The organism is uncultured Megamonas sp. (assembly GCF_958438645.1).
Lineage (GTDB): Bacteria > Bacillota > Negativicutes > Selenomonadales > Selenomonadaceae > Megamonas.
This window is the reverse complement of sequence record NZ_CAUBSM010000013.1, coordinates 1-57,671: the sequence shown is the minus strand read 5'-3', so window position 1 is coordinate 57,671 and position 57,671 is coordinate 1. Positions and strand designations below refer to the sequence as shown.

At 30.6% G+C, this 57,671-nt stretch carries 56 protein-coding genes, 2 tRNA genes, 1 riboswitch and 1 other annotated feature (1 of these 60 running past the window's edge); of the genes, 51 read left to right on the top strand and 7 right to left on the bottom strand.

Translation table 11 applies throughout. The features are described from left to right. The 5 genes from Q5I67_RS09085 to Q5I67_RS09065 form a co-directional block, all read right to left on the bottom strand. Positions 1–342, bottom strand: partial view of a pyridoxamine 5'-phosphate oxidase family protein gene (locus Q5I67_RS09085; RefSeq protein ID WP_302487107.1) — the 5' portion only. It extends 138 nt beyond the left edge of the window; the window shows 342 of its 480 coding nt (coding positions 1–342); the start codon lies at positions 340–342; the stop codon falls past the left edge of the window. 21 nt (positions 343–363) lie between these two features. Next, positions 364–1,254 (bottom strand): radical SAM protein, encoded by an 891-nt coding sequence (locus Q5I67_RS09080; protein WP_302487106.1) that lies wholly within the window; start codon positions 1,252–1,254, stop codon positions 364–366. Between the two features lie 16 nt (positions 1,255–1,270). Then, positions 1,271–2,458: an iron-containing alcohol dehydrogenase gene (locus tag Q5I67_RS09075; RefSeq protein ID WP_302487105.1), complete on the bottom strand. Its 1,188-nt coding sequence runs from the start codon at positions 2,456–2,458 to the stop codon at positions 1,271–1,273. 18 nt (positions 2,459–2,476) lie between these two features. Continuing rightward, positions 2,477–3,127 carry an HAD family phosphatase gene (locus Q5I67_RS09070; protein ID WP_302487104.1) on the bottom strand — a complete coding sequence of 217 codons (651 nt, stop codon included), beginning with the start codon at positions 3,125–3,127 and terminating at the stop codon, positions 2,477–2,479. A 111-nt stretch (positions 3,128–3,238) separates the two neighbouring features. Further along, a complete protein-coding gene (locus tag Q5I67_RS09065) occupies positions 3,239–4,120 on the bottom strand; it encodes a LysR family transcriptional regulator (protein WP_302487103.1) in 882 nt (293 codons plus the stop codon). 164 nt (positions 4,121–4,284) lie between these two features. Between Q5I67_RS09065 and Q5I67_RS09060 the strand changes: the two genes are divergently transcribed. The 33 genes from Q5I67_RS09060 (at position 4,285) to Q5I67_RS08900 (ending at position 34,654) form a co-directional block, all read left to right on the top strand. After that, positions 4,285–4,360: transfer RNA gene (locus Q5I67_RS09060), tRNA-Thr, on the top strand. 442 nt (positions 4,361–4,802) lie between these two features. Beyond that, entirely contained in the window at positions 4,803–5,657 is an 855-nt protein-coding gene (gene panC / locus Q5I67_RS09055; protein WP_302487102.1) for a pantoate--beta-alanine ligase, read from the top strand. Between the two features lie 2 nt (positions 5,658–5,659). Beyond that, the gene (panD, locus tag Q5I67_RS09050) at positions 5,660–6,043 is read left to right on the top strand and encodes an aspartate 1-decarboxylase (protein ID WP_117976454.1); all 384 of its coding nucleotides are present in this window, start codon (positions 5,660–5,662) and stop codon (positions 6,041–6,043) included. Positions 6,044–6,200: 157 nt separating this feature from the next. Continuing rightward, positions 6,201–6,887: a GTP-binding protein gene (locus Q5I67_RS09045; protein ID WP_296898467.1), complete on the top strand. Its 687-nt coding sequence runs from the start codon at positions 6,201–6,203 to the stop codon at positions 6,885–6,887. Between the two features lie 13 nt (positions 6,888–6,900). Continuing rightward, positions 6,901–7,917 (top strand): ATP-binding cassette domain-containing protein, encoded by a 1,017-nt coding sequence (locus Q5I67_RS09040; RefSeq protein ID WP_302487101.1) that lies wholly within the window; start codon positions 6,901–6,903, stop codon positions 7,915–7,917. A gap of 47 nt (positions 7,918–7,964) precedes the next feature. Then, the gene (locus tag Q5I67_RS09035) at positions 7,965–8,477 is read left to right on the top strand and encodes a hypothetical protein (RefSeq protein WP_302487100.1); all 513 of its coding nucleotides are present in this window, start codon (positions 7,965–7,967) and stop codon (positions 8,475–8,477) included. 474 nt (positions 8,478–8,951) lie between these two features. Continuing rightward, positions 8,952–10,463 (top strand): AAA family ATPase, encoded by a 1,512-nt coding sequence (locus Q5I67_RS09030; protein WP_302487099.1) that lies wholly within the window; start codon positions 8,952–8,954, stop codon positions 10,461–10,463. A gap of 12 nt (positions 10,464–10,475) precedes the next feature. Then, on the top strand, positions 10,476–11,594 hold the full coding sequence (locus Q5I67_RS09025) for a hypothetical protein (RefSeq protein WP_302487098.1): 1,119 nt from the start codon (positions 10,476–10,478) through the stop codon (positions 11,592–11,594). A gap of 22 nt (positions 11,595–11,616) precedes the next feature. Then, the gene (locus tag Q5I67_RS09020; RefSeq protein ID WP_302487097.1) at positions 11,617–14,268 is read left to right on the top strand and encodes an SEL1-like repeat protein; all 2,652 of its coding nucleotides are present in this window, start codon (positions 11,617–11,619) and stop codon (positions 14,266–14,268) included. 282 nt (positions 14,269–14,550) lie between these two features. After that, positions 14,551–14,775 (top strand): helix-turn-helix domain-containing protein, encoded by a 225-nt coding sequence (locus Q5I67_RS09015; RefSeq protein ID WP_302487096.1) that lies wholly within the window; start codon positions 14,551–14,553, stop codon positions 14,773–14,775. 23 nt (positions 14,776–14,798) lie between these two features. Continuing rightward, complete coding sequence (locus tag Q5I67_RS09010; RefSeq protein WP_302487095.1) at positions 14,799–15,779, top strand: ATP-binding protein; 981 nt, start codon at positions 14,799–14,801, stop codon at positions 15,777–15,779. Beyond that, positions 15,779–16,138 carry a hypothetical protein gene (locus Q5I67_RS09005; RefSeq protein ID WP_302487094.1) on the top strand — a complete coding sequence of 120 codons (360 nt, stop codon included), beginning with the start codon at positions 15,779–15,781 and terminating at the stop codon, positions 16,136–16,138. Before Q5I67_RS09010 ends, Q5I67_RS09005 begins: the two co-directional genes overlap by 1 nt. A 41-nt stretch (positions 16,139–16,179) precedes the next feature. Beyond that, entirely contained in the window at positions 16,180–16,572 is a 393-nt protein-coding gene (locus Q5I67_RS09000; RefSeq protein ID WP_302487093.1) for a hypothetical protein, read from the top strand. 13 nt (positions 16,573–16,585) lie between these two features. Beyond that, entirely contained in the window at positions 16,586–16,843 is a 258-nt protein-coding gene (locus Q5I67_RS08995) for a YkgJ family cysteine cluster protein (RefSeq protein ID WP_302487092.1), read from the top strand. A gap of 40 nt (positions 16,844–16,883) precedes the next feature. After that, positions 16,884–18,323: a hypothetical protein gene (locus Q5I67_RS08990; protein ID WP_302487091.1), complete on the top strand. Its 1,440-nt coding sequence runs from the start codon at positions 16,884–16,886 to the stop codon at positions 18,321–18,323. Between the two features lie 85 nt (positions 18,324–18,408). Then, positions 18,409–19,953 (top strand): protein kinase, encoded by a 1,545-nt coding sequence (locus Q5I67_RS08985; protein ID WP_302487090.1) that lies wholly within the window; start codon positions 18,409–18,411, stop codon positions 19,951–19,953. Positions 19,954–20,141: 188 nt separating this feature from the next. After that, positions 20,142–21,365: a zinc ribbon domain-containing protein gene (locus Q5I67_RS08980; protein WP_302487089.1), complete on the top strand. Its 1,224-nt coding sequence runs from the start codon at positions 20,142–20,144 to the stop codon at positions 21,363–21,365. Positions 21,366–21,396: 31 nt separating this feature from the next. Continuing rightward, complete coding sequence (locus Q5I67_RS08975; RefSeq protein WP_302487088.1) at positions 21,397–21,918, top strand: DUF805 domain-containing protein; 522 nt, start codon at positions 21,397–21,399, stop codon at positions 21,916–21,918. A gap of 37 nt (positions 21,919–21,955) precedes the next feature. Beyond that, a complete protein-coding gene (locus tag Q5I67_RS08970; RefSeq protein WP_296897878.1) occupies positions 21,956–22,357 on the top strand; it encodes a hypothetical protein in 402 nt (133 codons plus the stop codon). Between the two features lie 36 nt (positions 22,358–22,393). Beyond that, positions 22,394–23,080 carry a zinc-ribbon domain-containing protein gene (locus tag Q5I67_RS08965; RefSeq protein ID WP_302487087.1) on the top strand — a complete coding sequence of 229 codons (687 nt, stop codon included), beginning with the start codon at positions 22,394–22,396 and terminating at the stop codon, positions 23,078–23,080. 15 nt (positions 23,081–23,095) lie between these two features. Continuing rightward, entirely contained in the window at positions 23,096–23,923 is an 828-nt protein-coding gene (locus Q5I67_RS08960) for a zinc ribbon domain-containing protein (RefSeq protein ID WP_302487086.1), read from the top strand. Positions 23,924–24,125: 202 nt separating this feature from the next. After that, positions 24,126–24,344, top strand: coding sequence for a helix-turn-helix domain-containing protein (locus Q5I67_RS08955; RefSeq protein WP_302487085.1), 219 nt, complete (start codon positions 24,126–24,128; stop codon positions 24,342–24,344). 257 nt (positions 24,345–24,601) lie between these two features. Next, entirely contained in the window at positions 24,602–24,832 is a 231-nt protein-coding gene (locus Q5I67_RS08950; RefSeq protein WP_296895891.1) for a helix-turn-helix domain-containing protein, read from the top strand. Between the two features lie 148 nt (positions 24,833–24,980). Beyond that, positions 24,981–25,808, top strand: coding sequence for an Mrp/NBP35 family ATP-binding protein (locus Q5I67_RS08945; RefSeq protein WP_296895893.1), 828 nt, complete (start codon positions 24,981–24,983; stop codon positions 25,806–25,808). Positions 25,809–25,923: 115 nt separating this feature from the next. Beyond that, positions 25,924–26,991 (top strand): iron-containing alcohol dehydrogenase family protein, encoded by a 1,068-nt coding sequence (locus Q5I67_RS08940; RefSeq protein WP_302487084.1) that lies wholly within the window; start codon positions 25,924–25,926, stop codon positions 26,989–26,991. A gap of 177 nt (positions 26,992–27,168) precedes the next feature. Then, positions 27,169–28,068 (top strand): LysR family transcriptional regulator, encoded by a 900-nt coding sequence (locus tag Q5I67_RS08935; RefSeq protein ID WP_302487083.1) that lies wholly within the window; start codon positions 27,169–27,171, stop codon positions 28,066–28,068. 161 nt (positions 28,069–28,229) lie between these two features. After that, positions 28,230–28,976, top strand: a complete 747-nt coding sequence (locus tag Q5I67_RS08930; RefSeq protein ID WP_302487082.1) for a methylenetetrahydrofolate reductase — start codon at positions 28,230–28,232, stop codon at positions 28,974–28,976. A gap of 184 nt (positions 28,977–29,160) precedes the next feature. After that, the gene (locus Q5I67_RS08925; RefSeq protein ID WP_302487081.1) at positions 29,161–30,018 is read left to right on the top strand and encodes a sulfide/dihydroorotate dehydrogenase-like FAD/NAD-binding protein; all 858 of its coding nucleotides are present in this window, start codon (positions 29,161–29,163) and stop codon (positions 30,016–30,018) included. Position 30,019: 1 nt separating this feature from the next. After that, the gene (gltA, locus tag Q5I67_RS08920) at positions 30,020–31,426 is read left to right on the top strand and encodes an NADPH-dependent glutamate synthase (protein ID WP_302487080.1); all 1,407 of its coding nucleotides are present in this window, start codon (positions 30,020–30,022) and stop codon (positions 31,424–31,426) included. Between the two features lie 125 nt (positions 31,427–31,551). Further along, positions 31,552–32,118, top strand: coding sequence for a 3'-5' exonuclease (locus tag Q5I67_RS08915; RefSeq protein WP_302487079.1), 567 nt, complete (start codon positions 31,552–31,554; stop codon positions 32,116–32,118). 76 nt (positions 32,119–32,194) lie between these two features. Then, positions 32,195–32,279: transfer RNA gene (locus Q5I67_RS08910), tRNA-Leu, on the top strand. 176 nt (positions 32,280–32,455) lie between these two features. After that, a complete protein-coding gene (locus Q5I67_RS08905; protein WP_296899226.1) occupies positions 32,456–33,019 on the top strand; it encodes a flavodoxin family protein in 564 nt (187 codons plus the stop codon). A 96-nt stretch (positions 33,020–33,115) separates the two neighbouring features. Next, positions 33,116–34,654, top strand: coding sequence for a tetratricopeptide repeat protein (locus tag Q5I67_RS08900; protein ID WP_302487078.1), 1,539 nt, complete (start codon positions 33,116–33,118; stop codon positions 34,652–34,654). Here Q5I67_RS08900 and Q5I67_RS08895 read toward each other — a convergent pair. Then, the gene (locus Q5I67_RS08895; protein WP_296899230.1) at positions 34,651–35,985 is read right to left on the bottom strand and encodes an MATE family efflux transporter; all 1,335 of its coding nucleotides are present in this window, start codon (positions 35,983–35,985) and stop codon (positions 34,651–34,653) included. The genes Q5I67_RS08900 and Q5I67_RS08895 overlap by 4 nt on opposite strands. A 145-nt stretch (positions 35,986–36,130) precedes the next feature. On the opposite strand from Q5I67_RS08895, the gene Q5I67_RS08890 reads away from it, so the two are divergent. The 14 genes from Q5I67_RS08890 (at position 36,131) to Q5I67_RS08825 (ending at position 51,187) form a co-directional block, all read left to right on the top strand. After that, positions 36,131–36,397 (top strand): HPr family phosphocarrier protein, encoded by a 267-nt coding sequence (locus Q5I67_RS08890; protein ID WP_296899232.1) that lies wholly within the window; start codon positions 36,131–36,133, stop codon positions 36,395–36,397. Between the two features lie 89 nt (positions 36,398–36,486). Then, positions 36,487–36,738, top strand: a binding site (T-box leader). A 90-nt stretch (positions 36,739–36,828) separates the two neighbouring features. Continuing rightward, on the top strand, positions 36,829–39,483 hold the full coding sequence (locus tag Q5I67_RS08885) for a valine--tRNA ligase (RefSeq protein WP_296922442.1): 2,655 nt from the start codon (positions 36,829–36,831) through the stop codon (positions 39,481–39,483). A gap of 31 nt (positions 39,484–39,514) precedes the next feature. Continuing rightward, positions 39,515–40,807 (top strand): folylpolyglutamate synthase/dihydrofolate synthase family protein, encoded by a 1,293-nt coding sequence (locus tag Q5I67_RS08880; protein WP_296898531.1) that lies wholly within the window; start codon positions 39,515–39,517, stop codon positions 40,805–40,807. Positions 40,808–40,863: 56 nt separating this feature from the next. Continuing rightward, on the top strand, positions 40,864–42,090 hold the full coding sequence (locus Q5I67_RS08875; protein ID WP_296898529.1) for an O-antigen ligase: 1,227 nt from the start codon (positions 40,864–40,866) through the stop codon (positions 42,088–42,090). A 35-nt stretch (positions 42,091–42,125) separates the two neighbouring features. Further along, positions 42,126–42,752 carry a redox-sensing transcriptional repressor Rex gene (locus tag Q5I67_RS08870; RefSeq protein ID WP_270381728.1) on the top strand — a complete coding sequence of 209 codons (627 nt, stop codon included), beginning with the start codon at positions 42,126–42,128 and terminating at the stop codon, positions 42,750–42,752. 256 nt (positions 42,753–43,008) lie between these two features. Beyond that, a complete protein-coding gene (locus Q5I67_RS08865) occupies positions 43,009–44,508 on the top strand; it encodes an acetyl-CoA hydrolase/transferase family protein (RefSeq protein WP_018999828.1) in 1,500 nt (499 codons plus the stop codon). Positions 44,509–44,535: 27 nt separating this feature from the next. Beyond that, positions 44,536–46,188 (top strand): methylmalonyl-CoA mutase, encoded by a 1,653-nt coding sequence (locus tag Q5I67_RS08860; protein WP_018999829.1) that lies wholly within the window; start codon positions 44,536–44,538, stop codon positions 46,186–46,188. 28 nt (positions 46,189–46,216) lie between these two features. Next, on the top strand, positions 46,217–46,606 hold the full coding sequence (locus Q5I67_RS08855) for a cobalamin B12-binding domain-containing protein (RefSeq protein WP_018999830.1): 390 nt from the start codon (positions 46,217–46,219) through the stop codon (positions 46,604–46,606). 150 nt (positions 46,607–46,756) lie between these two features. Continuing rightward, positions 46,757–47,698 (top strand): methylmalonyl Co-A mutase-associated GTPase MeaB, encoded by a 942-nt coding sequence (gene meaB, locus Q5I67_RS08850; RefSeq protein WP_224169157.1) that lies wholly within the window; start codon positions 46,757–46,759, stop codon positions 47,696–47,698. Between the two features lie 36 nt (positions 47,699–47,734). Then, on the top strand, positions 47,735–48,157 hold the full coding sequence (mce, locus tag Q5I67_RS08845; RefSeq protein WP_282927332.1) for a methylmalonyl-CoA epimerase: 423 nt from the start codon (positions 47,735–47,737) through the stop codon (positions 48,155–48,157). A 48-nt stretch (positions 48,158–48,205) separates the two neighbouring features. Beyond that, positions 48,206–49,741, top strand: a complete 1,536-nt coding sequence (locus tag Q5I67_RS08840) for an acyl-CoA carboxylase subunit beta (protein ID WP_282927331.1) — start codon at positions 48,206–48,208, stop codon at positions 49,739–49,741. Between the two features lie 20 nt (positions 49,742–49,761). Then, positions 49,762–49,908 carry a hypothetical protein gene (locus Q5I67_RS08835; RefSeq protein ID WP_282927330.1) on the top strand — a complete coding sequence of 49 codons (147 nt, stop codon included), beginning with the start codon at positions 49,762–49,764 and terminating at the stop codon, positions 49,906–49,908. 45 nt (positions 49,909–49,953) lie between these two features. Continuing rightward, positions 49,954–50,325 (top strand): biotin/lipoyl-containing protein, encoded by a 372-nt coding sequence (locus tag Q5I67_RS08830; RefSeq protein ID WP_296898782.1) that lies wholly within the window; start codon positions 49,954–49,956, stop codon positions 50,323–50,325. Between the two features lie 91 nt (positions 50,326–50,416). Then, positions 50,417–51,187: a 4Fe-4S binding protein gene (locus Q5I67_RS08825; RefSeq protein WP_302487077.1), complete on the top strand. Its 771-nt coding sequence runs from the start codon at positions 50,417–50,419 to the stop codon at positions 51,185–51,187. 168 nt (positions 51,188–51,355) lie between these two features. On the opposite strand, the gene Q5I67_RS08820 is transcribed toward Q5I67_RS08825, so the two are convergent. After that, the gene (locus tag Q5I67_RS08820; protein WP_296898778.1) at positions 51,356–51,868 is read right to left on the bottom strand and encodes a folate family ECF transporter S component; all 513 of its coding nucleotides are present in this window, start codon (positions 51,866–51,868) and stop codon (positions 51,356–51,358) included. A gap of 58 nt (positions 51,869–51,926) precedes the next feature. After that, a riboswitch (THF riboswitch) is annotated at positions 51,927–52,024 on the bottom strand. 171 nt (positions 52,025–52,195) lie between these two features. Here Q5I67_RS08820 and Q5I67_RS08815 point away from each other — a divergent pair. Genes Q5I67_RS08815 through coaE form a run of 4 tightly spaced genes read left to right on the top strand, consistent with a single transcriptional unit; the run spans position 52,196 to position 57,545 of the window. After that, on the top strand, positions 52,196–53,380 hold the full coding sequence (locus tag Q5I67_RS08815; RefSeq protein WP_302487076.1) for a L,D-transpeptidase: 1,185 nt from the start codon (positions 52,196–52,198) through the stop codon (positions 53,378–53,380). A 17-nt stretch (positions 53,381–53,397) separates the two neighbouring features. After that, a complete protein-coding gene (gene polA / locus Q5I67_RS08810; protein WP_302487075.1) occupies positions 53,398–56,046 on the top strand; it encodes a DNA polymerase I in 2,649 nt (882 codons plus the stop codon). A gap of 42 nt (positions 56,047–56,088) precedes the next feature. Further along, a complete protein-coding gene (gene mutM / locus Q5I67_RS08805; protein ID WP_302487112.1) occupies positions 56,089–56,919 on the top strand; it encodes a DNA-formamidopyrimidine glycosylase in 831 nt (276 codons plus the stop codon). Between the two features lie 32 nt (positions 56,920–56,951). Beyond that, entirely contained in the window at positions 56,952–57,545 is a 594-nt protein-coding gene (coaE, locus tag Q5I67_RS08800) for a dephospho-CoA kinase (protein ID WP_302487074.1), read from the top strand. Positions 57,546–57,671: the final 126 nt, after the last annotated feature.

Here is a 57,671-nt window from a genome sequence, read left to right as displayed (position 1 = left end):
ACGGATAAACTCTTCTAGGATTATTTGTTTATCTTTTTTATCAGTTATTGCTTTAATAGTGCCAGAAGCTATGACACTAGAATAAGCAGTGGTGAATTTTTCGGGAATGACAGCATCTTGATCTATGACGCAAAAAGAAGCTTTATTATTTTGATGAATGATATCTAATTTGCGACCAACTGTGGCACAGTGAAAATAGATTTTGTCATTGAGATATACATAGTTTAAAGGAACAGTATAAGGAAAAGATTTTTCATCGCAAAGTGCTAAAATACCATGAGTTTTTTGTTTTAATATAGTAATATTTTCAGCTTGAGATAGAGCCTGTTTAAATCTACGCATAAAAAAACTCCTTTAAAATAATTAATATACATTAGTACCATCAAAATGAGGCACAAATTTTGTTGTAGCTGTTTTGCCCTGCTGAATATAGCAATTTTTAAAACCTAAATCAAGTGCATAATCTACGACTTTATCATATTCAAAAGTCGTTAGTTTGCGTTTTAGTTTAGGGTGAGTAAGTGCTTTATACATAGGAGTATATTGGTTCATAAGGCTAAGATAAACATCATCATGATATGTTTCCCAGATATATTTTACAATTTCTATACTTTCTTTATAATACCATGGCAAGATTAAATGGCGAATGATGACGCCTTTTTGCATGATATTATCTTTAAATTGCGGTTTACCTACAAGTTCAAACATTTTATCAATGGCTTTTTTGACTACTTGAGGATAATCGGGAGCATGAGAAAATTCTTTGGCAGTATCTGGTGAGTAGTATTTAAAATCAGGTAAAAACACATCAATATAGTCTTTGAGCATTTCTAAGACTTCAACTCGTTCATAGCCACTTGTATTATAAACTACAGGAATAGATAGACCTTGTTTTTTGGCTAATTTTAGAGCTTCAATTATTTGTAAAACGTAATGAGTTGGTGTTACTAGTTCTAAACAGTGGGCATTACGAGCTTGTTGTTCTAAAAAAATTTGAGCTAAACGCTCAATGGTTACAGGAAAGCCTTTGCCTTCAGTACTGATTTCGTGATTTTGGCAGAAGATACATCTCATATTACAATGAGAGAAAAAAACCGTGCCAGCTCCATTAGTTCCGGATAGGCACGGTTCTTCCCATTGATGTAAGGATACGAGAGCAATTTCCACTTTATCACTAGCATGACAGATACCATAATTTTTAGTGCGATCAACATGGCATAAACGAGGGCAAAGTGTACAATTTTGCATATCCATAGAAAACACCTTTTACTTAGTGATTTGCTAATTTAAAAATAGCATAGACATCTTGATAATTTAATGGGGAAAAATTACCGATGGTTTTTGTATCATTATCTGTACACATTGAAGTGAGATAAGTTAATTCTTCATCAGTTAACACTCGACCAATTAATTGACTGATATTGATGGGTAAATTTAAGCTAGTGAAGAATTCTTCAAAATGTTTGATTGTTTCAAGTGCCATAGTTTCATCATTTTGATTAGTTTCATTGAGACCAAAGATTACTTTTCCCAGATGACAAAAGCGATTGATATCTTTTTGGTAAATATATCTAGCCCATGATGACCAGATAGCAGTCAATGAGGCTCCATGAGTAGCGTTATACTTAGCACTTAATTCATGACCAAATTTATGTACGCTAAAATCTTTAGTGCGACCAAGACCTGTTATATCATTGTGAGATAAAGAACCAGCGTACATAATTTCACTGTGAGCAGTGTAATTTGTAGAATCATTTAGCATAATTGGTGCTTGAGTGATGACGTCTTTTAATAAACCTTCAGCAATATAATCTGTGAGATAATTACATTGTTCTTTGGCAAAGTAACGTTCTAATGTATGCATTAAGATATCAGCAATACCACAGGCTTTTTGATAATTTGGAGCACTATAAGTCAATTGAGGGTTCATAATGGCAAAACATGGACGATTAAATGGCGTACTAAGACCACGTTTTTGACCTGTTTGTTCGTTAGTTAAAACAGCAGAATCACTTGTTTCACTACCAGCAGCAGCTAATGTGACGATGCTACCTATAGGAGTGGTAGATGTCAAAGTGATTTTTTTAGTCCAGATATCCCAAATATCATGTTGAGGATATTTTAATCCATGGGCAATGGCTTTAGCCGTATCAATGACAGAGCCTCCACCAATTGCTAAGACAAAATCAATATTAGCTTGATTAGCTGTTTTTATGGTATTATTTACAAATGAAACAATAGGATTGGGCTGTACACCGCCTAGAGTGATATACGATAAATTGTCATCAGATAATTGTTGACAAATTTTATCAAGTAGTCCAGAGCGTTTTACTGAGCCACCACCATAAACAATTAGTACATTATGTCCATTATATTTTTTGATTAACGAAGATGTGGAAAGTTCGCTGTCTTTGCCAAAAATAATTTCCGTAGGGCAATAAAATTTAAATTTTTCCATAATAAAACCTCAACAAAATTAATTTTGAAGAATATCAGATATAGTTATATCAGACAAAGATGAAACGATTTTATCTGCACGAGATAAATCTTGAGGGCCAGAATTTGGGTTATCGTAAGCAATGCAATATGCTCCAGCATCTTTAGCAGCGATGATACCAGCAGTAGCATCTTCAATGACTACACAATCAGCTGGTGCAAAGCCTAAAGCTTTAGCTGTTAACTGATAAATTGCAGGGTTTGGCTTGCTAGCAGGCAGTTCAGCACCACTTAAAATGTATTCGAAACAATCCATTAAACCAAATTTAGTTAAAACAGCATTGATAACTTTTCTATCAGCAGAAGAAGCTAAAGCAACAGGAATACCCTCCCTGTGTAATTGATAGAGTAAATCTAAAACACCATCAATAGGATAGATGGAATTGCTTTCTTGGATATATTCTAAATAGATGCGATGTTTATAATCGACCATTTCTTGAATAGAAACAGGTTTTGTAGCAAATTTGGCAAAATCTGTAAAAAATGCTTTGGCAGAACGACCAACATAGGCTACACAATCTTCCATACTACAAGGGATACCAAAATGTGTTAAAGTGCGTATTTTCATATCAGCATGAATAGATTCACTATCGATTATGACTCCGTCCATATCAAAAATAACTGCTTTCAATTAGGTGCTCCTCCATTTTATATATTAATATTGTAAGTAATTTTACACTTACAATAACTTAGCATATCATTCAAAATCTAAAACTGCAAGGATATTTAAGTATATTTGTCATTATTCATGGTTAAATTTATCAATTATGAAATTTTGAAAACGATGGGCAGCAAGGGAAAGCGGCTTATTAGCATACCATGCTAGACCAATTTCACGAGTGCATTTTGGATTATCTACAGAAATGAATTTTATATCGAGATGTTCCATTCCAGGAATTTTAGGCACGAGTGAAACACCTAAATTAGCTGCTACTAAACTAGCTACAGTAACAATTTCATCACCTTCAAAACGTATTTTAGGACGAATGGAAGCTAATTCAAAGATATGCTCTGTTTTAGTACGTAAGCCGTATTTAGGTTTTAAAGTGATAAATGGTTCACTAGCGACTTCAGCGATATTTATAGAACTACGATGAGCAAGTGGATGTGTTGATGGTACGATGATGAATAATTCTTCTGTCAATAATGGTACCCAAGCGATGCCTTCAGAATTTATCGGAGAACTGCAAAGGCATAAATCGGACTCTCCTTTGAATAATTGTTTTGATAATAAGAAAGAATGATTTTGACTAAGGCGAAATTGTATTTTAGGATAGATTTTACGAAATTCTTTTAATAATTCTGGCACAAGATATACACCTAAAGAATGCATAAAGGATAAATTGACTACACCGCTATCGGGTTCTGCCATATTGGTGATATCTTGGCGAGCAGTTTCTAATTCTTGTAAAATGCGTTCAGCATAAGTTAAAAAAGTTTGACCGTATTGGGTTAAATTTACTTTGCGACTATCTCTGATAAAAAGGGGAATATTTAAGTCTTTTTCTAAACGACTGATAGAGCGACTTAGTGCAGGTTGAGATACATTTAAAGACTTTGCCGCTTTAGTAAAATTTTTTATATGAGCTAGAGCGACAAAATATTCTAGTTGGTTTAATTCCATAAAAAAGCCTCCAAATCCAAACTAATAAAACTAATAGTAGTATTTCTGATGCGAATACTTTATATTTGATTATATTATAAGCTAGATTTGATATTTTGTATAATTATTATGAAGGGAATATTGACAATAAATTTAAAATATTTTATCATAAAAGAAAACTCAATGCTGATATAGCTCAGTTGGTAGAGCAATGTATTCGTAATACATGGGTCGCAGGTTCAAATCCTGTTATCAGCTCCATTTTGACAGATAATACAATTAAAATTATAACAAAAAAGCTACTTTATAATAATTATTATGATAAGTAGCTTTTTTTATTTAGGTACTTGCAGTTGATTTTTTTCTGTGGTATTATGTGGTTCGTAACAAACAATAGTGAACAGTATCAATATATTTTAATAAATTGAACTGTATCTTAGTTGTTTAATTTCGAATAAAATAATTTAATAGGGTAAAAAGTAAAAAAGTAAAAAGACGCTTGGATCACTATGACCGAGACGAACTTGCAGAATTTTAGACATAAAATAGAATAGATTATCTTTTGATTTTTAAAGATAGAGCTATTGTATTTGAAATAGAGAAAAGTGCATTTCGTGTCGAGATGTACTTTTTTTGTGCTTTTATGTAAGTTCATTACAGTCTCTTTTTGTTTGTTATAAGAACATTAAAGGAGAAGAAAAAAATGATTTTATGTCAAGATGTAGCTAAATTACGTGAATTAGTCGCTAATTTTAAGAAGAAAAACAAATCTATTGGTTTGGTGCCAACTATGGGAGCTTTGCATGAAGGTCATGCTTCACTTATAAATGCTTCCGCAAAAGAAAATGATATTACAATCGTCAGTGTATTTGTAAATCCTACTCAGTTTGGGCCAAATGAAGATTATGAAGCTTATCCTCGTACTTTAGAAAATGACTGCATAGTAGCACAAAATGCAGGTGCAGATGTAGTATTTGCACCAAAAAATAAAGATTTATATCCTAATGAAGATATGACATGGGTAGAAGTTACAGGTGATATCACAAAAGTTTTATGTGGTAGAACAAGACCTATTCATTTCCGTGGAGTTACTACAGTAGTTAGTAAATTATTTAATTTATCTCGAGCAGATAGAGCATATTTTGGCTTAAAAGATGCTCAGCAAACAGAAGTTTTACGCCGTATGGTGGATGATTTATTTTTCAATGTAGAACTTCGCATTATGCCTATCGTTCGTGAAGCTGATGGACTTGCAAAAAGTTCAAGAAATACTTATTTATCTCCAGAAGAAAGAAAATCTGCGTTGATTTTATCTAAGAGTTTAAAATTAGCAAAAGAAGCATTTAATAATGGTCAAAGAGATGTAGAAGCTATATTAAATTTAGTAAAAGACACTATACAGTCTGAAAAAACAAGTCAAATTGATTATGTAGAAATGTATAAATTGCCAGGATTAAAACCGGTAGGCAATAAAATTGAAGGCAGAGTCTTATTGGCTTTAGCTGTAAAATTTGGTACAACTCGTTTAATAGATAATGTCATTTTGGAGGATAAATAATAATGTTATATAATATGTTTCATGGAAAAATTCATCGTGCTACAGTAACTCAAGCAAATTTAGAATATATGGGAAGCATCACTATCGATGAAGAATTATTAGAGCTTGCAGGTATTTTACCAGGAGAAAGGGTACAAGTAGTAAATAATAACAATGGTGCTAGATTAGAAACTTATACAATTGCAGGTAAACGTGGTAGCGGTGTGATTTGTTTAAATGGAGCAGCAGCACGTAAAGCACAAGTTGGCGATACAGTTATTATTATTGCTTATGCTATGATGACAAAAGAAGAAGCTCAAAATTTAATACCTGATGTAGTCATGGTTGATGAACATAATCGACCAGTAAGAGTACGTGGTACAGAGCTTGAAGGCGAAATTGGTTAATATATAATATTATTTTAAATAGAATTTAATAAAATAAGTGAAGATAGGTTAAGCATGGATTTTAGTCGTTTAAATAAAGTCGAAAATGCTTAGCCTATTTTTTTTTAGTTTATTGCTATATAATAAAATTTAGCAATTTATGATGGAGATGATTTTGGTGAAATTAATAACTTTAGCAGGGCCACCATCTGTGGGCAAGACTTCTGTAATTTTGCGATTAATAGAAGTATTACATAAAGATAAGCAAAAAGCAGGAGTTATTAAATTTGATTGTTTGACGACTTTTGATAAAGAACCATATGAAAAAGCCAATATACCAATACAGATTGGTTTATCAGGAAAATTTTGTCCAGACCATTTTTTTATCAGCAATATTGAAGAAGCTGTAGCTTGGGGAAAAAGTCAAAATTTAGATTATTTGATTACAGAAAGTGCAGGTCTTTGTAACCGTTGTTCGCCATATATTCAAGATGTATTGGCTATTGGTGTAATAGATTGCTTGTCAGGTATTAATACACCGAGAAAAATTGGGCCAATGGTGAAGTTTGCAGATGTAATAGTCATCACTAAAGGAGATATTATTTCTCAGGCTGAACGTGAAGTATTTATGTATAATGTTTATCAGGCAAATCCTAAAGCACAAGTTATTTTTATCAATGGCATAACTGGTCAAGGTGCATTTATGTTGAAAAAATATATAAATAAAGTTGAAGATATAGATACATTAACAGGAAAAAAATTGCGTTTTACTTCGCCGGCTGCTGTATGTTCATATTGTACAGATGAAATGCGTATTGGTGAAAAATATCAAATGGGCATGACTAAGAAAATGGAATTTAATTGATTAGGTGGAAATTATGGATTTTAAAGAATTTGTAGAAACTCATACAATTGGAGAAATAAAAAAAGAATATCCTCAAATCAAAGATTATTTGGATAATACAGGTCTATGGAATTTGCCAGATAATTTGACTTTTGCTAAGGCTTTTGAGGATATTGATGAAGAAGATTTATGGCAAGTTGGTATTCGTGATGGCAATATTGCTGATGAATTAGCCAAATATCTTTCAGCTATGCAGAATTTAGAAAATAAAGATGAAGTAAAAGTACATAAGTTAACCATCAATGGTGGCAAAAATAAATTAGGCGAAGCTGAAAATATCCAAGTAGAGATTTTTGCAGGGCAAGTAATAAGTATTGTAGGGCCAACAGGTTCTGGGAAAAGTAGATTGCTTGCAGATATCGAATGTTTAGCACAAGAAGATACACCGACAAAACGACAGATTTTAATTGATGATGAAATTTTAGATGATGAAGCTAGATTTAATTTAGAAGGAAAATTAGTAGCTCAATTATCACAAAATATGAATTTTATCATGGATATTACTGTAGAAGATTTTTTAACTATGCATGCTAAAGTTCGTTTAGGTAAAGATCTAGCAAATGAAAAATCTATAATCGCTAGATGTTTTTCTATGGCAAATGAATTGGCTGGAGAAAAATTTACTTTAGATACGAAAGTAACTCAATTATCTGGTGGTCAATCAAGGGCTTTGATGATAGCGGATGTGGCATGTATCAGCAGTTCACCGATTGTATTGATTGATGAAATTGAAAATGCAGGGATAGATAGACAAAAAGCGATAAAATGCTTAGCTAAAAGTGAAAAAATCGTCATTATGTCCACGCATGATCCATTATTGGCTTTAAATGCAGATAAACGCATAGTGATAAAAAATGGCGGAATTAGTAAAATTATAGAAACAACAGCAAAGGAAAAAGCTTGCATTGAAGAAATTCGCCAATTGGATGAAACTTTATTAAATATTAGAAGTAGATTGCGACTAGGTGAATTGATCGAAAATATATATTAATATTTAATATAATAATAAATATAATGAAGGTAAAAGAGGTTAGTGTTTTGAAGCTTTATTTATGTAGTTTGTTTATTTGTTTGGAAATTATTTTTGGCAATATATTAAATGCAGAGGCAAGAATACCTTATACATATTTAAATATAGGAGGACTTACTCCAGATCAGCAAATAAATTCATGTTATTATGTGTATGGAAGACCAACAGCAAATTTAGCAGTGCGAAATTGCAATGGATTTAATATAAATGAAGTTACGTATAATAGTGAGTTGATGGTTTATTATATTAATGGTGGGTATAATGAAGATGGTAGAATTAGAGCGATTGTATGCAATGAGGATAATATTGCTACTAATTTAGGTGTAAAAGTAGGTATGAGTAAAGATGTAGTATGGTCCATATATGGTGATCCAGATAAACATTATAAAGAAACACAAGGGACAACATGGTGTTATCTAGCAGATAGTGAAGATCATCCTAATATGCCACTATATTTTTTCTTTGACGATAAAGATGTTATTAAAACTATAGTTGTTGGTGATATAGGATATTATTATTGATAAATTTATTGAGATTGATTAGTTATTTTTACTAATCAATTAAATATAAGATTTTATAAAAAGATAATAGAGAATATATATGTTTTTTCTAGATTTGTTAAAAATTTTTGTAAAGAGAGTGAGGAAAATAAGAGTATTTTAAGAAGATATTGCATGTTTTGGAGAAAATAAGCTTAGAGTATAAATAATAATATTACATTTAATACGAATATTATTTATTGGAGGATTTGTTATTATTAATATTGAATATAGCACTTTAGATATTCAAATAAAATGTCTTTAACATTTAAACAAATTGAATATATATGTATTTATTGTGAAAAAACTCGTTCACTTAGTATGAGAAAATCACAGCCAGGTAAATGTCCTAAAAAAATGGAGATAAGCTATATAGTTGGGTAATTAATCGAAGATTAGGATGAATAAATAAGCTGTCAAGTATTGGCAGCTTATTTTATAGAGAGGGAGATAATTATGCAAAATTTTAAAAAGACTTTAGATCAATATATTGATGCAAGAATGCCAATAATATTTGTTGATACATCAGAAGATGATATAGCGGAAGAGGAAATATTTACTGTATTAAAACGTAAACGTAGAGGAATATTATCATGGAGTCTACAATCTTTTAGAGATTATACGGATAATACTAATATACCAAAGAAAAGTTTAAATGATATATTAAATCTATTATTAGCAGATGAAGATGATTTAACAAATAAAGTTTTAATTTTAAAGAATATAAATGATTTCTTAGAAAACACTGAAGTAATAACTACACTAAAATATTTTGCTCAAAAAATTAATAAAGGATTATTTAGTAATGAAGGAATAGATGATTTTAATATAATAATAATTACTCCATTGATGAATATACCACGTGAACTAGAAAGTTATACAACAATAATGAATTTAGATACTTTAGATGAAACAGATATCCGAAATTTCATAGAAGTTTTTGTTAAAAAATTAGAATTAAGAATGCCTACTGATGATTTAATGGATAAATTAGTTATGACATTAAAAGGTTTGAGTAAAACAGAAATTTTTTCAGTTTTAGAATTAGCTATTTCTGATGATGGTGAACTTGATTATACTGATTTACCACTTATTCGTGAACAAAAACAACAAATGATAAAAAAATCTGGAATTTTAGATATGATACCACTTAAAGAAAGTTTAGATGATATTGGTGGTTTAGAAATATTGAAAATATGGCTAAAACGTAAAGCTGAAATATTTAAAAATATCAAGAAAGCTCAAGAATTTGGTGTTGCTACGCCAAAAGGTGTATTGATAGTAGGAATGCCAGGTTGTGGAAAATCTTTAACAGCAAAAGCTTCTGCTATTGCTTTTGATGTGCCATTATTACGTTTAGATATGGGAAGATTAATGGGTAAATATGTAGGAGAATCAGAAGCAAATATGCGTAGAGCTATTCATTTAGTAGAGGCTAGTTCTCCTTGTATTTTATGGATTGACGAATTGGAAAAAGCATTTGCTGGTTTAGGTAATAGTAACAGCTCAGAAGTAACAACTAGATTATTTGGTAATTTTCTTACATGGATGCAGGAAAAAAAGAGCTTAGCTTTTGTTGTTGCAACAGCTAATGATATTACTAAATTACCGCCAGAACTTTTAAGAAAAGGTCGTTTTGATGAAATTTTCTATGTAGATTTACCTAATGAAAGTGAACGTGAAAAGATATTTGAGATTCATATTGGTAAAAAGAGAAAAAAAGATTTAGCTAGTATTGATATGAGGCAAATAGTAAAAGAGACTAAGGGATTTTGTGGAGCAGATATAGAAAGTGTAGTTTATGATAGCTTAGAAGAAGCTTTTATTCAGAAAAAAACTAGAATTACAACAGAAGATATTTTAAAAACTATAGAAAATACACATTCTATTTCCGAAACTATGAAAGATTCTTTAGAAAATATGGCTAAAAATTATAAAGAACGTAAATTTAAATTGGCTTCAAAATGAGGAGAGATGTTAATGAAAAATATAGAAATTAATGGTTTTGGTAAAGCGGAAATGGATACAATTGCTCCAATAATGAAAGATTTATTGACATCATATATGCAAAAATCAAATGATGTGGAATTAGTTGATTGGTTAAAAAGTCAGTTAAAAGAGAATTTATCAGATAAAACACCAGATATGATAGACCAAATTAGTTCTGATATTATATCGAAAATAGATAAATTTAATAGTAATTTAATGAATATGGAACAGTATTGTTCACAAGGAAAAGTAAGACAAGAGTGGTTTTATAATCAAATAAAAGAAATTCCAGAAGGTATGGATATTAGCACATATGGAAACTATTTATCACAAGTAGAAAATGGTTTAGCTGTAGGAAATCAAAGTGTTATAAATGCTTCGCAGTTAGAGAATGGAGGTCTAATTACTTTACATGATATTCCTAATTATGAAATATCAAATGTGGAACAGAATGGCGAATGGAATAAATATACATTGAGAAATGTAGCTTCAAATATCGTGAAACAAGCTGATTTAGCAGGGTTAGGAAATATTACTATGCCTGTAGGTATGAACTTAGCTTTACAAGCTACACAAGTAATGGATATGCCTAAGTTGGATGTAAATATGGAAGAAATAGAGTTAAATTCAGCAATTGATACTGGTATTAAAACAGTAGCTACTACGGCTTTAGAAATTTGTTTAAATAAGGGGAAAGTGCCATTTTTAAATAAGTTTATACCAATTGGATTAGCTGCTGATGTTGCTTGTTTAGGTGTGGAAAGTGTGAAAGCTATTGCTAGATATGCTAATGGACAAGCTTCAGCTAGACAAACAGTAGAGTGTTTAGGAATGGCAACAACATCAGCTTTAGTAAATTTTATATCAAGTAAAGTTGCAATATCTATGTGCAGTGCTATTCCTGTTATTGGTCCTGTTTTAGGAACTACGCTTGGTGCATTGGTTATGAGTATGTCTAGTCAGCAAATAGAACAATGTATATATAGCGGGATTCAAAAATTACAGCCTATAGCAGTGAGCATGTTGAATACGGCACATGATGTACTAACAAGTGGAGTTAATTTTGTAAAAGATATAGGAAATGAAATTATTTCATTATTGGAATTTTAATATAAATTAAGAAGGTGTACTAATGGTTAAAAAAATAAAATTTGCTTTAGAAATGAAAAATGGAGAATTGGTTCGAGATATTGAATCTTTACGAGAATATTTTGATATAGAAAAAGTAGTAGCAGCTTTTCTTGATGGTAAATTATTAATTTGGCTAGAAGATAGATATTATGATGAAGAAGCTGAGGCTGTAGGTAAATTAGATAAAAATGATATTAATTTAAATCATAAACTTTGTCGGATTTTTGATGTAGATGACAGTATAGATACTAAAGAAGATATTGATCCTGAAGTTATTGAAATACGTAATAAAAAATTATTAAAATTAAAACAATATACAGCTGATGAAAAAATATTAAATGATATAGATTATGTAGCTTTTAATCAAGAAGAACTAGCAGATTTATTAGATGAAGGAATTGACAAGATTTATTTATGTCAAAATAAATTTGTTATTCCTTTGCGTCAAAAAAATAAAAAATATATAGGTGTTGGCAAAGTTGAGGTTATTATAAAAAGTAAGACTAAACTAAATTTTAATGAATTAGGTATTAAGTTTAGTAATATTACTTTTGATAAGGAATATACAAAAATAGACAATATATCTTCGGATGATATATTATCTCAAGCGATAGAAGCTGAGAATTGTGAAAGCTATAAAATAGCTTTTGATTTGTATCTTAAAGCTGCAAATTTAAATAATACTATAGCAATGAATAAGCTATCTGAAATGTATCTTGAAGGTAAAGGTGTGGAAAAAAATTATAAAGAAGCTTTAAAATGGTTAAATAAATCTAGTGAATATAATGATAATGAAGCTATGTATATATTAGGTTGTATTTATGGAGAAGGATATGATAATTTAGAAAATAATAATGAATTAGCTTTTAGATGGTATAAAAAATCAGCAGAAAATGGTAATGTAAACGGTATGTTTGATACGGGTTATGCTTATAGTAAAGGTATTGGAGTAGAGAAAGATATTGAAAAAGCTATATACTGGTATGAGCAAGCAGCAGATAAAGAAGATAGTATAGCTATGAATTGTTTAGCACATATTTATCGACTTGGTGAAGATGTACCACAGAATTATGAAAAAGCAATAGAATGGTATCAAAAAGCTATAAAATTAGATGACGATATAGCTATGAATAGTATTGCTAATATGTATAGAGATGGAGAAGGTATAAAACAAGATTATGAAAAAGCTATTAAATGGTATAGAAAAGCAATTGATTTAGGCAATACTGATGCTATGAATAATTTAGCTTATATATTCGAAACTGGTACAGGTATTGAAAAGAATTTAAATAAGGCTTTTGAATGGTATAAAAAATCAGCAGAAAATGGTAATGTAGACGGTATGCTATCTATAGGACATGCTTATTATAGTGGTATGGGGGTAGATAAAAATATTGAAAAAGCTATATATTGGTACGAAGAAGCAGCTAATGAAAATAATATTACCGCTATAAATAATTTAGCGTATATTTATCGATATGGTGAGAGTGTAAAAATTGATTATGATGAAGCAATAAGATTATATCAAAAAGCTATTGAGTTAGGTGATAGTGATGCTATGGTACAAATGGGTGAAATGTTTGAAAAAGGAGAAGGAGTAGAAAAAAGTAATAGTACAGCATTTCGTTATTATAAGAAAGCTACTGATTTAAATAATGTAGAAGCTATGATAAAACTAGGTTGTATTTATAGAGATGGAAATAAATATATTAATCCTAATGCTGAAGAAGCTTTTAAATGGATAAAAAAAGCTGCTGATTTGGATAATAAAGAAGCTATTGGATTTCTTGGTTTTATGTATGATGAAGGTGAGGGAGTTAAACAAAATTATAATGAGGCATTAAAATATTATGAAAAAGCTGCTGATTTAGGGGATGATTTTTCAATGTATCGTTTGGGTAATATATACAAATATGGACAAGGTGTTATACAAAATTATCCTAAAGCTATTGAATGGTATCAAAAAGCGATAGAAAAAGATTATCCAGATGCTATGTTTGAGATTGCTAATATGTATGATGAAGGTAAAGGTTTTCCTATAAATAAACAACAAGCCTTATATTGGTATGAAAAAGCAGCTAATCTTGGAGATAATAGTGCAGCTATGAATAATATTGGATATATGTATCATTATGGAGAAGGAATTCAACAAAATTCAAATCAGGCTATTTATTGGTATAAGAAAGCAATAGATTTAGGTAATACAACTGCCATGTGCAATTTAGGGCAGTTATATGAAGAAGTTATAAAAAATCTAGAAGAAGCGAAAAAATGGTATAAAAAAGCAGCTGATGCTGGAAATGAAAATGGTAAAGAATTGTTAAAAAGAACGGAAGGATGTTTTATTACTACAGCCGTATGTGATAGCTTTAATAAACCCGATGATTGTTATGAATTAACTATGTTTAGAAATTTCCGTGATAATTGGTTATTGAAACAAATAGATGGAAGAGAACTTGTTGAAGAATATTATGTTATAGCTCCTAAAATTGTGGAAAAAATAAATAGTATTGAAAATGCTAAAGAAATTTATAAAGGTATTTGGGATAATTATTTAAAAACTTGCTTGTATTATTTAGAACAAAAAAACACAAAATCTTGTAAGAAAATTTATGTAGATATGGTAAATAATTTAAAAAATAAATACTTATAATTAATAAATATAATTTGTTGTATTTTAGTTTGACTTTTTTTCTTTGCCATTAAAATATTAGAGCTATTAGGATTAATATCCTAATGGCTCTTTTTCTTTTATATGTATTTTTATATGTATAATAGTGTTTAAAGATATTATTTTTATATTTAAAATAATATCTTTAATGAGAAAAAATATATTTTATTAGATTAAATATATACTATTAGTGAATAAATTGACTTTGTTGGTTTATAGATAAATATGTTTTAAAGTAGGATAATTATTTAAGGAGGTATATTTATGGATAATGAGTTAGATAACAGATTAATAGGAATAAATATTGCTTATTATAGGAAATTGAAAAAATATACACAGATGCAATTAGCTCAAAAGACAAATATCAGTTTAAGTTATATGGCAAAGATAGAAAGTGGTTTAGTAACAGGATGTGTATCTTTACCAGTATTGTATAGAATATCTAAGATTTTAGATGTTAGTTTAGATAAATTAGTTAATAAAAATTAACTAACAAAGGAGGTTGTAATTTAATGCCAATAGGTAGAGAAATTACAAAGGATGATTATAGTAATGATAAAATTATAAAGAACAATAAACTTAATGCAAATTTAAAAACTGATAATAAAAAAAGTCAACAATCAGAAATGATTTTTGTTCCTGAAGAACCTAAATATTCTTTAGATGATATTGTTTTGCCTAATCGTGTAAAAGAGCAAATATTAGATGTAGCGGATTATGCTAAAAATAGCAAAATTGTATATGAACAATGGGGCTTAGAAAAAACACATAAGTACTCAAAACGTATAGGTATAAATCTATATGGTGCCCCTGGTACTGGTAAAACAATGGCTGCTCATGCATTAGCTAAATATTTGGGCAGAAAAATTCTTATTGTAAATTATGCTGATATTGAATCTAAATATGTAGGAGAAACTCCTAAAAATATTCGTAAAGTATTTGAAGTAGCAAAGGAGACAAATAGTATTTTATTCTTTGATGAAGCTGATGCTATTTTAAGTAAACGTGTTACTAATATGACTGGGGCAGTCGATGTTAGTGTAAATCAAACGCGTTCAGTAATGCTTATGATAATGAATGATTATCAGGATTTTATAATTTTTGCCACTAATTTTATTGAAAATTTTGATCCTGCTTTTATGCGTAGAATTTCTATGCATATAAAATTTGATTTACCAGATTTTGAATGTAGGAAAAAATTATGGAATTTATATATTCCTGATATTATGCCTAATAATATAAATATTGAAGAAATTGCTAAGAAATACGAAGGATTATCTGGTAGTGATATTTCTAATGCGGTTTTAATGGGAGCATTTAAAGCAGCTAGACAAAAAGAAAATTTTGTTGATAAAAAATATATATTTGAAATGGTTGAAAGTATATTAGCTAGTAAAAAGGCAAATCAGAAGAATAATATAACAGTAGAAAAAAGACCTGTATCAGAGGAATATGTAAAAAAACAAATGAGAATAGAAAAGGAGAATGAATAATGTTACCTATTTTAATTGGCTTGGGTGTTTTGATTGGTGGAGTTGCTATTATTGCAAATTGGGATGAACTTGTTAATTGGTTTAAAGATTTTTTAACAAAATTAAAAGCTGCCTGGAATAAATTGGTAAAAGCAGTGGCTCATGGAGCAATAGTTGTAATAAAAAAAATAACAGATTATTTATGTTTTAGTCATAAACAATATTATAAAGAACAAGATCAATGGATGGAAAAAACTACTACTAGAAAGGTATCTCCAGAAGAAGTACCAGCACATATAAGATCTAGAGCAAAAACTAAAAATAAAGAGTATGATATTACAGAAGAAATGGAAGAAGAATTGCAAATGGAAATTAGTTAGTATATATAATTTATAAAAAGAGAAGGGAAGGTAATTTATTTATGATAAATAGAAATTTTGCAAAAGAATTAATGTTAGATTTTCTTGAAGATGTAGTAAAACAACTTAAGAATAGTGAAAGTGATGAAAAACTTAGTTTAAATATGTTAGCTGACTGTTATACAAAAAAAATAGATGAAATTATTTTGAATCAAGAAAATACATTTAATCTTAAATATATAGCAGGAGAAATGAAAATACATTATAAAAATGAAAAATTCTTCACTATTGAAATATATTTATATTTCCAAGATGAAAAGGAAGAATGGAAAAAAACAGTAATGAGTTCACCGGATTTAAAAATAAAATATTTAAATCAAGAAAGTGTTATTAAATTGAAAGATCAAAAAGTAGTTGTTTTTGAGATACTACATCCAGACGAAGCAAATAATTAATGTAGGGAAAAATATGTTTAAATGTGAAAAATGTGGGTTATGTTGCCGTAATGTAGGTAATAGTATTTTTGAAGGTAGAAAAATGGCATTACCAAATGGTATATGTAAATATTTAAATCAGAATACAAATTTATGTACAATCTATGAGCATAGGCCATGGTTTTGTAATGTGGATGTTTATTATGAAAAGTATTGTAAAAATAAGATGAGTAAAAAAGAATTTTATAGATTAAATAAAATTGAATGTGTAAAATTACGACAAAACAAATAATATGTTTTGTCGTAATTTGTTTAACAGAAATGAGGAAATTATGGGGACTGTAATAGGCATTATAATAGGTATTGTAATATTTTTAGGAATTTTAAGTATTATTATAAAAATAATAAAAGGAGTAGGTTATTTTATAGTAGGTATAATAGCAGGTATACTTTTGATTATAAAAAATATTTTATTATTTTTATATAAACAAAAAATATTGACATTAATATTTATAGCTGCGAGTATATTGTTCGATCATATACATATTTTTTCTATAATATATGTATTACTTATAAATTATAAATTAAAGAAAGAATTAACTAAAGAAGTAAGAAATATTTTTGATAAAGTATTAAATAAGAGAGGATTTATAGAAGTTGATCGTATTGGTTATATTAAACCATCATGGGATGAATATTCTAGTAGTATAGAAGCTGTATGGAAGAAAAAAATTTTTAATATAAAAATAGGCTTAGATTATTTAAATACATTAGAAAGTAAAGGGGAAATATTAAAAAAATCACTTGAGGATAATAAAGTATATTATTTTAAAGAGGATAAATATCAATTATTAAAAGAACAGATGATATTTCAAAGTAATGAAATTATTAATAAATGGAATGGTAAATTTGATTATTGTGGACTAATTAATAAAGAAATTTTAAACAAATATGTATTAGCTGAAAAAGAAGACAGAATTTTTAATTTGTTGTCTCTAAAAAATGCTATAAAAGAAATATGCATTAAAAATTATATAGAAAATAAAATAAAGAAAGATAATTTTGTTGTAGTAAATGAAAGAATATTAATAAATAGCTTTATTATAGAAAAAGAATTAATGCGAATTTTAGATAAACACTTAAAAAATTACGGAATGATAATTTTAAAACCAACATCTATTTTTTTAAAAACTAAAATAGATTCGGAAAAAATTATTTCAGATTTAAAAGATGATGTAGATAAAGTATATATAAAATGTTTTGATAGTTTTATGCCTAAATATATTGATCAAAAAATAAAAATACCAGGTTTTATTATAGAAAATTTAGGAAAAAATTATAGTTTTTTAATAGATAAAGAAATTATAAATAGTTTTGTTGAAAAATTATTAGATCGAAATTTTATTGCAGATTATGAAATTGCAAATTATACAGGTATTGATAAAAATATGGTCAAGGAAAATGTGATTGCAAAAATATATAAAAAATATAATATAAATTTTGATTTTATATTAGTTAAAGATGATTATTTGAATTATTATTATTTAAAATCAGATAAAAAAAATCTGTATATTTGTAAACAATGTGGTAATTTTTCTAAATTTACTTGGTTGAATACAGAATATGGAGAATGTTGTTGTAAAAAATGTTATAATAGATTAAAACAGAATGAAGAAAAAGAACAATTAGAAAAAAAAGGAGTTTCAGAGGTAGTAAGAAAAATTTCAGAGGAAGAAATACCGCTTGAAGTAAGGAAAAAGATGAATATGTAATAAAAAAATAAAAGACCAACGTTTTATTATGTTGGCCTTTTATTTTTTATTATATTTATAAATTTATTTGATAGAAGGTTAATATATGAGTGATTTTATCAAGCAGTTTATAGATGATAAATATAAACAAATAGATATATGGAAGGAAAGCGATAAGAGTAAGATTGTTTTAGCTTATGATAAGTCAGATCGACAAGTATATGTCATAAAGTATTTAAAAAATAAAGATGTTCCTTATCAGGAATTGAAAAAGATAGATGATAAGATACTTCCTAGGATTTATTATATTTTTGAGGGTGATGAAGAAATAATTTTAGTAGAAGAATATATCTGTGGCATAACTTTACAAGAGTTTGTAGAGAAAGAAAAATTTTTGTCTGATGAAAAGATACAGGATATATTAGTGCAATTATGTAAGGGATTGAAGAATTTACATCAAAGGGATATCATTCATCGGGATATAAATTTAAATAATATTATGCTAACAAATGATGGCATTGTTAAATTGGTGGATTTTGATACAGTGCGTACTTTTAAATATAATCAAGATTTTGATACGACATATCTAGGGACAAAAGGCTTTGCTCCACCAGAACAATATGGTTTTAGTCAGACTGATACTAGGACAGATATATATGCTTTAGGTATGACGATAAAAAAATTACAGCCAAAATCTAAATTATTACAAAAGATAATAGCAAAAGCGACGCAATTAGATCCAGACAATCGTTATCAATATGTAGATGAAATTTTGAATGAAATTGAAGATGAATATAAATTTGAGCAAAAACAGAATAACTTGACTTTAAAGCAAATAGAAATAATGTTAAATGATAAATTTAGCTTATTTGAAATACCTATGCCTGTGCAAGAAAAAGATTATCCTTTTGATTTTTATAATATACCTTTTTATCCTCCAATCAGTATGGTTGGTGATTTGGATTATAAAAGTATAGAAGAAGCTCAAAAGGCTATGATAGAGGATTTTGAGAACAACGTATTTTCGTTGATGAAAGAATATATCAAGGACATATTAGAAACATATAAAATCTATCAGTTAAAGAAATATTATACGTACTGTGAAAATGAGCAGAATTATTATTTTAAAGTAAATAAAGAAATAGAGCGTATTATAAATTTAATGGTAAAACGATTTAAATTAGATTTGCCGGAGTATTTGAAGCGTTTTAAATATGTGCCTAGTTTTACTAGACTTTCGGGAAAACAAGATGAACAAATGTATCATCTTTGGCAGTTAAAGCATTTAGAAGAAACAAATTATGTAGAAGAAATAAAAAGAGAATTTAAAGATAGAATATTAGCTTATGATGCTGAGCGATTTTTTATATATGTAACACAATACTTAAAAAAAGACATAAACTTAGAAGAATTGACGATAGTTGATGATAAGACAAATGAAGAAAAAAAGGTCTATCATTTTAATTTTGATACTTTAGCACAATGTTTTTTTGATGAATTATTAAAAAGCACTGATTTTATCATCAAAGATAATCCTTTTTTACAAGAAGATGTAGAAGGTGTGTTGATTAAGTATTATTTACCAGAATTAAAAGAGGCTTTAAAAGCAAAGACCAATGAAATCATGACATTTTTGAAAGAATATAACTAAATATAAATTATGATAAATAGTCTTAGATATTAGTATCTTAAAGGCTATTTTTTTATGTAAAATGGCTTAAATTGTTACTATTAATGCGAAAAAGCAGTTAAATTATCCTTATGGGACAACAAAGAAAGTTCTATTTTTATTATATTGTTATTAAAGATTAATACATATTATAAAAGGAGCGAATATTTATGTTTAAGTATTGTACAAATTGTGGTAGTAAGATGCCAGCGGATAATTTATTTTGCACTAATTGTGGTATGAAATTTAATCAAGAAAGTAATTATAATGCAAATTCGCAAAATAATTTTAATACTCCAGTGCAAAATACTAATTTTCAGCAAAATCCTAATGTGCCAGTTAATAATAATATGCAGATGAGAGCACAAAACAATTATCCAAATCCCAATAATACAAATAATTATTATCCAAATCAGATGCAACAACGTAATCAAATGGCAAACAATCAAGCTATGAATAATAATGGTTATCCTAACCAGATGGGTATGAACGAATTTAATATAGGTAAGAATTATTTGCAAATGAATATGCCACTGCCAAATTATATTCAAGCGATAAATTATCTACAAAAAGCAGTGAATATGGGTGTAAAAGAAGCTTCTATTTATTTGATGATAGCTCATCTTTATCAAAATATCGATATGTTGAAACAAAATAGTATGTATATTGCAGAACATACAAATGGAATGAACTATAATCAGCCAATGCAAAATGCAAACTATGGCAATAATCTTGCAAATGGAATGAATAGTAATCCAATGGCTAATAATTTCAATAATCGAGCTAACAATATGCCAAATAATCAAGCAATGGCTAATCAACAAATGCCTAATAATATGAATAATAATTTAAATAATCAAGATAGTAAATTAAAAACTTTTGGCAAGTATGCAGCAGCTGCTGCCGTAGGGGCGATGGCTACTTCTCTTTATCATAATGCAACAGCAGAAGCTTCTAGTGGTCATCATAGTTCTTCATCTAGTACAGAACAACAAGCACCATCAGAATATATTCCTAATGAAGTTACTCAGCCAGTTCAAGATTATGTGGATCCATTATATACAAATCCAGTGGATAATATTCAAGCTTATAGTGATCAGGTAGTGCCAGATATGAACAATATGGTAGCTCCTGAAATCATGAATAGCGATATGGCGGATAACATTCAAGCTTATAGTGATAATATTGTTCCTGAAAATATAAATGAAATGCAAAACAGTGAAGATTTATCTCAAGAAAATCCTGTAGATGATATACAAGCTTATGATAATACTGATGTAGAAGATGATACATCAAATGATGAAGATACATCAGTAGATTATGAAGAAGAAGAATACACTGAGGAAGACTCTTTTGGCAGTTTTGATGATGAAGATGATGATAGTTTCTTTTGATTATTAATCATCAAAATGAGAGGTGAGTGTTATGCAAAATTTATATTGTCCTAAATGTGGTCAAAATTTAAATGGAAATACTAATTTAAAATTTTGCCCTAAATGCGGAGCTAAGATACAAACTAATATTTTTGGAAATGGTAAAAAACGAGATGATATTGATAAACTGATGAATTCAGATTTTATACAGATGGTAAAACGAGATTATTTTTCGTATACAGGAAGATTAAATCGCAAAATCTATTTTATACGCAGTTTAGTTTTAGTTGTTATAGAATGTATACTTTTTGTACTAATTGATGAATTAGATACTAGGTCAGATGATTTTAGTTTAATCTTGATGTTATTGAGCTTTATACTTTTATGTTTATGTATAGTAGCTGATTTTATGCTGGATATGAGAAGATTTCATGATTTGGATAAATCGGGATATTTTGCTTTATTATCACTTATACCCGCGATAACACCTTTTCTGTATTTATATTTGTTTTTGATGCCAGGTACAAAAGGTGCTAATCAATATGGCAATGATCCTTTAGAAAATATGTATTGATTAATAGTCATTGATTAAAAATAAGGAGCGGATTTTTATGTATAGATTAAAACAAAGATATTTAATGGTATTCATAGCGTTACTGACATTATCTAGTGTGATATTTTCTGGTTGTAGCCTATTAGAAGATAAACATGTAACATTAGTCAAAGAAGGCACAATGGATATTGTTCCTAATGTAAAAATAGGTGAGGCTTTTGACCAATTTTTCAGCGATGGTAAATGGGAATATTTTGTAGCTACGGATAAGTCAAAAGTTGTAGAGTTTACAGGTACATGTCGTTGGCAAGATAAACCAGCAAAAGCTAGAGTCCAGTTTGTGATTTTAAATGACACTAGATTTCAGCTTTGGACGATTGAAATAAATGGGGAAAATATGCATGACTCTGATGCTATAGCTGTGATGAAGAAGATATTAAATCAATATCATGCAAAATAAATATAAATTTAAATCGTATAGAAATGAGGAAGAAATATGAACATTTGTAGACAATGTCAAAAACAATTTGATGATAATGTACTTTTTTGTCCTAGTTGTGGCAATAAATTAGAAAAACAAAATGCACAAGTAACAAATAATATTATTTGTCAAAAATGTGGAAATACTTTAACTAGTGCAGATAAATTTTGCCCTAAATGTGGTGAAAAAACGCCAGCATTTTATCAGACACCAATGGTCAATAATATAAATACTAATGTGGCAAATAATAATCAACCAATACAGCCAGTAAATCAGCCATATCAACAGAATATGAATACAAATTTTAATGTAAATAATAGCAATAATAGTGCTGATGGCATTTTAAATAAAATAAAAAATGAATATTTTTGTTTTGAGGGTAGAATAAATAGAAAATTTTATATAACACGTAGTTTGATAATTGCAGTGGTGGTAATGGTACTTTATTTTATTATCTATGCAGCGACAACAGATATTTTTGGTATAATGTCTGATTTTGGCATATTTTTAACTTTAGTAGTGCAATTAGTAGGAACGGTAGCAGGTATATCTTTAAATGTTAGAAGATTTCATGATTTTAATAAATCAGGTTGGTGGGTGTTGATTTTGATGGTACCATTTGTAAATCTTTATTTTAGCATTAAGTTGTTGTGTATTAGAGGCGATGTAGGCAGCAATAGTTATGGAGCAGATCCATTTTAATGTGAGGTAAATAAAATGAGTAAATTTTGTTTTAAATGTGGTACCCCAGTTAATGATGGTGAGAAATTTTGCCCTAAATGTGGTACTAATTTAGGAGTATCAACAAGTCCACAGATACAGCCAAATATAAATAGTAATAATATAAACAATAACAATAGTAATAATAATAAAATGAAAATAATAATAGCTATTGCCATTGTAGTAGTCATCATTATCGGCAGTGGTGTAGGGTATTTTTTCTATCAAAAACATGAAAAAGATACGCAGGTAAATACAAATACTAATACTTTGGTAGAGACAGCAAAAGCGACAGATGACACATATCAACAGCAAAAACAAGATGATGAAAATCTAAAAAAAGCTAATGATATATTAAAAAATAAAAATACAAATTATAAGGTCAGTGCTGTTTCAACAATAGATGATAATGGTTTCTTTGGTTTGATGACGGGAAAAGGATTGAGATTTGTCATTTATGATAAAAAAGATGATATGATAGCCACTATTCCTTTTGATAAAGAATTATTAAATCCTAAAAAATATGCCAATACGGATAGAGCACTCTATTTTGATATGAGTGTAGAATATGATAATGTAAATAGCAAAGATAAAAAGGCTGGATACTGGAACGGTTCTACACATATTATTCCTATAGAAATTTATAGTGAAGAAAAAGATGGTGTTTTATATCCTCTGGGCATTATGACTTATTATGGAAATAATAAAGGTAAATACGATGAGTATCTATATGAAATGCAAAATGTTAATTTGGCAAATTTAATAATTCTTCATGGGGATAGTTTAAGAGTAGATATCACAGATAAAAATATAGACCTTCCTTGAATGCGATAAATTTTAATTTTTGTCATAGAGATTGTACTTATATTAGCTTGAAATGTGCAAATATAGGTACAATTTCTATGAAAAATTTACATATTAAGACATAACTAATACTGATAAGGTGATTATTGGTATGAATATGAATTGTAAATATCTTAGATAATGAGATAATTTTATTAGTATGTATGAGAGGGGTAATATTTTTGTGTTTGAATCTGAATATAGACAAATTGGAGCTAGAATAATGTATTTTCGCAAGCTGAAAAAATACACACAAGAAGAATTAGCATTTAGAGCATCAATTAGTGCCTCATATTTATCAAGAATAGAAAGAGGCGTTTATAAAAAAGGATTACCTGTATCTACACTAATGAAAATAGCAAAAGCCTTAGATATAGAAGTGAGTGTTATTTTTGAAAAATAAGGATAATGATGGCAAGTAAAAATAATATATACATAGAAGAACAATATCTATTATTTATTGTTATTTAATTATAGATATTGTTTTTTATTTGCAATTATCGTTTAATTTAAATTTAATGTTAATAGGTCTATTTTATAAATTGGGATAATTAAGCTGAAAAAATAACTAAATAATCCATTTTATTGTCCTGTTAGTACAACTAAAGAATGTATTTTTTCGTTAAAATAAATTTAAAGAATATAGCAGAGGGTGATTTTATGGTAGATTTTTCGGCACAATATAGATTGATTGGGGCAAGAATATCATATTTTCGTAAATTAAAAAGATATACACAAGAAGAATTAGCATTTAGAGCATCAATCAGTACATCATATTTATCAAGGATAGAAAGAGGAATTTATAGTAAAGGTGTACCAATATCAACATTGATGCAGATAAGTAAGGCTTTAGATATTGATATAAAATCATTATTTGAAGAAAAAATATAAAAATATTTAATAAAAATTTTTTGAATGGATTTTGGCATAATCTAATATGATATGTTAAATAAAAAATAGGTAAATATAATAGCTTTAAACTCAAAAAAGATATGATATAATATAGATTATTATCTTAAGTAGAAGGTGGCTATTTATAATGAGTGAAAATTGTAATCATGATTGTGCAAGTTGCGGTACAACTTGTGGAGAACGCACAGCTCCTCAAAGTTTATTAGCACCAAACAATCCAAGTTCAAATATTAAAAAAGTTATTGCTGTAATGAGTGGTAAAGGTGGAGTTGGTAAATCTTTAGTTACTTCTATGATGGCAGTAACAATGCAACGTCGTGGCTACAAAACAGCAATTTTAGATGCAGATATTACAGGCCCATCTATTCCAAAGGTTTTTAATCTCAAAGAAAAAGTGACAGGTACAGAAGAAGGAATGATACCGGCACAGACAAAAACAGGTATAAAAATTATGTCTACAAATTTAATTTTAGATAATGAAACTGATCCTGTCGTTTGGCGTGGCCCTATCGTTGGTGGTGTAGTAAAACAATTTTGGAGCGATGTAAACTGGGGCGAAGTGGATTATATGTTTGTTGATATGCCTCCAGGAACAGGAGATGTACCACTTACTGTATACCAATCTTTACCAGTTGACGGCATAATCGTAGTTACAACACCTCAAGAACTTGTATCTATGATTGTAGAAAAAGCTGTAAATATGGCGGGATTACTCAGTGTGCCAATTATTGGTATTGTAGAAAATATGTCTTATTTTGTTTGCCCTAATTGCAAAGAAAAACATTATATTTTTGGTAAATCAAAAGTTGAAGAAGAAGCAAATAAATACGGTATAAAACATACAGCAACACTTCCTATAAATCCAAGTTTGGCTCAAAAATGTGATGAAGGTAGCTTTGAAACATTTGAAGGTGATTTTTTAAATTCCTTGGGAAGTATTTTAGAAGGAAAATAAATAATAAAAATAGAATTTAATATGTAAACTAAAAAGTCTTTCTGTTTAAGCAGAAAGACTTTTTTTATAAAAAATATAAAATATATTGGAGAATTTTTGGATAAGAGGGATGAATATGAGTCAACAAGTATATTTACCAAGCTATAGTATTGGTGAAAATGTATATGAAAATATACCTAAAATATGTGCTGATTATGGAAAATCAGCAGTTGTAATAGGTGGAAAAATTAGTTTGAATGAAGTCAAAGAAAAATTAATTACTGCTACGATGAATACAGAGATAAAATTATTGGATTTTATCTGGTATGGAGGTAACGCTACACGTGAGAATATTGAACGCTTGAAAGAAATAGATGCAGTAAAACAAGCTGATATGATTTTTGCTGTTGGTGGCGGAAAGAGTATGGATACTAGTAAAGCTTTAGGAGATATATTAGATAAGCCAGTATTTACATTTCCTACAATAGCTTCAAATTGTGCTCCTGTTACTGCTTTGTGTATATTATATAAAGATGATAAGATAGAATTTTATAATGCTAAAAAACCAGCAATACATTGCTTTATACAGACAGAGATAATAGGGCGAGCACCGATAAAATATTTGCGTGCAGGTATTGGCGATGCTTTATCTAAACAATACGAGGTTTGTTTCAATACAAGAGCAAGAGTATTAAATCATACAAATAGCTTAGGTGTACAGATAGCAAAAGATTGTTCAGAAAGATTATTGCATTATGGAAAAAAAGCTATAGATGATGCTCAAAAACATATCGTATCAGAAGATTTAATGCAGACCGTATTGACGATTATAATAAATACTGGACTTGTTTCTGTATTGGTAGATTCAAATTATAATAGTAGTTTAGCTCATTCACTTTATTTAGCTAGGATAAAATTACCTGATTGTGAAAAATATATGCATGGCGAGATTGTAAGTTTAGGTGTATTATTATTATTGCTTGTAGATAAACAGTTTAACGAATTTAAAAGAGTTTATGCATTTAATGAAAGTTTGGATTTGCCATTGACACTAGCAAATTTAGGAATAAAAGATACAAATCAATTGATTGATTTAATATTGCAGGATAAATATTTGTGTTTTTCTCCGTATATTATAACTAAAGAAAAGTTAGAAGAGGTCATAAGTAGTTTAATTAATTTCAATAAGGCGAAATCTTTTTGAGTTCTAAAATGTTTTGATATATAATATATATATTGGTTTTTCACAAAAGTTGTAAGATAAGTAATAAATTATATTTTAATTAATATATATAATATTTTCAGTAGTGAGTGTAGTATGATTGTGATATACTAATAAAAGATTATTTTTTTACGCCATTAATAATAGAAAGGGATTTGCATGATAGAATTACCAAGCATTCAACAATTAGAAAATTTTATTATTTATAGCAAAGTAAAAGATATAGCAACAGCAGCTAGAGAAGCAAATATTACTCGTTCTGCATTTAGCTTCCAAATGAAAAAATTAGAAGAAATTGTAGGAACACAATTGGTTATTCATGGGGAAAACACAATAGAACTTACAAAAGAAGGACAACTTTTTTTGACTAAAGCAGAAAAAATTGTATCGGAATTAAAACAATCTTTAGCAGAAATGAAACAATTAGCGGGTGAAGAGGTTTCTTTATCTGTTGGGGCTTTGATGTCTTTGGGTGATGTCTTTATAAATCAACATTTAACTTATTTTAAAAAATACAATACCAATATAAAAATCAATGTTTATAATTTAGAAGCAAAAGAATTACTCAATCAATTAGAAGCAAATAAGTTAGATATAGTATCTTCTTTTTCTTTAAAAGATTTGCAACCAGATGAATATGAAAATATATTTTTCTGTGATGAAGAAATGGTTTATTATGCACCCAATATTGAGCCTTCAGGTAGTATCATCAATGTAGAAGAAATAGCACAGTATCCAATGGTACAATATTCACCATATTATTTGATGAATGCTACAATAAAAGATTATTTTGCTAAATTAGGCTGTCATCCACAAGTAGAAGCATGGTTTGCTACACCATATGCTATTATGCATTATTGTCAACAAAATCAAGTTGGAGCAGTTTTGCCTAAACGATTATTAAATGCTATGGGCTTTTTTGATGGTTATTATGATATAGAACCAGATTTTACTTTGAAATGTTATTTATTGTATAAGAAAACAAATCCAAAATATAGATATATAAAGATATTTGTAGATTATATAAATACTTTATATAATAAAAGCAATAATAATTAATTTTTTTAGTCAATAATTTAATAATGAGGAAATCGTCAGCTTAATTTAATGCTGACGATTTTTTTTAGCAAAATAAAAGAATAAATTTATCGTTTAAATAGATAATTTTATGTTATAATAATAAACTATAATGTAATGATGTTAATCTAGGAAGTGATTTTATGACAAGAATTTCTGTTGAATTAGTACCAAGAGATGCTGAAGTTTTAGAAAATGAAGTAAAAGCAATAAAAGAAAACTTAAATGATGTAGATTTTATTAACATTCCAGATTTATTGAGTTGTGATATTAGAAGTTGGGATGGAGCTAATATAGCCAAAAAATATTTTAAAGATGTTGTACCACATTTAAGAGCAATGGATTTTGATTTTACGAAACAATTACCTATAAAAGAAAAATTAAGAGCATATAATATAAAAGAAGTTCTTGTTGTGGAAGGTGATCCACCACAAAGTATGCTTTATCAAGTATATCCAACAGTTAGTACAGATATTATACGAAAAATCAATGAAGAATTACCAGAGGTCACTGTATATGCAGGTATTGACCAGTATCGCAGTAGCATGAAAGAAGAAGAATATCGCATTCGTCGTAAACAATTAGCAGGAGCTAAAGGCTTTTTTACACAGCCATTTTTTGATATGCGTTATTTAGAAATGTATGCAGACCTTTTGGATGGATTAGATATTTATTGGGGTGTTTCTCCTGTTTTGTCTGAGCGTTCTGTAAGTTATTGGCGTAATAAAAATAATGTGATTTTTCCTAAGGATTTTGAACCTACTTTGCAGTGGAATATAGATTTTGCTCGAAAAGTCATAGCTTTTGCTAAAAAGCATAATCATAATGTGTATTTAATGCCGATAAAGGCTCAAATAATGCCATATTTAGAAGGTGTTTTTGCTAAATAGAATAATATTTAAAGTTGCAATAGAATTTTGTATTGCAACTTTTTTTGTTTACAAATTTACATTTGAATTTTATAATAGTTATATAATAAAAATGACAGAAAATTAAGTAAAATCCTAAAAGATTTTTATGAAATGATAAATTTTTATTATAGTATATGAATTTTTGGTAAAAGGGGAAAGTATTATGGTTAAAATTTTGAATAAAAAAGTTTTACACGAAAATATATTGCAATTTACTTTAGAGGCCCCATTGATAGCAAGAAAAGCAGAGCCAGGGCAATTTGTAGTATTGAGAGTTAATGAATATGGCGAACGTATACCGCTCACTATTGCCGATTTTGATAGAGAAAAAGGGACAATAGATATTATCTTCATGGTGATAGGTGCTTCAACTACTGTATTAGCATCATTAAATGAAGGTGATAGTATTTTAGATTTAGTTGGTCCTTTGGGTAAGAAAACAGATATTAGACCTGATATGGGAACTGTAGTTTGCATAGGTGGTGGTATAGGTGTTGCTCCAATTTATCCTATTGCTAGAAAAATGAAACAAGTGGGCAATCATGTAATAACGATTATGGGAGCAAAAAATAAAGATATTTTAATTTTAAAAGATGAAATGGAAAAAATATCTGATGAAGTCATTGTTACTACAGATGATGGCTCTTATGGTATAAAAGGTTTTGTTACAACAGCTCTACAGCAATTAATTGATAAAGGAATTGATATCGCTGAAGTAGTAGCTATTGGACCTGTCATCATGATGAAAACTGTAGCTGATACAACTAGACCATATAATATTAAAACTATTGTTAGTTTAAATCCTATAATGGTAGATGGTACGGGAATGTGCGGAGGTTGCCGTGTTCAAGTTGGTGATGAAACAAAATTTGCTTGTGTAGATGGGCCAGAATTTGATGGGCATTTAGTAGATTTTGTGAACTTGATGGAAAGACAGCGTATGTATAGACCTAAAGAAGAGGTAGAAAAAGATCATGTTTGCCGTTTAGCTAAAAAAGTTGAAGAAATGGAGGAAAAATAATATGCCTTTAGTAATGCAAAAACACGAAATGCCAGAACAAGATGCCGATATTCGTAGAAATAATTTTGATGAAGTAGCTTTAGGATATACAGAAGAATTAGCCCTAGCAGAAGCCAATCGTTGTCTTCATTGTAAGGTACCACATTGCAGAAAAGGCTGTCCTGTAGATATCGATATACCAGCTTTTATCGCTAAAATAAAAGAAAAAGATTTTGAAGGAGCAAATGCAAAAATCAAAGAAGCTAGTAGTCTGCCTGCTATTTGTGGACGCGTTTGTCCTCAAGAAAATCAATGTGAGAAATATTGTGTAATGGGAATAAAAGGCGAACCTGTAGGGATAGGTCGATTAGAAAGATTTGTAGCTGATTATTGCATGCAAAATTGTGATGAAAAAATAGAAAAGACAGTAAAAGATGATGCCCAAAAAGTAGCAATTATCGGTTCAGGTCCAGCAGGATTGGCTTGTGCTGGTGACTTAGCCAAAAAAGGCTATCAAGTGACGATCTTTGAAGCTTTACATACACCAGGTGGAGTATTATCTTATGGTATTCCTGAATTTCGTTTACCAAAAGATAAGGTTGTAAAACCAGAAATTGATAATTTACGTAAGATGGGTGTAAAAATAGAAGTAAATTCTGTAGTAGGTAAATTGTTTACAGTTGATGAACTCATGCAAGAATTTAAATTTGATGCTGTATTTATTGCTACAGGAGCAGGATTACCTCATTTTATGAATATTCCTGGTGAAAATTTAAATGGAGTATATTCTTCAAATGAATTTTTGACAAGATGTAATTTAATGAAAGCATATCGTTTTCCAGAGTATGCTACTCCTATCAATGTAGGGAAAAGAGTAGCTGTAGTAGGTGGCGGTAATGTAGCTATGGATTCAGCACGAACAGCTTTGCGTTTAGGTGCGGAAAAAGTGTATATTGTTTATCGTAGAAGTGAAAAAGAATTACCAGCAAGACGTGAAGAAGTAGAACATGCAAAACAAGAAGGCATAGAATTTAAATTATTGAATAATCCTGTAGCTATCTTAGGTGATGAAAAAGGATATGTAAAAACTATTCGCTGTATAAAAATGGAATTAGGAGAGCCAGATGCTTCAGGTCGTAGACGTCCTGTAGAAATACCTAATTCAGAATTTGATATTGATGTAGATACTGTAGTTATAGCTATTGGCCAAGGACCAAATCCATTGATACAGTCAACTACTCCAGATATGCAGACAAATAAACGAGGTAATATCGTAGCCGATGAAGAAACAGGAAAAACTACAAAAGAAGGTGTCTTTGCTGGTGGTGATATTGTAACAGGAGCTGCAACTGTTATTTTGGCTATGGGTGCAGGTAAAAAAGCTGCTAAAGCTATTGATGAATATTTGATAGAAAAACGCAATAAATAATAAATTTAAATAGATTGATTTAATAGTCAGTTGATGATGACTTTAAATCAATCTATTTTTTTTAGAAAAATTTTTTGTTATAATTTATATTCAAATATAGATTATAAAATTTTTAGAGGTAAAAAATGAGTTTAATGAATTTTACAAGTATAGATTTTGAGACAGCTAATAAAAATCGCGATAGTGCTTGTAGTGTAGCTGTAGTAGTTATTGAAAATGGAAGAATGGTGGATAGTTATAATTCACTTATAAAACCGCCAGAAATGATTTTTGAAGAAGGTAATATAAAAATACATGGCATTACTCCGCAAATGGTAGAAAATGCACCTACTTTTGCAGATATATGGAGAGATTTACGTATGTATTTAGATAATCGAATAGTTATAGCACATAATGCTTTTTTTGATATGGGCGTATTACGCAGTTGCATTTGGAAGTATAATTTAGCTAAACCACAGTTTAAAACAGCATGTACTGTTCAAATTGCTAGAAAAGTATGGCCACAATTGCCAAATCATAAATTGAATACATTGGGAGAATTTTTTCAGATACAATTTAAACATCATGATGCTCTAGATGATGCAAAGGTCTGTGCAAAAATCCCTTTAGTTGCTGGTAGAACTGTAGGTGTAAATAATATGGAGAGTTTATTAAAAAAAATAGGTTTAGAAGCAAAAATATTTAAATCATAAAAATTTATAAAAAAGTGTTGACAAAAAACATTTTATAGTGATATAATAAATCTCGCATTCGACGCGAGTGCCAAATGCGGAAGTGGCGGAATTGGCAGACGCGCTAGACTTAGGATCTAGTGTCTTTCGGCGTGCAGGTTCAAGTCCTGTCTTCCGCACCATTTGAGATTATAGGCTTTACAGATTTTCTGTAAAGCCTTTTTTGTTTTTTAGATAAGTTATAGAATTATATTAATTTAATAAATAAAATTGTAACTTAGAGGTATTATTGATTATTTTTGATTATAAGCATATAATTTAGATAGGATTTATTTCTAATAAGAGAGGTTGAATTTCAATGAAAGTTTTATTATTAAATGGCAGTAGACGTGAAAAAGGTTGTACATATACAGCTCTTAGCGAAGTAGCACAGACTTTAGAAAAACAAGGTATTCAGACAGAAATAATTCATGCAGTGCCAGAAACAGAAAATGTGAAAGCAGTTGCTGAAAAAGTAAAAACTGCAGATGGATTAGTAGTGGGTTCTCCTGTTTATTGGGCATCTCCATCTGGTGAAATTATTTCATTTATGGATAAACTTTCTAGTTTAGCAGGTAAAGATTTGTTACACAAACCAGCAGCAGCAGTTGCTTCCGCTAGACGTGCTGGTACAACAGCAACTTTAGATGTACTTTTCAAATATTTTACTTATCATCAAATGCCAATTGTTTCTGCAAATTATTGGACTATGGTACATGGAAATACACCAGAAGAAGTGAAAAAAGATGAAGAAGGTATGCAAATTATGCGTGTTTTAGGCAATAATATGGCATGGCTTTTAAAATGTATTGAAGCTGGTAAAAATGCTGGTGTACAAATTCCAGAAACAGAAGCTAAAATAATGACAAATTTCATTCGTTAAAATAAAGTAAACAGAGTTATAACGATTTTTTATTTCGTTATAACTCTTTTTTTGTGGTAAAATATAAATATAGTAGCCAATAAAGAAGGTGGAAATATGGAGAGAAAATCATTATTGACTAAAGAAGATATTGATATTTTAGAGTCATGGGCTGATGGATACTTTTACAAGATTTTTTATTATTTAGAAGATTTTGTTAAAAAAGGTGTAAAACAAAAATTATTTACGTTAGACGAAGCTAGAGAAGATTTAGACATTGCACTATGGTATGCGTATGCGGGAAATAATATTGATATATACGAATATTATTATAAAGTGATTAATTGGATGCCTTATTCAGAAAAAAATGCTCAAGGTTCAGGTGCTTGGTATTATCGTTATTCAGTAGCTTTGATTTATTGTAGTGACTTAGAAAAAGCTTATGTATATGCAAAAAAAGGTGTACAAGAAGAGGAAGATTATCCATGGGGTTGGCTGAATTTAGCTAAATTGCAATATCATTTTGGACAAAAAGAAGAAGCAAAACTTTCGATAAAAAAAGGCTTAGCTTTAGTACCAGATGATTATGAATTTAATGTCTTACGAAAAGAAATTGAAGAAAATTGTAGTTTAGAAAAAATGATGTGTCACTACATAAAGCCAGAAGATGATAAGATTTTTCATGATAATAAGATGAATAAACAGCATTTAAAAGAAAAAATGCAGGCTGTAGATGGTGTGATATGTTATGAAAATTCTTTGCAAGAAATAAAAAATTTTTTAAATGGTTTTGATTGGCAGGAAGACAAGCCTTATTGTAGTTGTTTTGTGAATATAGAAAGTAACATCGTAAAAATAATTTTTATGATGAATAGAGCGATGCTATCAAAGATTGATTTTGATTGGTTAAGAAAAGAGTATACAGACATTAAAAATAATTTATTGACTTGTAGTAAATATAATATAGTTTATGATTTACGGGAAATAGAGATAAGTAGAGATTATGAAGTAAAATTATCATATTATAATGATGAAAAAAATCTATCATTAGTTGATTATAAAATAAGTGTAGACGATAAGAAAAATTATAGTGAGATTAAATTAAAAAATGTGCGAACTGATGAGCAAGTGGAAAAACTTGCTTTGACTTTGTATAAGAAGGATCAAGATTTTTCTTATGTAGAATGTTGGTTTGAAGATAATAGAATAATTAAACATTTTGGTTTAGTTGGTGATAAAGGTAATATAAAAAAATATGAAAATTGTTCAGTTGATGATTATAAGTTATATTTAGATATTTTCGTTGGACGATATGAAAAATTGGGATATATATCATGGCGAGAATATGCCAAAAAAACATTATTGATAAAGGTAATTGTAGAAAATGAGAAAGAAAGTATATTAGAACAGGAAAATGTAGCACCGATATATTTTCTTTATGAGATGGTACAAAAGTCTTTAGAAATAAATGTAGTAGGATTTTTATATGATTGGGGCTATAAGCAAACTGAGCAAAAAAATATATATGAAGTAGATTTTTATTTTGATACGGTAGATAAAGATATAGCAGTTAATTTAATAAAACATGTAATTGAAGTATTTACTATGAATGCAAAATCAAAAGTAAAAAATGTTATAGAATTAACAGATGATTAAAATTTAGAGTGTTTAATTTTTTGTTTGTAGTAAATAATACCAAAGATATCTGCTAATGCCCAACCAATGGGAATAGACCACCAGATGCCAATAACGCCAATGGAAGGTATACTAGCTAAATAATAAGCAAGACCTACACGAGTGCCAAGAGAAATAATAGTTAAAATCACAGACATGCTAGGAAAGTTAATAGCACGATAAAAGCCATATAATAGGAATAATATGCCGATGCCAAAATAAAAACTGCCTTCTATGCGGAGATAGTCCATACCGATATTGATGATTTCGGTTTCAGAACTATCAATGAAAATTGTCATCAGAGGACGAGCAAAGATAAAAACACCGATAGAGATGACTAAACAAAATAAAAATGATATTTTTATAGCTGATTTAATACCTTGTTGAATTCTATCTATTTTTTTAGCTCCATAATTTTGACCGATGAAAGTAGAAAATGCATTGCCAAAATCTTGTGCAGGCATATAGGCAAGAGAGTCTATTTTCACAGCTACAGTAAAAGCAGCCATGACAGTAGCACCAAAACTATTTACAAGATTTTGCACGAGTAAAATGCCAAAATTCATGACAGATTGTTGAGTAGAAGTTAACAATGAAGAGTTGGATATATCTTTTATCATAGCTAAATCAAATTTACAATGTTCTTTTTGTGGAATGAGCTCAGGGCATTTTTTGAGAGTATAGATTGTTATGCCTAAAGCACAAAGTCCTTGAGCTATTATTGTACCGAGGGCAGAACCTGCTACGCCCATATGGAAATTGACAACTAAAATGATGGATAAAATGATATTGAGAAGGGCAGAACTAGCCAAGAATATAAGTGGCGTTTTAGAATTGCCGATAGCACGAAGTAGACAAGTAAAATAATTATAGATAAAAGTAAAACTAAATCCAATGAAAATAATATAAAGATATGTATACGTTAAATTAAAAATTTCATTAGGCACTTGCATAAAATAAATGATTTTTTTAATGTAAATAAAAATAAAAATATTTATTATTATGGTAAGCATCAATATCAGAATAAAAGAGATGAAAATACTAGATTTTAATTTAAGATAATTTTTTTCGCCATAAAAAATAGAAAATAAGGCACCGCTTCCCATGCAAAGGCCTAATAGTATGGAAGTTAGAAAAATGATTAAAGCATAACTAGCACCAACAGCAGCCAAAGCATCTGTGCCTATGAAATGACCTACGATTAAGGTATCCGAAATATTGTATAATTGTTGCATAAGGTTACCTAAGATCATAGGCAGTGAAAATTTTAACATAGTCATGGAAACAGAACCTGTAGTTAAATCATATTTCATAAAGAACACCTCATTTTATATGATAAAGAAAATATATTGCAATAGTTAAGAAATATTTATATAATAAATATAACTGATTAATTGATTAATTTATATTAATACTTAGAATAATGAAAAAATAATTCAAGAGAAAAGGGGAAAACTAATGGAGGCTTTAGTTACGATCATTAATAAAGCTGGAGTTCATGCACGCCCAGCAGCAATGCTTGCACAGATGGGACGACGCTATAATTCTAAAATAACATATACAGCTAAAGGTATTACAGCTGATGGAAAAAATATTATTCCTATAATTAATTTAGGATTATCCTGTGGAACGCAAGTACGCATAACTGCCGAAGGTGATGATGAACAAGAAGCTATTAATGCTTTGAGTGAACTTGTAAATAGTCGTTTTGGTGAACATCAATAATATTATTTATAACACAAATATATTGATAAGTTAAGAGTTGTCTTCGCCCTGAAATTATGCTAATATATCTTATACAATTTAATGTTTTGAGAAAGACAATGAAAAAGAGAGTATAGATATAAATTGAGTTGTCCAGAGAGAAAATTTATAGCTGAAAAATTTTCCAACCTGATATCTAGAAAGTAGCTTTGGAGTCCTCATGCTGAAATAATATTAAGTATGGGCGCAGATACAGCGTTATGTAATGAAGTTCTGTCTAATATATTATTGATTTATAATAATTAAATGATTAGATGGAAAAAATTAGGTGGTACCGCGAAGATATCTCTTTCGTCCTTTTATAAGGAATGAAAGAGATTTTTTTATGTGTATTTTGCCAAACTTTGTTGATTGACTTTAAAATTTTTGTGATTTATTTAGGAGGTATTTTGATGGAAGAAACAAATATTCCAAAGGTGTATGACCCGCAATCTTTTGAAAAAAAATGGTATCAATATTGGGAAGAAAATAAACTATTTCATGCAGAAGTAGATGAAAATAAAAAACCATTTAGCATTGTAATGCCACCACCAAATGTAACAGGTCAACTTCATATGGGACATGCGATGGATAATACTTTACAGGATATCTTAATTCGCTTTAGAAGAATGCAAGGATACAACACTTTATGGATGCCTGGTACTGACCATGCAGGTATAGCAACTCAAGCAAAAGTAGATGCACAACTTCGTGAACAAGGTGTATCTCGTTATGATATTGGTAGAGAAAAATTCTTAGAACATGCTTGGGCATGGAAAGAAAAATATGGTAATCGCATAAAATATCAAATTCGTACACTTGGTTCTTCTTGTGATTGGGATAGAGAACGTTTCACTATGGATGAAGGTTGTTCTCATGCTGTTCGTGAAGTATTTGTACAATTATATAAAAAAGGTTTAATTTATCAAGGAAAACGCATAACTAATTGGTGTCCACACTGTAATACAGCTCTTAGTGATATTGAAGTAGAACATCAGACAGAACCAGGTCATTTATATCACATTAAATATCAAGTTGAAGGTGAAGATAGATTTGTAGAAATCGCTACAACTCGTCCTGAAACTATGTTTGGTGATACTGGTGTAGCAGTTCATCCTGATGATGAACGCTATAGCGATTTAGTAGGCAAAACTTTGATTTTACCAATCGTTGGTCGTCGTATACCACTTTTTGCTGATAGTTATGTAGATCCACAATTTGGTACTGGTGCAGTAAAAGTAACACCAGCTCATGATCCTAATGACTTTGATATGGGTGCTCGCCATAATTTAGAACAGATTGTAGTAATCAACAATGATGGTACAATGGCAGAAAATACTGGTAAATATGCTGGTCTTGATCGTTATGAATGTCGTAAACAATTGATCGAAGATTTAAAACAACAAGGTTATTTGATCAGCATTGAAGATCATGAACATGCAGTAGGCCATTGCTCTCGTTGTTCTACAACTGTAGAACCACTCGTATCTAAACAGTGGTTTGTAAAAATGGAATCTTTGGCAAAACCTGCAGCTGAAGCTGTAAAATCTGGCAAAATTAAATTTGTTCCAGAAAGATTTTCCAAAATTTATTGTAACTGGTTAGATAATATACGTGATTGGTGTATCTCTCGTCAGCTCTGGTGGGGCCATCGCATTCCAGCTTGGTACTGTGATGATTGCGGTGCGACTATCGTAGAAAATGAAGATGTAACAGTTTGTCCTCATTGTGGTAGCAAACATGTTCATCAAGATGAAGATGTACTTGATACATGGTTTAGCTCTGGTCTTTGGCCATTTGAAACTATGGGTTGGCCAGAACAAACAGCAGAATTAAAACAGTTCTATCCAACAAGTGTACTTGTTACAGGATATGATATTATCTTCTTCTGGGTAGCTCGTATGGTAATGATGGGCTTAGAATTTGGCAAAGATATTCCATTTAAGCATGTATTTATTCATGGTCTTGTACGCGATAGCCAAGGTCGTAAGATGAGTAAATCTTTAGGTAATGGTATCGATCCTGTTGAAGTAATTGAAAAATATGGTGCAGATACACTTCGCTTTATGCTCATCACAGGTAATACACCTGGTAATGATATGCGTTTTTATTGGGAACGTGTAGAATCTGCTCGTAATTTTGCTAATAAATTATGGAATGCTTCTCGTTTCATGCTCATGAATCTTGAAGGTTTTGATAAAACTTTCGTTCCAGAAGCTAGCGATTATACTTTAGCAGATAAATGGATTTTAAGCCGTTATGCTAAAACTGCTATCAGCATTACTGAAAACCTAGAAAAATTTGAATTAGGTGAAGCTGGTCGTTCTTTATATGATTTCATTTGGAATGAATTCTGTGATTGGTATATTGAACTTAGCAAAGCTCGTCTTTACGATAAAGAAAATGTTCGCCCACGTAAAGTAGCTCAATATGTTTTAAGCTATGTACTTGAACATACACTTCGCTTATTACATCCATTTATGCCATTTATCACAGAAGAAATTTGGCAGCATATTCCACATGAAGGTAAGAGCATCATGGTAGCTGATTGGCCAATAGGTGAAGAAGCAAAACTTGATGATGCAAGTGAAATGGAAATGACTACTATTATGGAAACAATAAAATCTATCCGTAATATGAGAGCTGAAGTAAATGCAGCACCAAGCAAAAAAACAGAAGTAATTCTTCATTTAAGTGATGAAAGCTTAACTGATGTATTTGCTAAAAATAGTGGATATTTAGAAACACTAGCTTCTGCTAAAAATGTGACTATTTTGGCAAAAGATGATGCAAAACCAGAAAATGCAATGACAGCAGTAGTAAATGGTGTAGAAATTTATTTACCACTTGCTGGTTTAATTGATGTAGAAAAAGAAACAGCTCGTTTAAATAAAGAATTAGCTACATTAGATAAAGAAGTATCTCGCCTTGATAAAAAACTTTCTAACGCAGGCTTTATTGCCAAAGCACCTGCTGATATTGTAGAAAAAGAAAGAGAAAAATTAAAAGGTTACGAAGAAAAACGTGAAGCTGTAAAACAGCGTTTAGCATATTTAGCAACTCTTTAATTTTAGATTTTTTATGAAAGGCGTATATAAAATGAACTATTTAGAATCGCTAGAATATCTAGATGAGCTTAGTACCTTTGGTACTAAGCTCGGTCTAGGTCGCATTAAACAATTAGTAGCTTATTTAGATAATCCACAGACAAGATATAAAACCATACATGTGACAGGGACAAATGGAAAGGGTTCCACTTGTTCTATGCTTTCTAGTATATTGACTACATCTAACATTAAGACAGGGTTATATATTTCACCGCACTTAGTATCATATACAGAACGCATTCAAATTGATGGTAAGCCAATAAGTGAAGAAGATTTTGCTGATTGTATTAGTGCTGTTAAAGTCTTTGTAGATAAAATGGTTGAAGATGGTGAAGAGTCACCAACTCAATTCGAAGTTATTACAGCAGCGGCATTTTTATATTTTGCGATTAATAAAGTAGAATATGCTGTCATTGAAGTTGGATTAGGTGGACTATTAGATTCAACTAATGTAGTAAAACCAGAAATTAGTGTTATCACAAATGTAGCATTTGAACATGCTCATTTATGTGGAGGAACATTAGAAGGTATAGCAAAGCATAAAGCTGGTATCATAAAAGAAGGAGTACCAGTAGTTACAGCGGCAAAAGGTATTGCACTGGATATAATAAATCAAACTGCTGAGGAAAAAAATGCTGATATTTTTATAGCAAGTAATGATTTTTCGGCTATATTTGTGGATTTTGATGGACAGTATCAAGAATTGAAATTTAGCTCTGAATTATTAGGAGTTAATTTTAATTATAAATTAAAATTACTAGGCGATCATCAGATAGAAAATAGCTCTTTAGCTATTATGACAGCTAGCATCTTAGGCAATAATGATGAGCGTATTACTAGAGAAAATATTATTGCTGGTTTGTCGTTAGCAAAATGGCCAGCACGTTTTGAAGTATTTAATTTTGATGGACAAATTTGCATTGTTGATGGTGCACATAATCCAGCTGGTATGATGATACTTCGCCAAAATTTAGATAAATATTATCCAAATGAAAAAAGAGTTATTCTTTTAGGAATATTAAAGGACAAAGACATAGATACAATGCTCACTGATTTACTACGTGATGATGATGAAATTGTTATTACTACACCAAATTCAGAGCGTAAAGCTTCCCCTGAATATATAGCAAGCAAAATAATTAATCATCGAGTAGAAACTTTTAATAATATGAAAGAAGCTTTAACTTTAGCTCGTCAATGGGCAGGTAAAAATAAAGTTTTATGTATAACTGGTTCTTTATATTTGACAGGTGAACTTAGAAATATTCTAGTCAATGAAGGTTAATGAAGATTAAGCTTAGATTATAAATATTTTGGCTTTTTAGAGTAGTAGGTGTATGGGTGAATATATTTAAAAAAAATAGATTAAATAATGATTGTAAACGCTTAATGTTTTATATCGTTATAGCTATGGCAACGATGTTACCTTTTTCATATGTTGTATCTAGTCTATTGTTAGTGGCTGGTTGGGGTGTTTTTGCTTATAAATCATTTAAAGGATTTTTTGAATGGAAACGTACAATACTTGATTTTCCCATCATGATTTTTGCGATTATATCCTTTTTATCAGTATTAGTATCACCAGATCCAGCATTTAGCTTTTATAATTGCTATAATTTAGTCGGTCGATATGTACTTACATATTACTTAGTTGTGCAAAGCATAGATTTTGAGAATATAGGACAATTAAAAATATTTTTAACTTGTATAAGTGCATCATTATTTATTGTTGTTATATATGGTTTTATGCAAGCATTTTTAGGTATAGGGCTGACTTCTGAGCAAATAGTATGGACAGATGGAGCTATGTTCCCTGGATTAAAAACAAGAGTATTTTCTACATGGCAAAATCCTAATTTATTAGGAGGCTATTTTGATTTAATGTTGGGCTTGATGGCTGGAATGTTTTTGATGATAAAACACAAAATGGTTCGCATTGTAATTGCAATTTTATTTTGTTTAACAGCCTTTTGCTTAACCTTAACATATGCTAGAGGTGCTTGTTTAAGTATTGCCGTAGTAATTTTTGTCTATAGTATTTTATATAATCGTAAAGTATTATTGGCTTTGATAGCATTAGCTGTTATTTTATTACTTTCAGATGCAACTTTAGTAGATAGAATGACATCTATTTTTACGAAGATGGATACGTCTTCCGAAATGCGTCTAGCTTTTTGGGAAAGTACGATAGCTATGATTTTAGATCATCCTTTATTAGGTATAGGTTGGGGATCATATTTTATGGTATATCCTAATTATGATTATTATATGCAGGGAAATTTTATAAAGATTGTTCATGCACATAATATGTATTTGAATTTCATGGCAGAAATAGGATTATTTGGCTTTGTAAGTTATATGGTATGTTTCTTTGGTGTAATTTATAAAGCATTTAAAGCACAAGTTATGAAATTGGATTCATTAGTAAAAGCTATGCTTTTAGGCATTGGACTGGGATTATCTGCATTAGCAATAAATGGTCTTACCGATTATGTAATGTTTAATACAGAATTATCCATGCTCGTATGGTTATTTTCAGGAATTGTAGTTTCAATATATAAAAATTAAAAAGATTTTATTCAAGCCCTAAAGGAGTGAATGCAGTGAAAGAACAAACTATTTCTAAGGCAACCATTGACAGATTACCATTATATTATAGAACTTTAAGATTAGCCCAAGATGATGGTATGGATATCATATCATCGGATGAATTAGGACGTCGATTAGAATTGACACCGGAGCAAATTAGAAAAGATTTGGCATTATTTGGCCAATTTGGTAAAAAAGGTGTAGGCTATTATGTCAATGAACTTAAATTTAATGTAGGCAAGATTTTAGGGCTTGATAATCATTGGAACATCGCTATTGTGGGAATTGGTCATTTAGGTGTGGCACTTGCTAATTATCAAAATTTTATTGCACTTGGTTTTAATTTAGTAGCGTTGTTTGATAATGATCCCAATATCATTGGAAAGACGGTAAATCATGTAAAAGTAAAAAGTATTGATGATTTACCAGAATATGCCAAAAAATTAAAAATAGATATTGGGGTAATTGCTGTACCAGCACAATTTGCTCAGCAAGTAGCTGATAGATTGATTAAGGCAAATATTAAAGGTATTTGGAATTTTGCACCTGTAAAAATGAAGGTACCTGAAGATGTAAAAATAGTCAATGAAGATTTATCAGTAGGCCTTAGTAGATTGTCGTATTATATTACAGGAAAATAGCTTTCTTTTCCTATCGTAAAACTTGACGCTTTTCCCTAGTAGTGGTATGCTTTTGTTAGTGATATGCGTTATTATTTTTTTTAAAATGGAGTGTTGTTTTTTTATAATTTTTATTTATATTTTTATGAAAAATTATAAATAAAAAAATTTATTTCATAAATGATACAATAATCTTTGATTATCGTATTAGACAATGATATAATGGAAAACGACATAATAATGCAACAATATAATTTGGTAAGGAGGAGAATTTTTAATGATTGACATTTTAGATCGTGTGCGTAATAAATCCTTGCATGCGAAAATTGTCAGTGCACAGGAAGCTGCTGAGTTAATTAAACCAGGCATGAATGTGGGAACTAGTGGATTTACACCATCTGGTTATCCTAAAGCTGTGTCTTTGGCTCTTGCTGAACGCATGAAAGAACACCCATTTAAAATTAATTTATATACAGGTGCTTCTGTAGGACCAGAACTTGATGGTGCACTTTGTGAAGTTAAGGGTATTGACAAACGTATGCCATACCAAACTAACAAATTATTAAGAAATTTAATAAACTCTGGTGAAGTTTCTTATAGTGATTTACATCTTAGTGAATCAGCTCAATTATTACGTTATGGTTTCTATGGCAAATTAGATGTTGCTATCGTAGAAGCTTGTGCTATTACTGAAGAAGGTAATATTATCCCAACAACATCTATGGGTAATACTGCTTCTTATGTTCAACAAGCAGATATGGTTATAGTTGAAGTAAATACTAGTCAGCCATTAGAACTTGAAGGTATGCATGACGTTTATGTACCACTTGATCCACCACATCGTCTTCCAATTCCTATTGTTAAGGCTAACGACCGTATTGGTACACCTTACATACCTTGCACTCCAGATAAAATTAAATGCATTGTTCCTTGTGATATTACAGATAAAACTCGTCCATTTGGCGAAATTAGTGAAGCAGATCACAAAATGTCTGAATATATCATTGAACTTCTTCAAAATGAAGTTAAAAAAGGTCATATGCCTAAAAATCTCTTACCTTTACAATCTGGTGTAGGTAATGTAGCAAATGCAGTAATCAGCGGTTTCGTTGATTCTGATTTGAAAGACTTGTCTGTATATACAGAAGTTATCCAAGATGGTATGTTTGACTTAATCGATGCTGGTAAATTAAACTTCGCATCTGGTACAGCATTATCTCCATCCCCAGACGGATTAAAACGTTTCTATGAAAATATCAAAGAATATAGAAAACATCTTTTACTTCGTCCACAGGAAATCTCCAATAGCCCAGAAGTTGTAAGAAGAATTGGTGTTATTGCTATGAATACAGCTATTGAATGCGATATTTATGGTAATGTAAACTCCACTCACATTATGGGTACAAAAATGATGAATGGTATTGGTGGTTCTGGTGACTTCGCTAGAAACGCTTACCTTACTTGCTTCTTTACAGCATCTACTGCTAAAAACGGTCTTATCTCTTCTATCGTTCCTATGTGCTCTCATGTTGACCATACAGAACATGATGTAGATATCATCGTTACAGAACAAGGCTTAGCTGACTTAAGAGGTCTTGCTCCACGCGAAAGAGCTCGTGAAGTTATTAACAAATGTGCTCATCCAGATTATAAACCTATGTTAATGGATTATTTGGAAAGAGCAGAAGCTGCAACAAAACATGCACAAACTCCACATATTATTAAAGAAGCTTTGTCCTGGCATGAAAAATTCATGGAAACAGGTTCAATGAAATAATAACCTTTTTAGGAGGAATTTTTAATTATGAGCAATGAAAATGAAAAAATCCAAGCTGAATTAGCTGAGTATAATGCTGATGTTGAAAAAGCAATAGCAAAATTCCCAGAACGTCCACATCTTCCAGAACAACGTTTATATACTCCACTTGATATTGAAGGAACTGATTATGCTGATGAAATCAGCTTCCCAGGTGTATATCCTTACACTCGTGGTGTTCAACCTACTATGTATCGTGGTCGTTTCTGGACAATGCGTATGTATGCTGGTTTCTCCACTGCTGAAGAATCCAACAAACGTTATCGTTATTTAATCGAATCCGGTGCTACTGGACTTTCTTGTGCATTTGACCTTCCAACTCAGATCGGTTATGACTCCACTGATGACATCTCTGAAGGTGAAGTTGGTAAAGTTGGTGTTGCTATTGACTCCTTAGCAGATATGGAAATTCTTTTCGATCAAATCGATCTTGGTAAAGTTTCCACTTCTATGACAATCAACGCTCCAGCATCTGTACTTTTAGCTATGTACATTGCAGTTGCTGAAAAACAAGGTGTACCTGCAGATCAATTAAAAGGTACAATCCAGAACGATATTCTTAAAGAATATGCTGCTCGTGGAACATATATCTTCCCACCACGTCCATCTATGCGTCTTATCACTAATATCTTTGAATATTGCTCTAAATATGTACCAAAATGGAATACAATCTCCATTTCTGGTTACCATATTCGTGAAGCTGGTTCTACTGCTGCTCAGGAAATCGCATTTACTATTGCTGATGGTATTGCTTATGTTGAAGCAGCAATCAAAGCTGGTCTTGACGTTGATGCTTTCGCTGGTCGTCTTTCCTTCTTCTGGAATGCTCATAACAACGTACTTGAAGAAGTTGCTAAATTCCGTGCTTCCCGTCGTATCTGGGCTAAAGTTATGAAAGAAAGATTCCATGCTAAAAAAGACAAATCCATGAAACTTCGTTTCCATACTCAGACTGCTGGTTCTATGCTTACAGCTCAACAGCCTAACAACAACATCATTCGTGTTGCTTTACAGACTGCAGCTGCTGTTATGGGTGGTACTCAGTCCCTTCATACTAACTCCCGTGATGAAGCTCTTGCTCTTCCAACTCAGGAATCTGTTACAATTGCTCTTCGTACACAACAAATCGTTGCTTACGAAAGTGGTTTAGCTGATGTTATTGATCCACTTGCTGGTTCTTACTATGTTGAAGCTATGACTAACAGAATCGAAAAAGAAGCTTGGGATTACATCAAAAAAATCGACGAAATTGGCGGTGCTGTATCTGCAATTGAAAAAGGTTATATCCAGAAAGAAATTCAGGATAGTGCTTACAAATGGCAGATGGATGTTGAATCCGGTGCTAGAACAATTGTCGGCGTAAACAAATTCCAGATGGAAGAAAAACCAGTTGAAGGTCTTCTTAAAGTTGATGCTTCCGTTGGTGAAAAACAAAAAGCTAAAGTTGAAGCTATGAAAGCTAAACGTGACAACGCTGCTGTAGAAGCTGCTCTTGCTGACTTAGAAGCTGCTTGTAAAGATGAAAACGAAAATCTTATGCCTCATATCCTCGCTGCCGTTAAAACATATGCAACTCTCGGAGAAATCTGTGGCGTAATGCGTAAAGTATTCGGCGAATATGAAGCACATGTAAATCTTTAATAAGTGAAGATATTTGGAGGTAAATATAATGATTAGAGTATTAGTAGCAAAACCAGGTTTAGATGGTCATGACCGCGGAGCAAAAGTTGTAGCACGTGCTCTTCGCGATGCAGGCTTTGAAGTAATTTATACAGGTCTTCGTCAGACTCCTGAACAGATTGCAGAAGCAGCTTTACAGGAAGACGTTGATGTTGTTGCTATGAGTATCCTTTCTGGTGCTCATCCACATCTTTTCCCTAAAGTTGTAAATCTCGTTAGAGAAAAAGGAATGAAAGATGTATTAATCATCGGTGGTGGTGTTATTCCAGAAGGCGATATCCCAGCTCTTAAAGAAGCAGGTATTGCAGAAGTATTTACTCCTGGTACACCAACAACAGACGTTATTGACTTTATTAAAGCTAACGTAAAAAAAGATTAATTTAAACATTTGATTTTGTTAAATTAAATAATATGAAGAAAATCATCTTGTCTTTCTTAGTCTCTATAAGGAGACAAGATGATTTTTAGTATAATTGTGTGGCTTCTGTGCTAGTAAGGGACAGGAGCTGACATCAAAGGTGGTGCTTATATGGATATAGCTCAAGAATTGTTAAACGGAAATCGTTTAGCTCTCACTCGTGCGATTACAGCAATTGAAAATGAAACAGATGCTGCAGTAGAAATCATGAAAAAACTGTATCCACATACTGGGCATGCCTTTGTCCTTGGTATTACTGGCCCACCAGGTGCAGGTAAATCCACTCTTACCGATAGACTCGCAAGAGCTTATCGTAATCAGGGAAAAACAGTTGGTATTATAGCTATTGACCCAACTAGTCCATTCACAGGCGGAGCTATTTTAGGTGACCGTATAAGAATGAACAGCTTAACCCTCGATGAAGGTGTCTTTATCCGTAGTATGGGGACAAGAGGTAGCTTAGGCGGCTTATCTCATAAAACAGCTGATGCAATAAAAGCTATGGATGCCTTTGGCAAAGATGTGATTATTGTTGAAACTGTAGGGGTAGGACAATCTGAGGTTGATATCGTTAAAGCGGCTGATACCACTATGGTTGTAATGGTACCAGGCCTTGGAGATGATATCCAAGCTATAAAAGCAGGAATATTGGAAATTGGTGATATCTTCACTATCAATAAAGCAGATCTTGATGGTGCAGATAAATTATATACAGAGCTTAATATGATGCTAGACCTTGATGGAGAAACACCTGATTGGCGTCCTCCAGTTAAAAAGGTTATGGCTAGTAGAGGCGAAGGTATTAATGAATTAATAGATACAATTACTGAACATCAAAAATATTTAGTGGAAAGTGGAACATTAGCTATTAGACGTCACAAACGTGCTAAAAATGAGTTATTAGACCGCTTAAGTGCATCTATTGGTTCTTATATAACTGAACATATTGTAAAAACTGGCGAATTAGATACTTATGTAAAAGCTATCGAAAATCGTCAAAACGATCCATATACAGTAGTTAATACTATTATGGACAATATGTTAAAAAAATAATTTAGATATAATATTTATATCAGGAGGGTTTTATCAATGAAAATCAACAGAGTTGACCATATCGGTATTGCTGTACCAAATCTTCAAGAAGCAAAAAAATTCTATGAAGAAGTTTTAGGTATTAAAATTACTAAAGAAGATGAAGTTATTGAAGATCAAAAAGTAAAAGTAAGCTTCGTTCCATGTGGTGAAGTTGAACTTGAACTTTTAGAATCTACAACTGAAGATGGCCCAATTGCAAAATATCTTGCAAAAAATGGTGGCCGTTCTGGTATTCAGCATGTTGCATTAAACGTTGATAACATTGAAGAAGCTATCGCTGAAATGAAAGAAAAAGGCGTTCGTATGATTGACGAAGCACCTCGTTACGGTGCTGGCAATTCTAGCATTGCGTTCGTTCATCCAAAAGCTAGCGGTATCTTAGTTGAACTTGCTCAGCGTTTAGATGAAACAAAATAATCTATATTAAATTTAAATAGATATAGATTTTATTAAGGAGGTATAACTTTGGCTACAGTTCAAGAACGAATTGACCTCATGAATGCCAAAAAGGAACATATTTTACAAGCAGGCGGACCTAAACGTGTTGCAAAACAACATGCTAAAGGCAAAATGACTGCTCGTGAACGTATTGAAAAACTTTTTGATGAAGGTACATTTGTAGAATTAGATCAGTTTGTAAAACATCGTTGCACTAACTTCGGTCAGGAAAAGAAAGATTTACCTGCTGAAGGTGTAATCACAGGTTATGGTACAGTTGACGGACGTTTAGTATATGCTTACGCTCAGGACTTCACTGTTGAAGGTGGTTCCCTTGGTGAAATGCATGCTAAAAAAATCTGGAAAGTACAGGAAATGTCCTTGAAAATGGGTGCTCCTTGCGTTGGTATCAATGATTCCGGCGGGGCTCGTATTCAAGAAGCAGTTGATGCACTTTCTGGTTACGGCGGAATTTTCCAGAGAAATACTGATGCTTCCGGTGTAGTTCCTCAGATTTCTGTAATCATGGGACCATGTGCAGGTGGTGCTGTATATTCTCCAGCTCTTACTGACTTTATCTACATGGTAAAAAATACTAGCCAGATGTTTATCACTGGTCCTGCTGTTATCAAATCTGTTACTGCTGAAGAAGTAACAGCTGAACAGCTCGGTGGTGCTATGACTCATAACACTACTTCTGGTGTTGCTCATTTTGCTGCTGAAAATGAAGAAGATTGTATCGAACAAATTCGTTACTTATTAAGTTTCTTACCAAGCAACAATATGGATGATGCTCCAGAAAGACCTACAAATGATGATCCATCCCGTATGGATGAAGAATTAAACACTGTAATTCCAGATAACTCTAACATGCCATATGACATGAAAGATGTTATTCGTTCTATCGTTGATGATGGTGAATTCTATGAAGTTCATCAGCATTATGCAACTAATATTATTACTTGCTTTGCTCATTTCGATGGACGTTCTGTTGGTATCATTGCAAACCAACCAGCTGTAATGGCAGGTTGTCTTGATATCAATGCTTCTGATAAATCTGCACGTTTCATTCGTTTCTGTGACGCATTTAATATTCCAATCGTTAACCTTGTTGACGTTCCTGGCTTCTTACCAGGTACTGACCAGGAATACGGCGGTATCATTCGTCATGGTGCAAAAATGCTTTATGCTTATTGTGAAGCAACTGTACCTAAAGTTACAGTTATCACTCGTAAAGCATATGGTGGTTCTTACCTCGCTATGTGCTCTCGTGAACTCGGTGCTGACCAAGTTATGGCTTGGCCTACATCTGAAATCGCAGTTATGGGTCCTGCTGGTGCGGCAAATATTATTTTCCGTAAAGATGATCCAGAAACTAAAAAAGCTCATACAGATGAATATATCGCTGAATTTGCTACACCATATAAAGCAGCAGAACGTGGATATGTTGATATGGTAATTGAACCAAAAGAAACTCGTCCTCGTATTATCACTGCTTTGAACATGCTTGCTAGCAAACGTGAAGTACGTCCTGCGAAAAAACATGGTAATGTTCCATTATAATAGGAGGAGAGAATTTTAAGATGGCAAATAATAATGCTCCTATCAGCGAAGAAGTAGTAGCTGCTATTACTGCTGCTGTAGAAATGATGGTTGGTCATAAAGTTATGGCTGTTCGTATTAAACGTAGCGATGCATGGGTTATGGCTGGCAGACGCGATGCTGTTTAATACACCATCAATTATATAAAAAGAAAATTCTTGGAGGAATATGACGTGAAAAAATTTAATATCACTGTAAATGGTAACGCTTATGAAGTTGAAATTGAAGAAGTAAAAGCTGCTGCAGCTCCTGCACCTAAAGCAGCTCCAGCACCTGCTGCTGCACCTGCACCTAAAGCTGCTCCAGCTGCTGCTGCACCTGCTGCTGCTGGTGACAACACTGTTTCCGCTCCAATGCCTGGTAAAATTGTTAAATTAGTAGCTTCTGTAGGTCAAGCAGTTAATGCTGGCGATGTTCTTTTAATTCTTGAAGCTATGAAAATGCAGAACGAAATTACAGCTCCAGTTGCTGGTACAGTTAAATCTTTCGCAGTTAATGCTGGCGATAGCGTAAAACCTGGTCAAGCTATGGTTGTTATCGGTTAATTTTAATCGATAGATTAAAAAAGGGCCCATTAGTTAATCTAATGGGTTCTTTTTATATTTATATATAATATTTATACATGGAGAGATTATTATGGATATTGATAAAGTGTATAATATATTTTTTAGTCCAACTGATTCAACAAAGTTCGTATTGCAATTTTTAAGTGAGCAGATAAGCCCTAAATATACGAATATAAATTTAACTTCAAGAAGTATGAAAACAGATGATTTTATTTTAAACAAAAGTGATTTAGTATTTTTAGGAGTTCCTTCTTATGCAGGTAGAGTACCAACTACATTTAAAGAACGTTTTAGCAAAATCAACGGCAATAATGCCTTAGCAGTTATTGTAGTAACTTTTGGTAATAGAGCACAAGAGGATACTTTAATAGAGCTTTTTGATTTAGCAAAGGCTCAAGGGTTTAGAATTTTGGCAGGTTCAGCAATCGTTACAGAACATTCTATAATTCATGATTTTGGCAAAGGTAGACCAGATAAAAAAGATAAATCAGAATTAATTACTTTTGTGCAAAAAATAAAAAATAAACTTCAAGATGATGTTTTATTAGTAGATGAAATACCAGGAAATAGACCTTATAAAGAAGTAAAAGCAGTTCCAATGGCTCCAGATTTTGTAAAGGAAAATTGTGTGGCTTGTGGTAGATGTGCTAGTGAATGTCCTACAGGTGCTATTGATGATAAGACTTATAAATGTAATAGTGAAAAATGTATTTCTTGTTTGCGTTGTGTAAAAGTTTGCCCTATAAATTGTCGTTTTGTAGATAATAAAATATTAGAAAAATTGCGAGTGCATTTGACTCCTTTATGCAGCGAACGTAAAAATAATCAATTTTATCTATAAAAAAAATACTCTAGAGTTTATATAAGCTCTAGAGTATTTCACTTTTTAAAATTGATTTGTATCGGTAAAGACATCGTCCCAAAAAGTATAAAGAAAAACAACGATGATCAGAAATAATAAAAATAAATCTCCCATAATAATATTCTCCAATATGAATTTTAATTAAATTTAATTATTATATTTGAGGATAAAAGAACGCAATGGTTTATAGATATTAAATAGAATAACAGCTTTTATCGGTAAAAGTATGATGGATTTAACAGCACGCATGATGAAAAATGAAGTAGCGGCATCTTTATACATTATAGTAAGCCATAAGTTATTGAGAACGCAATCGACGAATATAAAAATCGTTAAATTCATAAGCAATAATTTTTTTAATGTAATAGTTTTTTTATAAAGAAACTTACTATAAATAAAGCTAGCAGTAATAGTGCTTAGTGTAAATCCGGGGAAATATAAACCAGGCATAAATAGATTACTGCCAATAATATCAGCTAAAGCTGCCATAATAACTGTTTTTGTGGTGCCGAAACGTATAGCATATAAACAAATAGGGATAAAAGCAAAATCTACACGTATAAATGTAGTTTGAATGGCAAAAACATATGTAAATAAAATGGTTAAAGCCATAAAAATTCCACCGTAAACGATGGATGATAATGATGAATTATTGTGCATGAAATTATACTACCTCCTTAAAATTGCGTTGCCACATCGGAGGATCATTCCTTCATGTAGCAGCGGGATGCGATATTTGTATCGCAAGCAAAACTTTTCGTCCAAATAGCAACTCCCCGTCTATTTGACACTTAACGCACAAATATCTACTCTGCTTATTAGCACTATCAATTATAAAACGATAAAGAATTGTTGTCTATATGAAATCTAGTGCGGTTTATTTATGGAAAATATTATTTTTAGTTAGCTAATAGATACTATGAATAAAATGTGATATTATGTAGATAAAATATATAAATTTTTAGAGCAAAGGAATAGTGATTTATAATGAAAAAAATTATTGTATTTTTGCTTTTAGGAGCAATGTTAATCTTCAATGCAATAGCATATGCTCAAGCTGAAAATACAGCAGAAAATAGTATCGGTGGTGCAGATAAAGCGACCGATATACAAGTAAATAATAATATAAAACGTTGGGTTTTAATTAATATACCAGCACATTCATTGCGTTTATATGATAATGATAAGTGTATTGAAATGTATCCTGTAGGTGTAGGTAAAATAGAAACAAAGACACCAGTTGGTTTTTATAAAGTTATGGAAAAAATTGTAAATCCTACATGGACAGATCCTGCTGATGTGAGTCTTGTCATACCTTCTGGTGAAGATAATCCACTTGGTTATCGTTGGATTGGTATTGGTGGCAATTATGGTATACATGGAACAAATAAACCATCTTCTGTAGGTCATTATGTATCCAATGGTTGCGTGCGTATGGTTGAGGCTGATGTGGAAAAAGTATTTGATAAAGTTGATGTAGGTACAGAAGTTCAAATCATTTATAATCGTCTTGTTATTGATAAAACTTTTGATGGTAGAGTAGCATATTATATTTATCCAGATGGATATAATATGCAAAATTTAACTGTAGATTTTGTAAAACAAGGTTTAAAAGGTTATGGTATAGCTGATTTTATAACTGATGAAGCTGTGGAAAAATCTATAGAATTATCTAATGGTCAACCAAATTATGTAGCTGGACCTGTAAATATTATATTTAACGGAAATAAACTTCCATATAAAGCAGTTAATTATAAGAATTTAATTTATGTTCCAGTTAAAGCTTTAGCTACTACATTAAATACTCCAATAACTATGGATAATAATTTAGTAAAAACACAAAAAGGTGAAGCTGATATAAGTCTTTATAGTAATGTGGCTTATATGCGTTTGACTGATATAGCTAATATTTTTGATTATGATTATAGTTTAAATAAAAATTTAACAGAAATGACTTTGAAAAAAATAAACGAATCTAGTGCTATTACAACAGAAAATACTAACACACAAGTTAAAGAAATCGTTGTACCTAAAAAACAGACAGATGAAAAAATTAATTTAGATGGAACTGTAATTGAAGATACTAAACAAAATATAAATACAGTAAAACAAGATAATACAAAGGAAAAAGTTGATACAAAAAACAGTAATAGTGATGTGAAATCTAAATAATAGTAATGGAGGTCATTGTGGAACGAGAAAAAGATCAACAAAAAAGATTTATTGTCATAGATGGCAGTAGTTTAATGTATAGAGCATTTTTTGCTTTACCACTACTTACGTCTTCAAGTGGTATATATACAAATGCTATCATGGGTTTTGCTAATATGTTAGGAAAAATCCTGACGGAATATAAGCCAGATAATATTGTTGTGGCTTTTGATAAGAGCCGTCAAACTTTTCGCACACAAATGTATGCAGAGTATAAGGGACAAAGAGAAAAAACTCCAGATGAATTAAAATCACAAATACCATTACTACGTGAATTTTTGGAAGCTTTGGGTATTGCTTTTATTGAAAAAGATAATTATGAAGCAGATGATATCATCGGTACTTTGGCAACAAAAGCGGCTAGTCAAGATTATGAAGCATTGATTGTAACAGGTGATAAAGATGCTTTGCAATTAATTCGCCCTAATTTAAAAGTTATGCTCACTAAACGCGGTATTATGGATATGCAGATTTTTGATGAAGAAGCTTTTAAAGAAAAATATGCAGGTCTTGAACCGATAAAGTTAATTGATATAAAAGCGTTAATGGGTGATAGCTCGGATAATATTCCAGGTGTACCAGGAATTGGCGAGAAAACAGCTTTGAAATTGTTATCACAATATCAAGATTTAGAAAATCTCTTGAATAATATTGATAATGTTTCAGGTAAAAAATTAAAAGAAAAATTACAGGAAAATCAAGAATTAGCGAGATTATCTTATAAATTGGCTACTATATGCTGTGAAGTAGATGTGGATTTTAAACCACAAGAGTTTGAATTGACACCTAATTTACAGAAATTAAAAGATTTTTGTCAAAAATATGAGTTGAAAACAGTTTTGACTCGCATGAAAAAAGTCTTAGCCGATAAATTAGAAGTTGTAAGTCAAAATGATAGTGCTGAATTAGCTTTGAATTTTGAAGCTACTATGCCAGTTTATGAGGAGTTTACGCAAGATAAAATTGATGTTTTAATATCAAAGATAAAAGCTGAAAAATCTGTTTCCTTTATGGTTTTATTCGAAGGAAAAGTGCCGGATATATCTATTAATATGATGGCTATTTGTTGCAAAGATAGCTTGGGTATCATAAGAGCAAAAGAAGATATAGATAAACTCAGTGAAGTATTGCAAGATGAAACAATCACTAAATTTGTTTATGATGTAAAAATGCTTTATCATTTGAATTTAGATTTAAAAGGTAAGATTTATGATACTTTGCTTATGGCATATCTTTTAGAACCTGCTAAACGAAGCTATGAAATGAATGTATTGTGGCAAATGGCAGATATTGAAGAAGAAATTCCATGGGAAAATCTCAATGAAGAAGAAAAATTAATTTGCGGTGCAAGACATTTAGCTGATTTGAGTAATGTTTTGGCGGATAAATTAGCTGATGAAAAAATGGTAAATCTTTATGAACAGATAGAATTACCACTTGCTAAAATGCTTTGTGATATGGAAACTGTAGGTATTTATATCAATGAACAAAAACTCGATGATATGAATGAACAGATGTATAAACAAATCACAGCTTTAGAGCAAGATATTTATGAATTGGCTGGAGAAATATTTAATATTAATTCACCAAAACAATTAGGCGATATTTTATTTAATAAATTAGGCTTGCCGGCTTTGAAAAAGACAAAGACAGGATATTCTACAAATGCGGAAGTGCTAGAAAATTTAATATATGCTCATCCTATTATCGCTAAGATTTTAGATTATCGCATGTTAAATAAATTAAAAACTACGTATTTAGATGGTTTGAAAGCGTTAATCAATCCGCATACGAAGAGAATTCATACAAGTTTCAATCAGACTGTAACAGAAACAGGAAGACTCAGCAGTTCTGAGCCGAATTTGCAAAATATTCCTGTACGCACAGCGGAAGGTAAAAAAATTCGCAGTTTATTTGAGCCAGGCGAAGGTTATGATTATATTTTATCTGCCGATTATTCTCAGATTGAACTTAGAATAATGGCTCATATGTCAGAAGATAAACATTTTATAGAGGCTTTTTGTCATAATCAAGATATTCATACAGCGACAGCAGCTCAAGTATTTAAAGTGCCTATAGATGAAGTTACTTCAGAACTTAGAGGTAAGGCAAAGGCTGTAAATTTTGGTATTATCTATGGTATAAGTGCTTTTGGTTTGGCAAAAAATCTGCATATTTCACCAAAAGAAGCTGGGGAATATATAGATAATTATTTACAAGAATGTAGTGGCGTAAAGAATTTTATGCATGAAATTGTAGAAAAAGCACATCAAGATGGCTTTGTTACGACTTTATTTGGTCGTCGCCGTTATTTGCCAGCGATTAAGAGCAGTAATTTTAATCAGCGTGCATTAGCAGAACGCATGGCTATGAATACACCAATTCAAGGAACAGCGGCTGATATCATAAAAATTGCGATGAACAGAGCTAGTGAAGCGATAAAAGAAGCTAATTTGAAAAGTAGAATTTTATTGCAAGTACACGATGAATTAGTGTTAGAAGTTGTAAAAGAAGAAATAGAAAAAGTATCAGAAATTTTGATAACAGCTATGCAAAATACAGCTAGTTTAAAAGTGCCACTTATCATTGATATTAATTATGGTAAAAACTGGGCAGAAGCAAAATAAAAAGTAAATTAATTATAAAAAGGTGGTGGTTTTGTGCCTGAAATGCCAGAAGTAGAAAATATTGTCGTAGGGATTAAAGATTTTATCGAAAATAAAAAAATCGTAGATGTAGAAATCATAAAAGGTGATGTAATAAAATCTCCTAGCAGTGATGAATACAAAAAGCTTTTGCAAGATAAAATTATCAAATCTTTAAAACGCAGAGGGAAATATATCATTATGTCCTTAGATGATGGCAGATTAAATATCATTCATTTGCGAATGACAGGAAAGCTATTATATAAACAGGAAAATGAGGATATAGATAAATATAGTTGTGTAATATATCATTTAGAAGATAAAACTAAATTGATATATGCAGATATTCGCAGATTAGGAACTTTGGATTTAATAACTACAGATGAAATTTCTCGCTTAAAAGGGCTATATACTTTAGGTGCAGAACCATTATCTTCAGATTTTACTATAGAGTATTTAAGAGATTGTCTAGATAAAAGTAAAACAAAAATAAAGCCATTTTTATTAAATCAAAAAAATGTGGCAGGTTTGGGCAATATATATGTAGATGAAGCATTAGCCATCAGTAAAATTCATCCAGAATGTAAAGCAAATTCTTTAAGTGATGAAGAAATAGAAAGACTTCATCAAGCAATTAATTTGGTTATAAATGAAGGTATAAGAGATGGCGGCACAAGTTTTCGCGATTATCGCAATGGTTTAGGCGAAAAAGGAAGTCATCAAGATAAATTATATGTATATAATCGCAAAGGCAAAGAATGTAGATTTTGCCATAATTTAATAACTAAAATCGTATTAAATGGCAGAGGTACTTATTTTTGCCCTAATTGTCAAAAATTAAATGATGATAGATAAATCTAAAATAAAAGCTAGAAAGGAGGATTTTTATGAAAATCATAGGTCTTACTGGTGGTATAGCTTGTGGAAAAAGTACAGTTAGTGCTTATTTAAAACAAAAAGGAGCATTCATCATTGATGGTGATGCTATAGCTAGACAATTATCTGAACCTAAAAAATCAATTTGGCAAGCGTATGTAAATCATTTTGGCAGTAAGATATTAAATACAGATAATAGCTTAAATCGCAGACTTATTGGGCAGATTGTATTTTCTGATGAAAAGGAAAAATCATGGATGAATACAACGATGCACCCATTGATTAAAGCTGAAATAATAAAACAAATAGATGAATGTAGACAAAATGGTATAGAAGTAGTAATCTTAGATATACCTCTTTTATATGAAGCTAATTGGGATAAATTTGCCGATGAAGTTTGGGTTGTAAAAATCAGCAGACAGTTGCAAATAGAGCGTATTCAAAATCGTGATGGTTTAACTAAAGAAGAAGCAATAAATAGAATAGATGCACAGATGTCTTTAGAGGAAAAAGCAAAACGTGCAGATGTGGTAATTGATAGTAGTAATGCTCCAGAAGTTACGTTACAATTAGTAGAAAAAATATGGAATGAGAGATTATTATAAAGGGTTGATAATTCATGTCTAGTTTGATTATTGTGAACCGCACACTTGTGATTTTAATCATGAGTTAGGCGAATAAAATAGTCAGCGTATATAGAAATATGTACGTAGAGATAGACAAAGAGCTAT

Excerpts from the sequence above, each read along its gene's own strand:
- Q5I67_RS09080 (WP_302487106.1), bottom strand. The coding sequence starts at position 1,254 with ATGGATATGCAAAATTGTACACTTTGCCCTCGTTTATGCCATGTTGAT.
- Q5I67_RS09075 (WP_302487105.1), bottom strand. The coding sequence starts at position 2,458 with ATGGAAAAATTTAAATTTTATTGCCCTACGGAAATTATTTTTGGCAAA.
- Q5I67_RS09065 (WP_302487103.1), bottom strand. The coding sequence starts at position 4,120 with ATGGAATTAAACCAACTAGAATATTTTGTCGCTCTAGCTCATATAAAA.
- panC (WP_302487102.1), top strand. The coding sequence starts at position 4,803 with ATGATTTTATGTCAAGATGTAGCTAAATTACGTGAATTAGTCGCTAAT.
- panD (WP_117976454.1), top strand. The coding sequence starts at position 5,660 with ATGTTATATAATATGTTTCATGGAAAAATTCATCGTGCTACAGTAACT.
- Q5I67_RS09040 (WP_302487101.1), top strand. The coding sequence starts at position 6,901 with ATGGATTTTAAAGAATTTGTAGAAACTCATACAATTGGAGAAATAAAA.
- Q5I67_RS09030 (WP_302487099.1), top strand. The coding sequence starts at position 8,952 with ATGCAAAATTTTAAAAAGACTTTAGATCAATATATTGATGCAAGAATG.
- Q5I67_RS09025 (WP_302487098.1), top strand. The coding sequence starts at position 10,476 with ATGAAAAATATAGAAATTAATGGTTTTGGTAAAGCGGAAATGGATACA.
- Q5I67_RS09020 (WP_302487097.1), top strand. The coding sequence starts at position 11,617 with ATGGTTAAAAAAATAAAATTTGCTTTAGAAATGAAAAATGGAGAATTG.
- Q5I67_RS09015 (WP_302487096.1), top strand. The coding sequence starts at position 14,551 with ATGGATAATGAGTTAGATAACAGATTAATAGGAATAAATATTGCTTAT.
- Q5I67_RS09010 (WP_302487095.1), top strand. The coding sequence starts at position 14,799 with ATGCCAATAGGTAGAGAAATTACAAAGGATGATTATAGTAATGATAAA.
- Q5I67_RS09005 (WP_302487094.1), top strand. The coding sequence starts at position 15,779 with ATGTTACCTATTTTAATTGGCTTGGGTGTTTTGATTGGTGGAGTTGCT.
- Q5I67_RS09000 (WP_302487093.1), top strand. The coding sequence starts at position 16,180 with ATGATAAATAGAAATTTTGCAAAAGAATTAATGTTAGATTTTCTTGAA.
- Q5I67_RS08995 (WP_302487092.1), top strand. The coding sequence starts at position 16,586 with ATGTTTAAATGTGAAAAATGTGGGTTATGTTGCCGTAATGTAGGTAAT.
- Q5I67_RS08990 (WP_302487091.1), top strand. The coding sequence starts at position 16,884 with ATGGGGACTGTAATAGGCATTATAATAGGTATTGTAATATTTTTAGGA.
- Q5I67_RS08985 (WP_302487090.1), top strand. The coding sequence starts at position 18,409 with ATGAGTGATTTTATCAAGCAGTTTATAGATGATAAATATAAACAAATA.
- Q5I67_RS08980 (WP_302487089.1), top strand. The coding sequence starts at position 20,142 with ATGTTTAAGTATTGTACAAATTGTGGTAGTAAGATGCCAGCGGATAAT.
- Q5I67_RS08975 (WP_302487088.1), top strand. The coding sequence starts at position 21,397 with ATGCAAAATTTATATTGTCCTAAATGTGGTCAAAATTTAAATGGAAAT.
- Q5I67_RS08970 (WP_296897878.1), top strand. The coding sequence starts at position 21,956 with ATGTATAGATTAAAACAAAGATATTTAATGGTATTCATAGCGTTACTG.
- Q5I67_RS08965 (WP_302487087.1), top strand. The coding sequence starts at position 22,394 with ATGAACATTTGTAGACAATGTCAAAAACAATTTGATGATAATGTACTT.
- Q5I67_RS08960 (WP_302487086.1), top strand. The coding sequence starts at position 23,096 with ATGAGTAAATTTTGTTTTAAATGTGGTACCCCAGTTAATGATGGTGAG.
- Q5I67_RS08950 (WP_296895891.1), top strand. The coding sequence starts at position 24,602 with ATGGTAGATTTTTCGGCACAATATAGATTGATTGGGGCAAGAATATCA.
- Q5I67_RS08945 (WP_296895893.1), top strand. The coding sequence starts at position 24,981 with ATGAGTGAAAATTGTAATCATGATTGTGCAAGTTGCGGTACAACTTGT.
- Q5I67_RS08940 (WP_302487084.1), top strand. The coding sequence starts at position 25,924 with ATGAGTCAACAAGTATATTTACCAAGCTATAGTATTGGTGAAAATGTA.
- Q5I67_RS08935 (WP_302487083.1), top strand. The coding sequence starts at position 27,169 with ATGATAGAATTACCAAGCATTCAACAATTAGAAAATTTTATTATTTAT.
- Q5I67_RS08930 (WP_302487082.1), top strand. The coding sequence starts at position 28,230 with ATGACAAGAATTTCTGTTGAATTAGTACCAAGAGATGCTGAAGTTTTA.
- Q5I67_RS08925 (WP_302487081.1), top strand. The coding sequence starts at position 29,161 with ATGGTTAAAATTTTGAATAAAAAAGTTTTACACGAAAATATATTGCAA.
- gltA (WP_302487080.1), top strand. The coding sequence starts at position 30,020 with ATGCCTTTAGTAATGCAAAAACACGAAATGCCAGAACAAGATGCCGAT.
- Q5I67_RS08915 (WP_302487079.1), top strand. The coding sequence starts at position 31,552 with ATGAGTTTAATGAATTTTACAAGTATAGATTTTGAGACAGCTAATAAA.
- Q5I67_RS08905 (WP_296899226.1), top strand. The coding sequence starts at position 32,456 with ATGAAAGTTTTATTATTAAATGGCAGTAGACGTGAAAAAGGTTGTACA.
- Q5I67_RS08900 (WP_302487078.1), top strand. The coding sequence starts at position 33,116 with ATGGAGAGAAAATCATTATTGACTAAAGAAGATATTGATATTTTAGAG.
- Q5I67_RS08895 (WP_296899230.1), bottom strand. The coding sequence starts at position 35,985 with ATGAAATATGATTTAACTACAGGTTCTGTTTCCATGACTATGTTAAAA.
- Q5I67_RS08890 (WP_296899232.1), top strand. The coding sequence starts at position 36,131 with ATGGAGGCTTTAGTTACGATCATTAATAAAGCTGGAGTTCATGCACGC.
- Q5I67_RS08885 (WP_296922442.1), top strand. The coding sequence starts at position 36,829 with ATGGAAGAAACAAATATTCCAAAGGTGTATGACCCGCAATCTTTTGAA.
- Q5I67_RS08880 (WP_296898531.1), top strand. The coding sequence starts at position 39,515 with ATGAACTATTTAGAATCGCTAGAATATCTAGATGAGCTTAGTACCTTT.
- Q5I67_RS08865 (WP_018999828.1), top strand. The coding sequence starts at position 43,009 with ATGATTGACATTTTAGATCGTGTGCGTAATAAATCCTTGCATGCGAAA.
- Q5I67_RS08860 (WP_018999829.1), top strand. The coding sequence starts at position 44,536 with ATGAGCAATGAAAATGAAAAAATCCAAGCTGAATTAGCTGAGTATAAT.
- Q5I67_RS08855 (WP_018999830.1), top strand. The coding sequence starts at position 46,217 with ATGATTAGAGTATTAGTAGCAAAACCAGGTTTAGATGGTCATGACCGC.
- meaB (WP_224169157.1), top strand. The coding sequence starts at position 46,757 with ATGGATATAGCTCAAGAATTGTTAAACGGAAATCGTTTAGCTCTCACT.
- mce (WP_282927332.1), top strand. The coding sequence starts at position 47,735 with ATGAAAATCAACAGAGTTGACCATATCGGTATTGCTGTACCAAATCTT.
- Q5I67_RS08835 (WP_282927330.1), top strand. The coding sequence starts at position 49,762 with ATGGCAAATAATAATGCTCCTATCAGCGAAGAAGTAGTAGCTGCTATT.
- Q5I67_RS08825 (WP_302487077.1), top strand. The coding sequence starts at position 50,417 with ATGGATATTGATAAAGTGTATAATATATTTTTTAGTCCAACTGATTCA.
- Q5I67_RS08820 (WP_296898778.1), bottom strand. The coding sequence starts at position 51,868 with ATGCACAATAATTCATCATTATCATCCATCGTTTACGGTGGAATTTTT.
- Q5I67_RS08815 (WP_302487076.1), top strand. The coding sequence starts at position 52,196 with ATGAAAAAAATTATTGTATTTTTGCTTTTAGGAGCAATGTTAATCTTC.
- mutM (WP_302487112.1), top strand. The coding sequence starts at position 56,089 with ATGCCAGAAGTAGAAAATATTGTCGTAGGGATTAAAGATTTTATCGAA.
- coaE (WP_302487074.1), top strand. The coding sequence starts at position 56,952 with ATGAAAATCATAGGTCTTACTGGTGGTATAGCTTGTGGAAAAAGTACA.